General features: G+C 46.0%; 43 protein-coding genes and 4 pseudogenes (1 of these 47 only partly in view). 14 read left to right on the top strand and 33 right to left on the bottom strand.

Annotation, left to right across the window (positions count from 1 at the left end; all coding sequences use genetic code 11):
* Positions 1-349, bottom strand: partial view of an ABC transporter substrate-binding protein gene (locus tag M3661_RS18610; protein ID WP_251487426.1) — the 5' end (the start) only. It extends 1,283 nt beyond the left edge of the window; the window shows 349 of its 1,632 coding nt (coding positions 1-349); it begins with the start codon at positions 347-349; its stop codon lies off the left edge, out of view.
* A gap of 192 nt (positions 350-541) precedes the next feature.
* Positions 542-850, bottom strand: coding sequence for a hypothetical protein (locus tag M3661_RS18605; protein ID WP_021261021.1), 309 nt, complete (start codon positions 848-850; stop codon positions 542-544).
* A 174-nt stretch (positions 851-1,024) separates the two neighbouring features.
* Here M3661_RS18605 and M3661_RS18600 point away from each other — a divergent pair, with 174 nt between their 5' ends.
* Positions 1,025-1,411: a helix-turn-helix domain-containing protein gene (locus tag M3661_RS18600; protein ID WP_021261022.1), complete on the top strand. Its 387-nt coding sequence runs from the start codon at positions 1,025-1,027 to the stop codon at positions 1,409-1,411.
* A gap of 100 nt (positions 1,412-1,511) precedes the next feature.
* Here the strand turns inward: M3661_RS18600 and M3661_RS18595 are convergent, their stop codons facing one another.
* From M3661_RS18595 to M3661_RS18530, 14 genes are all read right to left on the bottom strand, one after another.
* Entirely contained in the window at positions 1,512-3,617 is a 2,106-nt protein-coding gene (locus M3661_RS18595) for an ADP-ribosylglycohydrolase family protein (RefSeq protein WP_251487423.1), read from the bottom strand.
* 36 nt (positions 3,618-3,653) lie between these two features.
* Positions 3,654-4,814 (bottom strand): ADP-ribosylglycohydrolase family protein, encoded by a 1,161-nt coding sequence (locus tag M3661_RS18590; protein ID WP_251487420.1) that lies wholly within the window; start codon positions 4,812-4,814, stop codon positions 3,654-3,656.
* Positions 4,815-4,900: 86 nt separating this feature from the next.
* Positions 4,901-6,355, bottom strand: a complete 1,455-nt coding sequence (locus tag M3661_RS18585; RefSeq protein ID WP_251487417.1) for an extracellular solute-binding protein — start codon at positions 6,353-6,355, stop codon at positions 4,901-4,903.
* Positions 6,356-6,390: 35 nt separating this feature from the next.
* A complete protein-coding gene (locus M3661_RS18580) occupies positions 6,391-7,272 on the bottom strand; it encodes a carbohydrate ABC transporter permease (protein ID WP_021255373.1) in 882 nt (293 codons plus the stop codon).
* Between the two features lie 13 nt (positions 7,273-7,285).
* Positions 7,286-8,188 carry an ABC transporter permease gene (locus M3661_RS18575; protein WP_028531973.1) on the bottom strand — a complete coding sequence of 301 codons (903 nt, stop codon included), beginning with the start codon at positions 8,186-8,188 and terminating at the stop codon, positions 7,286-7,288.
* A gap of 24 nt (positions 8,189-8,212) precedes the next feature.
* Positions 8,213-8,521 carry a DUF4387 domain-containing protein gene (locus tag M3661_RS18570; protein WP_251487414.1) on the bottom strand — a complete coding sequence of 103 codons (309 nt, stop codon included), beginning with the start codon at positions 8,519-8,521 and terminating at the stop codon, positions 8,213-8,215.
* 2 nt (positions 8,522-8,523) lie between these two features.
* Positions 8,524-9,891 carry an acyclic terpene utilization AtuA family protein gene (locus M3661_RS18565; protein WP_251487411.1) on the bottom strand — a complete coding sequence of 456 codons (1,368 nt, stop codon included), beginning with the start codon at positions 9,889-9,891 and terminating at the stop codon, positions 8,524-8,526.
* Positions 9,892-10,049: 158 nt separating this feature from the next.
* Positions 10,050-10,772 (bottom strand): FadR/GntR family transcriptional regulator, encoded by a 723-nt coding sequence (locus M3661_RS18560; protein ID WP_065291321.1) that lies wholly within the window; start codon positions 10,770-10,772, stop codon positions 10,050-10,052.
* A 127-nt stretch (positions 10,773-10,899) separates the two neighbouring features.
* Positions 10,900-11,379 carry a hypothetical protein gene (locus M3661_RS18555; RefSeq protein ID WP_251487408.1) on the bottom strand — a complete coding sequence of 160 codons (480 nt, stop codon included), beginning with the start codon at positions 11,377-11,379 and terminating at the stop codon, positions 10,900-10,902.
* An 80-nt stretch (positions 11,380-11,459) separates the two neighbouring features.
* The gene (locus M3661_RS18550; protein WP_251487406.1) at positions 11,460-14,024 is read right to left on the bottom strand and encodes a hypothetical protein; all 2,565 of its coding nucleotides are present in this window, start codon (positions 14,022-14,024) and stop codon (positions 11,460-11,462) included.
* 255 nt (positions 14,025-14,279) lie between these two features.
* Entirely contained in the window at positions 14,280-15,908 is a 1,629-nt protein-coding gene (locus M3661_RS18545; RefSeq protein WP_251487404.1) for a type 2 periplasmic-binding domain-containing protein, read from the bottom strand.
* Positions 15,909-15,965: 57 nt separating this feature from the next.
* Entirely contained in the window at positions 15,966-16,850 is an 885-nt protein-coding gene (locus M3661_RS18540) for a carbohydrate ABC transporter permease (protein WP_065291323.1), read from the bottom strand.
* Positions 16,851-16,863: 13 nt separating this feature from the next.
* Positions 16,864-17,832, bottom strand: coding sequence for an ABC transporter permease (locus M3661_RS18535; RefSeq protein ID WP_397376530.1), 969 nt, complete (start codon positions 17,830-17,832; stop codon positions 16,864-16,866).
* Positions 17,833-17,888: 56 nt separating this feature from the next.
* Positions 17,889-19,067, bottom strand: a complete 1,179-nt coding sequence (locus M3661_RS18530) for a Gfo/Idh/MocA family protein (RefSeq protein ID WP_251487401.1) — start codon at positions 19,065-19,067, stop codon at positions 17,889-17,891.
* 802 nt (positions 19,068-19,869) lie between these two features.
* On the opposite strand from M3661_RS18530, the gene M3661_RS18525 reads away from it, so the two are divergent.
* Positions 19,870-20,775, top strand: coding sequence for an NAD-dependent epimerase/dehydratase family protein (locus M3661_RS18525; protein WP_065291324.1), 906 nt, complete (start codon positions 19,870-19,872; stop codon positions 20,773-20,775).
* A 189-nt stretch (positions 20,776-20,964) separates the two neighbouring features.
* Here the strand turns inward: M3661_RS18525 and M3661_RS18520 are convergent, their stop codons facing one another.
* Positions 20,965-21,996 (bottom strand): LacI family DNA-binding transcriptional regulator, encoded by a 1,032-nt coding sequence (locus M3661_RS18520; protein WP_065291325.1) that lies wholly within the window; start codon positions 21,994-21,996, stop codon positions 20,965-20,967.
* Between the two features lie 290 nt (positions 21,997-22,286).
* On the opposite strand from M3661_RS18520, the gene M3661_RS18515 reads away from it, so the two are divergent.
* Positions 22,287-22,979 carry a glycosyltransferase family 2 protein gene (locus tag M3661_RS18515; RefSeq protein ID WP_065291326.1) on the top strand — a complete coding sequence of 231 codons (693 nt, stop codon included), beginning with the start codon at positions 22,287-22,289 and terminating at the stop codon, positions 22,977-22,979.
* Between the two features lie 70 nt (positions 22,980-23,049).
* The gene (locus M3661_RS18510) at positions 23,050-23,868 is read left to right on the top strand and encodes a WcbI family polysaccharide biosynthesis putative acetyltransferase (RefSeq protein ID WP_065291327.1); all 819 of its coding nucleotides are present in this window, start codon (positions 23,050-23,052) and stop codon (positions 23,866-23,868) included.
* 111 nt (positions 23,869-23,979) lie between these two features.
* Here M3661_RS18510 and M3661_RS18505 read toward each other — a convergent pair whose 3' ends face one another.
* The 4 genes from M3661_RS18505 to M3661_RS18490 are packed head-to-tail and all read right to left on the bottom strand — an operon-like array spanning position 23,980 to position 28,035.
* Complete coding sequence (locus tag M3661_RS18505) at positions 23,980-25,023, bottom strand: hypothetical protein (RefSeq protein WP_251487398.1); 1,044 nt, start codon at positions 25,021-25,023, stop codon at positions 23,980-23,982.
* Between the two features lie 22 nt (positions 25,024-25,045).
* Positions 25,046-26,038 (bottom strand): hypothetical protein, encoded by a 993-nt coding sequence (locus M3661_RS18500; RefSeq protein WP_251487395.1) that lies wholly within the window; start codon positions 26,036-26,038, stop codon positions 25,046-25,048.
* 52 nt (positions 26,039-26,090) lie between these two features.
* Entirely contained in the window at positions 26,091-27,506 is a 1,416-nt protein-coding gene (locus M3661_RS18495) for a DUF4179 domain-containing protein (protein ID WP_251487392.1), read from the bottom strand.
* Complete coding sequence (locus tag M3661_RS18490) at positions 27,493-28,035, bottom strand: sigma-70 family RNA polymerase sigma factor (protein ID WP_251487390.1); 543 nt, start codon at positions 28,033-28,035, stop codon at positions 27,493-27,495. The genes M3661_RS18495 and M3661_RS18490 overlap by 14 nt, the downstream gene beginning before the upstream one ends.
* Before the next feature lie 296 nt (positions 28,036-28,331).
* Here M3661_RS18490 and M3661_RS18485 point away from each other — a divergent pair, with 296 nt between their 5' ends.
* Positions 28,332-28,901: a TetR/AcrR family transcriptional regulator gene (locus M3661_RS18485; protein WP_251487388.1), complete on the top strand. Its 570-nt coding sequence runs from the start codon at positions 28,332-28,334 to the stop codon at positions 28,899-28,901.
* Positions 28,898-29,983 (top strand): annotated as a pseudogene (locus M3661_RS18480) (serine hydrolase domain-containing protein). The gene M3661_RS18485 and the pseudogene M3661_RS18480 overlap by 4 nt, the downstream one beginning before the upstream one ends.
* A 56-nt stretch (positions 29,984-30,039) precedes the next feature.
* Here M3661_RS18480 and htpG read toward each other — a convergent pair.
* On the bottom strand, positions 30,040-31,917 hold the full coding sequence (gene htpG / locus M3661_RS18475) for a molecular chaperone HtpG (RefSeq protein ID WP_251487386.1): 1,878 nt from the start codon (positions 31,915-31,917) through the stop codon (positions 30,040-30,042).
* Positions 31,918-32,329: 412 nt separating this feature from the next.
* Between htpG and M3661_RS18470 the strand changes: the two genes are divergently transcribed.
* The 3 genes from M3661_RS18470 to M3661_RS18460 all read left to right on the top strand — a co-directional run bounded on the left by M3661_RS18470 (position 32,330) and on the right by M3661_RS18460 (position 38,839).
* A complete protein-coding gene (locus M3661_RS18470; protein WP_251487384.1) occupies positions 32,330-33,787 on the top strand; it encodes an esterase-like activity of phytase family protein in 1,458 nt (485 codons plus the stop codon).
* A gap of 183 nt (positions 33,788-33,970) precedes the next feature.
* The gene (locus M3661_RS18465) at positions 33,971-36,319 is read left to right on the top strand and encodes a S9 family peptidase (protein ID WP_251487382.1); all 2,349 of its coding nucleotides are present in this window, start codon (positions 33,971-33,973) and stop codon (positions 36,317-36,319) included.
* Positions 36,320-36,508: 189 nt separating this feature from the next.
* Entirely contained in the window at positions 36,509-38,839 is a 2,331-nt protein-coding gene (locus M3661_RS18460; protein WP_251487380.1) for a S9 family peptidase, read from the top strand.
* A 270-nt stretch (positions 38,840-39,109) separates the two neighbouring features.
* On the opposite strand, the gene M3661_RS18455 is transcribed toward M3661_RS18460, so the two are convergent.
* The 7 genes from M3661_RS18455 to M3661_RS18425 all read right to left on the bottom strand — a co-directional run bounded on the left by M3661_RS18455 (position 39,110) and on the right by M3661_RS18425 (position 47,012).
* Positions 39,110-40,060 (bottom strand): helix-turn-helix transcriptional regulator, encoded by a 951-nt coding sequence (locus M3661_RS18455; protein ID WP_251487378.1) that lies wholly within the window; start codon positions 40,058-40,060, stop codon positions 39,110-39,112.
* Positions 40,061-40,263: 203 nt separating this feature from the next.
* On the bottom strand, positions 40,264-41,670 hold the full coding sequence (locus tag M3661_RS18450; protein WP_065291335.1) for an erythromycin esterase family protein: 1,407 nt from the start codon (positions 41,668-41,670) through the stop codon (positions 40,264-40,266).
* 108 nt (positions 41,671-41,778) lie between these two features.
* The gene (locus M3661_RS18445; protein WP_251487606.1) at positions 41,779-43,266 is read right to left on the bottom strand and encodes an ArnT family glycosyltransferase; all 1,488 of its coding nucleotides are present in this window, start codon (positions 43,264-43,266) and stop codon (positions 41,779-41,781) included.
* Between the two features lie 79 nt (positions 43,267-43,345).
* Positions 43,346-44,035, bottom strand: a complete 690-nt coding sequence (locus M3661_RS18440) for a hypothetical protein (protein WP_251487376.1) — start codon at positions 44,033-44,035, stop codon at positions 43,346-43,348.
* A gap of 129 nt (positions 44,036-44,164) precedes the next feature.
* Positions 44,165-44,851: a TFIIB-type zinc ribbon-containing protein gene (locus M3661_RS18435; RefSeq protein WP_251487373.1), complete on the bottom strand. Its 687-nt coding sequence runs from the start codon at positions 44,849-44,851 to the stop codon at positions 44,165-44,167.
* A gap of 103 nt (positions 44,852-44,954) precedes the next feature.
* Positions 44,955-45,701: a hypothetical protein gene (locus M3661_RS18430; RefSeq protein ID WP_251487370.1), complete on the bottom strand. Its 747-nt coding sequence runs from the start codon at positions 45,699-45,701 to the stop codon at positions 44,955-44,957.
* Between the two features lie 12 nt (positions 45,702-45,713).
* The gene (locus M3661_RS18425; RefSeq protein ID WP_251487367.1) at positions 45,714-47,012 is read right to left on the bottom strand and encodes an SPFH domain-containing protein; all 1,299 of its coding nucleotides are present in this window, start codon (positions 47,010-47,012) and stop codon (positions 45,714-45,716) included.
* Between the two features lie 759 nt (positions 47,013-47,771).
* On the opposite strand from M3661_RS18425, the gene M3661_RS18420 reads away from it, so the two are divergent.
* The gene (locus M3661_RS18420; protein ID WP_251487365.1) at positions 47,772-50,129 is read left to right on the top strand and encodes a glycosyl hydrolase family 18 protein; all 2,358 of its coding nucleotides are present in this window, start codon (positions 47,772-47,774) and stop codon (positions 50,127-50,129) included.
* A gap of 357 nt (positions 50,130-50,486) precedes the next feature.
* Complete coding sequence (locus M3661_RS18415) at positions 50,487-51,833, top strand: erythromycin esterase family protein (protein WP_251487363.1); 1,347 nt, start codon at positions 50,487-50,489, stop codon at positions 51,831-51,833.
* Positions 51,834-51,863: 30 nt separating this feature from the next.
* Here the strand turns inward: M3661_RS18415 and M3661_RS30815 are convergent.
* Positions 51,864-52,524: pseudogene (locus M3661_RS30815) on the bottom strand (IS30 family transposase).
* Positions 52,525-52,774: 250 nt separating this feature from the next.
* Entirely contained in the window at positions 52,775-53,296 is a 522-nt protein-coding gene (locus M3661_RS18405; RefSeq protein WP_251487358.1) for a hypothetical protein, read from the bottom strand.
* Between the two features lie 218 nt (positions 53,297-53,514).
* Here M3661_RS18405 and nfi point away from each other — a divergent pair.
* Positions 53,515-54,188, top strand: a pseudogene (gene nfi, locus M3661_RS18400) (deoxyribonuclease V).
* Between the two features lie 171 nt (positions 54,189-54,359).
* Here nfi and M3661_RS18390 read toward each other — a convergent pair.
* Positions 54,360-55,154: pseudogene (locus M3661_RS18390) on the bottom strand (contractile injection system protein, VgrG/Pvc8 family); the annotation flags it as partial.
* A gap of 411 nt (positions 55,155-55,565) precedes the next feature.
* On the bottom strand, positions 55,566-55,973 hold the full coding sequence (locus tag M3661_RS18385; RefSeq protein ID WP_251487355.1) for a hypothetical protein: 408 nt from the start codon (positions 55,971-55,973) through the stop codon (positions 55,566-55,568).
* Positions 55,974-56,083: 110 nt separating this feature from the next.
* Here M3661_RS18385 and M3661_RS18380 point away from each other — a divergent pair, with 110 nt between their 5' ends.
* Together M3661_RS18380 and M3661_RS18375 are read left to right on the top strand one after the other, a co-directional pair.
* On the top strand, positions 56,084-56,557 hold the full coding sequence (locus M3661_RS18380) for a hypothetical protein (protein ID WP_251487352.1): 474 nt from the start codon (positions 56,084-56,086) through the stop codon (positions 56,555-56,557).
* Positions 56,502-57,224 (top strand): IS4 family transposase, encoded by a 723-nt coding sequence (locus M3661_RS18375; protein WP_251487349.1) that lies wholly within the window; start codon positions 56,502-56,504, stop codon positions 57,222-57,224. The genes M3661_RS18380 and M3661_RS18375 overlap by 56 nt, the downstream gene beginning before the upstream one ends.
* The last annotated feature ends 447 nt before the right edge of the window (positions 57,225-57,671 follow it).

Raw genomic sequence — 57,671 nt, 5'->3', positions numbered from 1 at the left:
GTTCGATTTCCCGTTCATCATGCAAGGGATGAAGCAGTGCTCCTTCCTCTGCTTCTCTATACATATCGAAATAAAAAAGATAGGCCTCTATGCCATCTTCTGCTTCTGATTTCATGCCGAATGTATGAGCAGGGGCGAACCAATAAGCACTTTCACGAGACAAGGAATATTCCTTCTTGTCCAGCTGTACCGTTCCATGCCCTTGTGTTGTAATGATCAATAGATGTGTACTTGTCCACTGTTGGGCGGATTGATAGCCCTGCACATCCTTGCGGTATTCTGCTGTACGCAGTTTATAGATCGCTTCATTCCAGGAAATGCGACTGCTGGAATGATTCCGTTTATTCATCGTTTTCATACTGCCTCCTACTTTATATAGAAGAAATCGGTGAGCATAATGAATCTATCTTAATGAATCTATCCTCCTTCTCATCATAATTGATAATGATTATCATCGTCAATATATCTATGAATGAAACCAATACAAAGAGCCCAACAGTTCCTACTGCTGAGCTTGTCTAACCTGATGACATTGTTCTTGCTAGTTCATTGGGAGATGGCTATTACTCATCGCCAATTCTTCCTCTGACTTGTTCAAGAAGATGAGCATCTTCAATCCATCTTGTACGCCCTTTGCATAGATCCATCCCATTTGCATAGAAGCCATCTCGTTCTGCACTTGTATCCATTCCTTGTGCAAGCTGCGCCCACTTCGACCTAACTTGCGCTGAATCGAATGCTCCAATTCATCTAATTTATTCTGCAGTATTGTTATTTCCGGAAGTATCTCGACTTGTGTCCTAAGGAATTCCAATCGTTGCTGCAAGGTATCTTTTACCCAATCAGACATTTTTTCTTCCTCCACATCGATTACTAAACTGATTACGGAAATGCAATTATCCATGATTCATATCATTTTCCATATAATAGTTCCATTATAGTATAACATTTATCTTTTTGTTATGTTATAGTGATATCTCATTTTCCTCTACGATTCAATAACCTCTAAACTGAGGTGAACATCATGTCAGATTTGCTTAAGTTTGTTGGCGAACAGCTAAGAATGATTCGACTCGCAAAAGGATTAAGCCAGGAGCAAGTTGCAGAAAGAACGGGAAAAGAGGGCATGAGCAAGTCGCGGATATCCGATATTGAATCCGGGAAAGTCAATGTAACCTTGAAGACATTGGAATCTCTTATGCATGCGCTGGATATTATGCCTAGTGAACTGTTTGACTTCCAGAAGCTCGGCATCGAGGATGGCATCGAAGACAAGCAGATGCTTCTTGATCTACATAGAATCACGCTCATGGAAAGATCGATTGATGAGGTCAAGTATGTGGTTCGAACCACAAAGGATTTCCTTAACACGATGGATGCTAAAAGTTCCAAAGGAAATAAGCGTTCCTAAACGCAGCACCCGAGAATCACGACCTAATCGTCGAAAATACGAAAAACCCGCCCTCCTTATCCCGCGGGTTCTTCGTATTGTAAAATGGTGCTCGTCTCGTTTACAGCTCCGTTATTGTCAGTTTTCGATAGTAGGTTCTAGCCGCACCGAGCGTGCTTACTCCATACATGCCATAGCTCCACGCATCATCCTCGTGCTGCAGCAATTGCTCGCCATTGATGCTTAGTGTAAGGGTACTGCCCTCTGCGGTTAGCTTGATGTCGTACTCCTGATTCAACTTCCATGGGTAGGCACAGCTGGCAAGCTTCTTGTAGCCAAAGTCATTTGCGTATAAGGACACTTGATCCTTACCGTCCAGTCCCGCATGGTAGCCGCGCATAGCGCCTTGAGCCCGTATCGCAACGAGATGTGAATCGCCGCTTTGCGGATTGAGCGTAACTTCAACCGAGTAATCTGTCGCAAAATAATTGCCTGCATATGACTCGCTAGGCTCGGCTGTCATCACGTACATGCTGCCATCTACCAAGCTCCATGCCCCTTGATTGTGAGCGAATGGGGTTACACAGCCGAAGCTCATCGCCTGCTTGTGGAAGTCAATTGTGTAGGCCGCCTTGCCGTAAATCCGGAATTCGTCAATGAAGATGCGTCCAAGGCTCTTCGGCTTGCGCGTAGAGTCTGACTCCAGAACGATGCCAACTTCATCAATCAATTCTCCCTCTGTGTCTGGAATGACAAATTCCACATCGATCCACTGCTCGTTCACAAGCTTGCGGTAACCCTGCACCAAATCCCGCTTGCTCTTCGCCAAACGCACATATGGGGCAATCGTCATCGGCGCATTGCCGCCCCACTGATCAAGGTGAATTTTCATCGATACCGTCTGCCCTGAATAAGCCTTCGGCGAGAAGGTAGGCGAATAACGCTCATCGTTGAAGTCGTCCCGAGTGTAAAATGACTTATAGAACACCTTCGAGCTCTCACCGCGAGTCATGCGATCAAATAGAACCTCAAGCGATCCCGATCCTTGGTATGCCTGTTCTGTAGAATGCTTTACGCGGCAGAAGAATGGATCGGATACGCGCATATTATGTGTCGAGCCTGGCAGCTCGAAGTCAAAATGGATTTCGTTCTCCTTGCAGCTGTCCTGCAGTTCGAGCGGGCATGGCACATTGGCCAAGCGGTAGCCCAGAATCGCCAGTTCCTTCGCATAAGTAGGAATATCGAGAATGTTCAAATAACCGGAGATGCCTGACATGACGATGCCGTCATTGATCGGCGTGCGATAATGTTCCCCGATTCCGCTTAAGCCGCAAGCTACCCCAAGCACCGTTCCGACATTGCCAGCATTGCAATCCGTATCCCAGCCGCACATCGTCGCGATTTCGACAGTACGGTTAAAGTCGCCCTGTCCGTAAATCATGGACAGCACACATACGCCTGCATTCGGGATGATATGGCATACACCCGTATATTTATCGTAGCCCCAATCCCGCTCCAGCATCGCGCGACATGCTCTGAAATCGTCCGGATGCTGTTCATGGAAGGCGAGGACAGCGCGCGCAACCTGCGCGTAGAAGGAATCGCTTGGAATTTCCGCTAGACCTGCTTCAATAATGTCTTCGATGTTCGCTGTCTCGAAAGCTTTCGAGATCGCCGCACAGAAAAATCTCGCGCCAAGAACGCCCTCACCATCATGTGATACTCTTGCCGCCGCTTCGCCAAAGTCAGCCGCCTTCTTCGGATTGCAGGGATTCACAAGTCCCCATGTATCAATAAAAATCTGACCGCCAATCTGTTCGGCAATAATTTGTCCGTTCTGCTCAATCGAACCAGATTGCGGAGCGGAGATTCCTTTTTTCAAATTGATATACGCGGTATGCTCAGTGCTTACGCCATATCCGCCCCACCAGAACATGCCGATGCCTTCGCGAGAATAGTTGAGCCAAGCACGCGCCACATCATTTGGCGCAATGTCGCGATCCACCGCATCATCATAGAGTGCACGAAGGAAATAATAAGGGCCGTTGGCATCGTCATCTGCCGCAAAATTTTTAAAATCCTTCACATATCCCGTAATCTCGCCATACGTATTCTGAATTCGCTCATAGGTCCAAATTGTCGGCTCTACCGGCGCTCCGAGCCGAATCCCGATATTCATTCCCAAGTAACCTGCATAGATCTTCTCTACATAATTGTTCGGTATCATACAATCTGTCACCGCCTCTAAGTCGTTATTCTCTTGTTACATCATCTGATCTATCATTTGCTCTCTCTTTCGATGTAACTGTGCATCCGTGCCAATGATCGCGGTTGCCGCTTCCATGAATGCTTCGCAGTGCTGATCGATGCGCTGCTGATTGATGTCTTCGAGTGTAGCTATCTCTTCCGCAGGTATTGCCTGCACGCCTTGCATAGCCCCCAGAATCGCGCCGACCATGACGCCGATGGAATCCGTATCGCGCCCCGAGCTGACCCCGTCCTTGACCGCTTCCAGCAGATTGCCCTCGTGCAGCACGATATAGGCCAGTGCAAGCGGCAGCTCCTCGATGGCGAACAATCGGCTTGGCGTGTAGTGATTGGATGGGATGCCGATTTTGTGTATGCTCCGATGCACATCGTCTCCCATTGGTGAATAGCGCGCGAGCACTTCATGGAAGGAACGAACGATTTCCTCTCGATCCTCCTTGCGGGATTGAAGAAGAAGAGCCGTCTCGCAAATGTCATGTATCGCCCGCTTCGTGCCGTCCTTCGCATAATGCAGCGCCGTATCCGCTATATCATGTACGGTCGCTCCCGGCTCCATTGCCTTCGCAACACAGCATGCCATTACGCCTGCCGCCTCGAGGCCGTAGCTGAGCTGATGCCCAGATGCGAACAGAATTGCCTCATCATAGGCTCCCTTCGGATTGCAGGCATTCACGATGCCGATCGGGGAGATATACATGGCTGCCCCGCAGTTGACCATATTGCCGTACCCGCCTTCGCGCGGTTCACAATTCGCGAGCACATGCCGATTGAAAATATGCTTCTCGGGATAGAACAATCGATCCATAATGAGCGCTTCCCGGCCGAATTCCGGAATATACCGTGGCCGAAACGCAATCTCCTTCACGAATTCATTTGCCATATCATAGGCATCCAGGTGACGGCGTTCCGTAACATATACATTCATTAATGCGAGCGTCATTAACGTATCGTCGGTAATAATGCCTTGGCCTCTCATTCTCCCCTGCCTCGCTGCCTCCGGCCAATCCGCCTTCCACCATTTCGTTTGCGTTGTTTCCACGCGCCCATACTTCTCTTTAATTTCGCTGTACGTCATTTTCTCTACGACAGCACCCATTGCATCCCCATAGGCTGTTCCGTAGATTGCTCCTTGTACTCGCTGCGCAAAAGAAACCATCCCGCTTCTCTCCCTCCTGCCTGAAGAGCGAGGCAGTCGCCTCGCTCCCCGATATCCAGTCTCATACGCTCTAGCTTTCGAGCTTCCTATTTGATCGTTTGATTCGCGTACTCCGCAATTTCCTTGCCGCCGGCATCATTCCACGCCTGTACGAACTTGTCGAAGTCAGCTGCCGATTTGCTGCCCATCACGACGTTCGCTGCGAATTCCTTGTACAGCTCATTGCAGGCGTCCCATTTGCCGGCAAGCTCGGCTGGTATAATAAAGGCATTATCCTTGCTCGACATCGAGTCGATCATCTCCAGTGACTTCACTGCCGGCTCAGACAGGTATGGTGTCGAAGGATCGAATTCATGTTCCGGCTTGAAGTTAATCGTAGAGCCGACGAATAGCGGGTACCATTCCGCGAATTTGTCCTTCAGCTTGATTTTGTTGTTAACGATCTCGTACTCTTCACCCTCAATGCCAAGCTTGTCTAGCATTTGCCCCTTCGGGCTGGCCAAATATTCGAGTACAGCAAAGGCCAGATCTTTATGCTTGGACACTTTGCTTATCGCAAAGCCGCGGCTTTCCTTGCTGACATCGATCGACAGGTAACCCTGTGCCTTTCCTTTTGCCGGCGGCAGAGGCATCACCTTGGCCGATGCTCCATTTTGAGACGTCATTTTGTTATTGTACAGATCGATAACCTTGCCCTGTGTCCCTGCGATAATGGCAGCTTGGCCATCATAAAAAGCTTTTTCCTTCGTATCCCATTTCTTTGTTAGAAACTCTGGATCAAGCAAACCTTCCTTATACAGCTTGGCATAGAACTCCAGCTTGTCCTTCTCAAATGGTGTAGTTCTGCCGAATGCGTATTTCCCGTCAGCGCCCTTAATCCATGTCGAGGTCAATCCGAATGCTTGTGCGAACATCACATCAAGCTCATCAAGATTGCCCGCTGTCGTGTAGGCAAATTTGGCACCGTTCTTTTCTTTCATCTCTTTGAAAAAATTATAATAGTTATCTATGGATGGATTCGCGAGCAATTCCTTGCCTGCCTGGGACTTGTCGAACCAATCCTGGCGCATAACCGGAATTTGGCTGCTTGTTGGCGACAGCCATACTAAGTACGGATAGTTTTTCGTGCGTTCTTGATTGAACACGTTCATGGATGCTTTTACATGGGTGGAATGTTCAATGTAAGGGGTGAGATCTTCAAGGATTTGCTGCGTGATGGCAAATGCGTAATCCCCGCCTTGGAAGTACATAATGTCCGGAATCGTGCCGCTTTGCAGCAGTAAGCCCAGCTTCTCCGAGTAAGTCCCGCTCTGTACTGGAACGACCTCCAGCTTAATGTTCTTTCCTTCTGCCTTCATGCCTTCCTCAATCCCTTTAATCACCCTTGCATCAGGCGGCAGATCCTTGCCGACGATTGAGATCGTGACTGCCTCTTGTTCGGATGATAATTGCGCATCTCCCGCATCCTTCGTTCCGCTGGAGCCACACGCTGTAGTAAGCATCATCAGGCTGGCAAGCATAAGAAAAATCATTTTTTTCATTGCATTTCCTCCCCCATATTTATGATCCTTCGTGTTTATTCTTTCACTCCACCTTCCATCACTCCGCTTGTATAATGTCTCAGAATGACAGGATAGAGGATAAGAAACGGGATAATGGCAATGACGATCGTCGCTGCTTTCAGGGATGAGAAATCCAGCTGCGCAACATTACTGTTTTTCAGCAGATCGGCTGTGCCGATTAGGGCTGTGCTGTCCCGTTCCACAACGAACTGCCGCAGCAGCACTTGCAATACGGTATTGTCGCGACTCGATAGAAAAATGCTCGATTTGAAAAATTCATTCCATTTCGCAACCGCATAGAACATCCCGATTGTCAGCAGCGGTATGCGAGCCAGCGGCAGGACAATTTTTACGAACATTCGAATATGTCCGGCACCGTCGATTCTCGCCGCCTCGATCAGGGAGTCCGGGATCTCTTCAAGGAAACGCATCATAATGATTAGGTAGTACACATTGATCATCCGGTAAAATACCATAGCCCATAAGCTGTCGAGCAAATGCAGATCCTTGATGACCATGTATTCCTGCACGATCCCCGGTTCGAAGATCATAATAATAATGAGGAAAATCATAATCGGCGTTTTGCCTACTAAATGTTTGCGGGTCAGCACATAGGCCGCGAGTGTGGTAAAGATAACGCTGATGCATGTACCCGTAATTGAAATAAACAAAGAGTTCAACAGCGCCTTGCTGACCAGTGCATTGTTGAGCACAACTTGAAAGTTAATAAGGGAGAAGCCTTGAGGCCAAATTTCGTAGCCCCGCAGCATATGAACCTTGTCTGGATTCGACAGCGCTCTGGCAATCAAGTTCATGATCGGGATGAACATCGTTAAGACAAGTGCTGAGAGGATAAGGCCGATCAGCATTTTGGATACGGTTATTTTATTTCGCAAGATGCATCCCTCCTTACCAGGCGCCTTTGTTCGTAATTTTTTTCGATATAAAATGAGTCGACAGCACAAGGATGACCCCAATTAAGCTCTTGAATAAATTCGCTGCCGTTGCAAACGAATATTGGCCATTAATGAGACCAACCCGATACACGTAAGTATCGATGATATCGATCTTGCTGTTGACCGAATCGTTCGTGAAGTTCAATACTTGATCCAGCCCGGCGTTCATAATAAAGCCGACATTAAGAATAAAGATCGTGACCATCGGAATATACAAATGCGGAAGCACGATCCGCGTTACAATATGCCAGCGGCTCGCCCCATCTACATATGCCGCTTCGTACAAGCTAGGACTGATTCCCATGATGGCCGCAAGATAAATAATCGAATCCCATCCGATGCTGCGCCATGCCTCACTCGCCAGCAGAACCCAGCGAATGCTGCCCTTGTCAGTCAGAAAGTCATGCGCGGGGAAGCCGAACACTTGAATGAGCTCATTGACGGCACCTGTCGATGGGGATAAAAATTCGAACCATATCCCTGTAATGACGACCCACGATAAAAAGTGAGGCAAATAGGAGATAACCTGAACCGCCTTACGAAAGCGCCCATTGCGGAATTCATTAAGCATTAATGCAAACAAAATGGGCAGTGGGAACAGCAACACCAGCTTCATCGCACTAATGATGAGCGTATTCGCCAGAACATTCATAAAGATGGGTGTACTGAATAATTCGCGGAAATATTTCAAGCCCACGAACACATGGTCACCCAAAATGCGATAGTCAAAGAAGGCCAGCTTCATTCCGATAATGGGCCATATATGAAAAATAAGAAAATACGCAATACAAGGCAGCAGCAGGAGATAGAGCACTTTGTCCGCCCACACCCGCTTTAATTTCGAAGCCGCTTTCATTTCCACTCACCTCCGGGCGGTTGCTTAGCTGATTTCCAATTCCATGAGCGGAGCATGCTGCTGCGCTCCATATACATCCCGATCGAATACGGTGCCTGAGGACACCTGTCTGGCGAACGTAATTTTGAAGCCGAGCGCTTGGTCGAAAAACACAAGCTGCGTAATATGTTCAAGCGGGATTTGGTATAACCTGGATACCATCTCTTTATTCATTCGACCAGACTGCTTCATTTTGTAATAGAGTTCCGGTTCTTTGAACAAGACGTCTATCGTAATCTCGAAGGGGCCGCTATTTTTGCTTCGAAATACGGCCGCAGCGTCATATAGCTTCATGACTACACCTCTGTATATTCGTTCTTGAACATCTCCAGCCCATCCGCAACCTCCATCAAGTGGTAGACGGAAAATTCATAGACGTCGCCGAACGGCACGTCGCTCGGTGCAAATGGGAATGCCAGATTGCCAGCCGTCGACTTTCTTCCCTCATACCCGTAATGAAGGAAGGTGGAACGGGCAGAGCTGCAAATCGCATTCGCCAGTTCCTGCGTCTTGGCAGTTACCTCGATGACGACACCGAGCTCATGAGCAGGTGCCCGATTCGGCTCCAGCTCTCCCAACACGCCATTCAAGCCATAATTAATGAAATGAATGTGGTAGTTTTCCCTTGAAATTTCATCGTAGTACTCATACACCTGCTGCTTGACCAGTTCCTCTACCTCTTCAATCCGTGCAATAAGGAGCGGATCACGCACGCCGGCAATGACGAAGGTGCGGCAGGCCACCTTCATAGCGCCTTCCAGCTTGATTTTGTACACCGGAGTCTCCGATATTCGGCTGCCGCTTACTTCTACGCTGCCATCACCAAGCTCCGTGAAGATGCAATGCTCCAAATCCAGCGTCAGCCCTGGACCATGCAGAATGTACGGATGATCCTTCTCGTAAAACGTGTGGGCGGCAACCGATACGGCTGTGCATTTGCGCGCCTCGCTAAGCGGCTTCACGATAAAGGAATCCGGCTGCAATATGCCCAGCATGCAATCCTTGGTCGTACCCGGTTCAGCAGACAGCGCGGCGCACTCTAATATTTTCCCCAGATGATAGGCAAGCGCGGCATCGAACCCATGAAGCATGGCAACTGCCGCAAATGGAGACGGATCATAGGCCCGTCCGCAAATCACAATATCCGCTCCTGCTTGAAGCGCCTCTACAATGGGCTCATGCCCCATCTGCGCCACGATGTTCGTCGTTGCCGCCAAGCGCTCTTGAGTTAGCGGCGCAACCGTCAGGCCCAATGGCGCACACTGCCCGGCACCCAGCTTCGCAGCAACCACCTCGTGAGGAATGTCTGCCCAGATCGTGGCGATTTTGATGCCTTGGAAGCGATGCTCTTCAAGGATTTCCATGATGATGGCCTGCGTCCATTCCACATGTACCTTGGCGCCGCTGCCCCCAGCCGATCCGATGATGATCGGAATCTTCGCCTGGATTCCCGCGTTGATCATAATCTCCAAGTCCTTCTTGCAAGCCTGCTTGCTGACGATTGCAGTTCCCGCACCCAGCTTGTGGGGACCGGCATCCGTAGACCCAGCGTCTACGACAATGGCATCCGGATGATGCGCCATACCGTTCATGAACGAGGCCCTTGGAAAGCCATAGCCCAGCATCCCGCACGGGGCCAGGATTTTGAATTGTTCTTTTGTCATAGGTACCCTCCACCATCACAGTACGCAATGCGTGTTGTAATTTTTTGTTTGCAGCTTGCTATCCGGTGTTCTTTAGGGTCTAGGTGTGAGTTCTAGGGAGTATTGGAAATGTGGGTAATTGGATGATCCAATTTAATGATCAAAAGGAAGCGATGCGCTCACCCTTTTGAGCTTCCATTGTGGAGCAGAATGTTCTGCTTAACTTGTTGCAAGTGATAGAGCAGTGCTTCCTTTGCTTTTTGTGGGTTTTTCTCCTTAATGGCTTGTAAAATGCGGTAATGCTCCTTATATACATCGTCCTTGCGTCCCGGAATATGTTCCGTCTTCGCAAGTGTCTTCTGGAGCAGATCGATATGCAGATCGATCAGGTTGACGAGTACAACATTGTGTGTCGCCTTGGCAATGGAGAGATGGAATGCTTGATCCGGATTGGCTTGACCATTCGAATCATCCGAATCATCGGAGTCGCGGTCAATCTTGCCCCATTTCTCAAATGCCTGCTCAATCTCCCGAATATCCTGCTCGGTCGCTCGTTCCGCTGCAAGCTCGACGATGCCCGTCTCGAATATCTCTCTTGCTTCGAGCAGCTCAATGATCGTGGCTCGTTCGATATTCTCCAGCATACGCTTCTTGTCTTCGGCTTCGTTCAGCGTCTTGCTCAAGAAGCGTCCGCCTCCGGGGCGCGTCTCTATGAGTCCTTCTCGTTCGAGAATACGGAAGGCCTCCCGCAAGGTCCCGCGGCTAATGCCGAATGCTTGGGCGAGCTCTCTTTCTGTTGGCAATACATCTCCCGGAGCTAGGTTGCCTTCGAGAATCAGATTCTCTATTTGTTCAATGACATCTTCATAGACACGGTGGTACTTGATTTTTTTAATCGTCATTGCTCATTACCTTTCATGCGTTTCATTCAAAATTGGGTGACCCAATTATCCGCAATTTCATAGTAATTGGTAATGAAAACGGTGTCAATAAAAAGTTAATTAATAAGTTGATAAACTTTTCTTAGATTTAGCTACAAACTAACTTAAGCTCTTGAAGAATATATTGATTAGACATAATGATCTCTACACCTATTTTTCTCCATTTAAGTATAAAAAAATCGTTAGTTCCTTGTTCTATTTTTAATTTTCTATCTATCATTGCCTCTATTATTTCTTCACGTAAAAGCCCATAATAATCTTGATGTATCCACCGCTTTAATCTTGAAGACATTTGCTCTTTTATAGTTAGAAACTTTTGTAGGAAGTCATTGGGTATTATTATTTCATAACTATAACTATAAAATCCCGATACTATATTCGACTGAGAAATTTCATACACATAACAATTATCCTTATTAAAGATAAAACAAACTTGAACATCTCCATTTTTCAAGATACAACCTCGTTGAAGTATATTATTAATAATTATGTCCTTTATAGTCATCTCGTTTACGGAAACGAAACTATCCATAACACCATTAGATACATATAACTCTTTCGAATTCATAATCTCCCTCCCAACAAAAAAAGAGAACTAATGTTCGTATATTATAACAAACATTAGTTCTCTTTGATACATTATTTTTACTACTTCGTCAATTTTCTAGTTATTCTTTTCGTATCTGCTTTCTGATATTGGGTGGCTGCTACTAATACCTCATCAAAACACTCATCTATTGAATCTTTTGTGAGTTTTCCTTCATCTCCCGATTTAAGTAACTTACTTAACTGTTCGTAAAAAATATCAGGCACCTTCATTATATTGTCGAGATTCTTGCAATAAATTTCATATATATATACTAATTCGCCAACTTCTATAAAAATCGGTCTAACTGTATACTTATCACCAAGTTCTTCGTAAAAATGTGAAATCATATTCGGAATTTGTTTTTCTCTGAATTTATTACTAATGAAAATATGACCACTAACCTGCCCTGTGGAACAGTAAGTTGAAACTTCGCTTAAGTTATTTAAGCGTTTAACATAGTCAACCCCCTTCTTTTTTTCTTCTGAATCAAGATCATAACCTCGAGTATCTTTTGTTAATTTACAATCGTAGGTAAAAATCATATTGTATTTGTGTTTATTTATTCCTTCAGTTTTGTTGTATTGTATATCTATTAGTCCTTCAGGTACTCTTTTTCCTCTAGCTTCCTTTCCCCACTTTTCTGAGTTAGAGATCATATCCTTAAATATTGAGAAAACTTCATCCTCAAATCTATCTGCATCATATTCATCTTTAAGCTCTGAAGTTTTCCCACAAATATCCTTTAGGGAGACATGAGCTTGGGATGCCACTGTTGAGATATGAAGAAACGCTCTCTCTCTTAAATTCCCTAAAATTGGATTTAATATTTCTTCAAATGCATCCTTTTTTAAAAATAAGAGACCAAAATCTAATAACTCGATTGTATTCGGAGTATAGATACTAGCTTGCTCCTTATCAACACCATAATATACAATGATCGTCGGAATAAGTAATCTTTCAATATGAGAAATAGTCGCTTTTGATAAAACTGTTCCTGAAACCATTATTTGTAATGGTTTATCATCAAATAAATATTTATATGTTACATAATCTCTGCCTTTAATCTTCATATTATTGTGCCCGATTAACTGTAACTGAGGATTTTCCGAGAAACAGTCTACAATTGTTTCAGAAATTTTATCTTCATTTGCTTTGTATTCACTATACTTTTGTTCTCTATACTCTTCATTGCAGTTGGGACATTTTCTGTCATGGAAATCTTCTAATAACTCACTCTGAAACCCACATAGATTATTTCTACATTCGTAAGATACTCTTTGTTCTAATTGAAAAAAACCTTCAGATACTAAATAACGAAACTTTTCGTTTAGCTCTTCTGAAAGATTCGAATCTGTTGAGATTCTAAATAGGTAATCAATTTTTAACGCCTCTCCATAAGCTAATTTATTATTTACTGGTTGATTCAGTGGGAACCCAAACTTTTCTTTAAATTTATCAGATATCTCTTGCTTAATTTGTTCGTCAATCCCACTATCATCAAGCTTAAAAACTACGTGTCCATTTTCTAATGTTAATGATCTAATAGTTCTCGAATGATTATTTGTTGTAATTTTAATCTGCTCAATGTCGGCTAAACTGTTAATGCTGATGACATTTTTTCTAAAAGCATCAACAACACTTAACCAAATATCACTTTTTGATAACTGAATTGTAACTTGAGGAGATTTAGTTAATAATGAATTATTGAATACAATTTTATTTATCGTAAAATCGATTGGTTCAATTCCGCTATAAGCATCTCCAGTATTAAATACTTGGACTGTCTGAATTGGTTCATAATCACAGAAAACATCACTGACTATCTCGGTAAATCTTAGATTAAACTGTTCTGAAAAATAATTAATGATTCCGTAAACTTCTGATTTAGTAGATGATTTTATTTCAATTATTTTTTCATTTGGATTAATTCGGAAGAGAATTATATCAACATCCTTAATTCTCTTCGCACGATCGTAATCAGCTCTTTTTGTATCTTTGTTTTTTTTGTATACCATATAAATGTATTCGTTTTTGTTGAGAATACAGTGAGCAAATATTCTGTAATCAGTACTTTGGCCATTTGATTTAAACAATACATTTATTAACTTCCCCTGATAATTAATGTTTGTAGCCAATTGTTCCAATTCTTTTGATGGTAGAACTTTATCGTATTGATATAACTCCCCACCAGCTTTTATTTTCCATTCATGACTAACTAATATTTCAAAAAGAAATGATGGTTTATGTACAAACATTTGTATCAGTTTTAAATAATCAGAAGTCTCGACTTGGATAGGTTGATCACTAAAGTAAACAGAATACAAATGCTCTACTGCTTTCTTCTTTCTATTTATAAATTCTCTTAAATATAAAAAGTACTCCATAGGGAAAACTGCATTTTTCTCTTTAATCCTATCCTTAAAAAACGCATCTTCGTATGAAGATTCATTAATATCAAATATTTTGTATAGTTCTGCTCTTTCATTAGGTTTCATGCTAAATAGAATTTTGTCTAGATTTTTTTCTGTATTTAACTCGTCAATACGTTCATGATTAACTCTCAATTGATCCCAATACTCACTATCTATATCCAATATTTTCACGTATTTTCCGCTACAAAACATACTTTCCCTCCTTTATAAATTGACTAGTGAATTATTTTCAAGTGATTTCATTGTTTATTTAAATTGTTATCCAAAACAGTCTCGTATTTCCGGAATTATCCTTGTTTAAATATACCATCATACCAGCCTATATGACTATAAAATCGTTTATTTTTAGAGACAATTGACCTATTCCAAACAAAAAAAGGCGGGAAATAGTGAGATAGTTTCTCATATTTCACACCTTAATAATTTGATTAGTTAATTTCAGTGAGTCTATTTTCCACCCTTATACCGCTCATAAGCAGCTTCATAGATCTCCAAGTAACGCTTCACGTTCATTTGCTCCAGCTGCTTCACATACGCATCCCACTGATCGAAGCCTGCCGCTCCAGAGGCGAACTTGTCGCGCATCTCGTCGATATACGTCTGAATGTCCGTCTGGATCGTCGTCAATTCTTCCTGCTCCTCTGGTGTGAAGTTGAACGATGGCCACACATCCTCCATTTTCACGGAGAATGGCTCTGCAACCTGCGCATTTTTCACAGAAGACGGATAGCCCTCCGCACCCTTGAAGAATTTCTGCTTCACGATGCCCGGATAGTAGCCGCCCGGCCACGTCAGGTATTGGCTGATGGCCTGATCCAGATTCAGACCATCCTTGTTGTTCTTAATCGCATCCAGGTATTCATATTCACCTTTGTCGTTCACCTGGTAGGTAACGCCTTCAAAGCCCATGAAGAACATCTTGGCGCCTTCATCGCCATAGAAATGATCAATCCAGCGTATTGCGGCTTCTGGATTCTTCGCTTTGTCCGTCAGGACGAACATACCGAGGTTGCCAAGCGGCGAGCCGATATTCGTCAGCAGCTTCTCCCCGTTCACTCCTTGAATGACTGGCATCCCCACATAACCATCCTGATTGTACACGGCCTTCGGATCGACACCGTCCAAGAACCCATATAAGCCGGCGCTCGCCTTCGAGGTAATGTCCGTATCCTTCATCGTGAAGGTTTCCTTGTCCAGCAGTCCATCCTTGTATAGCTTAGCGACATATTGCAGCAATTGCTTATATTCATCGGTTGACTGAACAAAGCGAAGCTTGCCCGTAACAGGATCGAGATCAACATTCAGATTGGCTATCCCGTTCTTGCTCAAGCCGAATGGGCCGCGCAAGAAGTTGATCATAATGCTGACGCCCCTGGATCCCCACGGAATCTCATCCTGCTTGCCGTTCTTGTTCGGATCCTTTTCTTTAAACGCTTTCAACACCTGAACCAATTCATCCAGATTCGTCGGCGCCTTCATTCCCACGTTATCCAGCCATTCCTGCTTCACCCAAGGCGTGCCGTAGAACAGCGATTTGAACTCTGGATCAAATATGGTCGGGAATCCGTATATGCTGCCATCCGGCATCGTAATCCCCTTTTTCACAATCGGGTACTGCTCCATAATCTTCTTGAAGTTCGGCGCATATTGATCGATGAGGTCGTTCAGCCTTAGAAATGTTCCTTGGCTACCGTATTTGATTAAGTCCGTCTTCGGCAGTGCAGAGGCAAAAAACATCTCCGGATAATCGCCACCGGCCAGTTTAATGTTGCGCTTCTCCTTCAGACTGTCAATCTGCACGGTCTCCCATTCGATATGAATGTTGCTCATTTTCTCGTATTCCTGCCAGAGCATCAGCTTGCTCCAATCGGAAGAAGCGAAGAACTTGCTAGCGAAGGCCGTCATCGTCATTTTGTCCTTCGCGATCGGCATGCCTTCCTTGTTCATCAGCGCCACACGCTCATCGCGATTGCCTTCGTTCGCTGCACCACCGCCTCCTCCGCCGCACGCTGTTACGAGCAATGAGAAGCTCAGCACCACACTAAGTGTCAATGTGAACCATTTTCTTGAACGCATCACATGTCCCCCTTGATTATTCAATATTGGAATACCGACTACCGATGGCCGTGCAATCTACCCCTTCAATGCGCCAATCATGATGCCCTTCACGAAGTACCGCTGCAAGAACGGATACAAAATCAACATTGGCAAATTCGCTACAACGAGTACAGCGTACTTTAACCCTTCCACGCTCATCTTCATCCGTACCGCTGATTCAGAAGTCAGCTTCACGAACTCGCCGGAATCGCTTTGAATCAATATTTCGCGCAGGATAAGCTGCAGCGGGAATTTCTCCTTCGTCGTCAAGTAAATCAAGGCATTGAAGTACGAGTTCCAATGACCCACTGCATAGAAAAGCACCATAACTGCAATAATCGGCATAGATAGCGGCAGTACGATACGGAGCAGCGTCTGGATGTGCGTGCATCCATCGATCATCGCAGATTCCTGAAGCTCACCGGGAATCGACTGCTGGAAGAAGGTGCGCATAATGATGATATTCCAGACGGATACAGCATTCGGGATAATCATGACCCACAGCGTATCGAGCATGTTCAAGTTTTTAATCAATAAATAGGTAGGAATCAATCCGCCCCCGAAGAACATGGTGAATACGATAAGTCCGGTTACAAGTCCACGCCCTGCCAGGTCACGGCGAGATAATGGATAGGCGGCACATATGGTCATCACGACATTAAGCGCCGTACCGATGACCGTATATAGAATGGTGTTGCTGTAGCCGAGCAGAATGTCCTTGTTTTGAAAAATTTTCGTATATGCATCAAGGTTGAAACCCTTCGGAATGAGCCACATTTCTCCGCGCAGCACATGTTCAGGATTGCTGATAGAAGCGCTCAATACGAATACGAGCGGGTACAGAACGATGAGAGTGAGCACAGTAAGCAGCGTGTAATTGATTAGGTTAAATATGCGGTCGCCAATCGAACGGTCGATCATCTTCTGTCCCCCCTTACCATAGGCTCGTCTCGTTGACACGCCGCGCAATGTAGTTCACAACAATCAAGAGCGCAAAATTGACAACGGAATTGAACAATCCAACGGCAGCCGAGAAGCTGTACTGCGCGTCCAAAATACCAGTACGATACACATAGGTGGAAATGATGTCTGAGCTGCTCATGTTGAGTGAATTTTGCATGAGGAATACTTTCTCGAAGCCAACCGACATGACGCTGCCCAGATTCAAAATGAGCAGAATGATTATCGTCGGCGCTATCGTAGGCAGGTTAATATGCCAAATGCGCTGTATACGCGTTGCGCCATCAATGGTCGCTGCTTCATGCAGCTGGTGATCGACACCAGAAAGGGCCGCCAAGTAGATGATGGAGCTCCAGCCCATCGTCTGCCATACATCGGACAGCACATACAGCGTTTTGAACCAGCCCGGAGAGGTCATAAAGGTAATCGACTCGCCGCCCATCGCCACGATCAGATGATTGATAATGCCTGTACTCGGATTCAGAAAAATAAACAGCATCCCCACAACAACGACGACCGACAAGAAGTGCGGGGCGTACGTAATGGTCTGTACGACCTTCTTGAACCGCTCGGCCTTTACTTCGTTCAGCATCAGCGCAAGGAGGATCGGGATTGGGAAGCTTAGCGCCAAGGAATACAGACTGATGAGCACCGTGTTCGTCAGCAGGCGTTCGAAGTAGAAGCTGTTGAAGAAGCGTTCAAAATGCTTGAAGCCAACCCACGGACTGTCCCATATCCCCTTATTCGCCATGAAGTCCTTGAAAGCAATCTGAATGCCATACATCGGCAAATAGTGAAAGATGATATAGTACAGCACGACCGGAAGCAGGAGCAGATACAGCTGCCAATTCTTCACCAGCCCCTTGCGTATGCGCTCCATTCGACTGTTTCGCCCAGGTTCAAGCTCACTGGAACGCTGCATTGCAAGTTCAGTTGCCTTCATCGCCTCTTCCTCCCTGATGCATCGTCTACGTACAAGCTATCCGGCTGCTTCATGGATTAGCCCTCCGATAGGATAGCGGCAGCATCCAAATTCGGTATTGGCGAGACAGAGACAACGCCGCCGCCTTGGCGAATCGATTCGGTTGCCGCACAACCTACAGCCACGCTCATGCGTCCCGCAAGTGGAGTTGCTATCGGCTCCTTCCCATGCAGAATCATATCGACGAAGTCCTTGCAAATGTTCGGATCCGCTCCGCCATGCGATCCCTTCGCCTCCTTTATCTGATACACGCGATCTGCCAGCTCGCGCTCTGTATTGGATTTGCGCGTCCATACGTATACTTTGTCTTCCATTTCGTTATTTTCCATTCGCCCTTCCGTGCCGATAAAGGTATAGTTCCGCTGATAATCCGGTGTGAAGTGGCATTGTAGATAGGAGGCCTTGATCCCGCCTTCCAGCTCCATAATGACCATATTGTTGTCCTCCACATTCACCTCTTCACGGAATGCACATTCGATCAGTCTCCCTGGGCTCGCTTCTGTACACGTTGACCGCTCATCACAGGTTGGACAGGTTAAGTCATTCGGCTTATCCCCGCCATAAAAGTCCAAGCTGCCGAATGCGCTCACCTTCGTCGCATAGCTCCCTGTAATCCAATGAATGATATCGATATCATGCGATCCCTTCTGGAGCAGCAATCCTGTACTGTTCTTGGAGTTCGCATGCCAATCGTGGAAATAGAAATACCCGCCCCAGCCTACAAAATGTCTTACCCAAACAGCCTTGATCTCGCCAATTACACCAGAATCCACAATTTCCTTCATCGTGCGGTACATGTTCATGTAGCGCATATTGAAGCCTACCATCAGATGCTTGCCGGATTCCTTCCATGCGTTCAAAATGTTGTCGCAGCCTTCCACCGTAATCGCCAGCGGCTTCTCGCAAAATACATGCTTGCCTGCCCTCAGCGCAGCTACGGCATGCTCCTCATGGCAGAAATCAGGCGAGGTCACCGCTATCGCATCGATATCTTCACGTGCAAGGAGTTCCCGGTAGTCTGTCGTGACGAACGCGTCTGGGTTAACATCATCCTTGAATTCCTGAAGGCGCTCCGGATAAATATCAGCTGCCCCCACTACAATGGAACGTCCCTCCGGCTGATGCCAATATTTCGCGATTGTCCCTCTTCCACGTGCACCAATCATGCCAATTCGAACTTGCTTCTCTGTCTTCATTTCCTCATTCTCCTCTCGATTATGCTTGCAAGCCTTGTGCAAAATGCCCGCTTGCAGCAGCACATCGCCCTCTATAGTAAAGCGCTTTCAATACGCGATGCCGCTAGTTCTCTTGTGCAGCAGCTAGATGCAAGTAAGGGGAAATAAGCGTCAGCAAATAAAGCGATGCAGTACAATGGCTAACGTTCAATCAGATATTTTTCTAGTCGGCTTCCATGGTGAGGTATATAGAATTCATACGATATGGAATTCACAGGATCATAGGTGCATTGGATCTACTAGATCTATTGGTTTCTTGGGTTCATAAGGAGTTTTCTTCCTGCACCATGCTGAATGGTGAATAAATGAAATGTGTCTGATGTGATGGATCTTCTAGTGTGATGATCGTGATTGATGGTCATGTGATGGGAATATGATGAGTGTTACCCAAGTACTTTCGTTTGGGTATTGAATCACTTTGCGCAAAAACACAAAGATGTTTGGGGTAAAATCTCTTGAAGTTTGGATAAAAAAACGTGAGCACATTTACTGGAAATGGTTTCATCTGCGAGCTTGTCGTCATTATATTACGCTAAACTTTCCTCCGTCAACACGTTTTTGGATGAATTTTTCATCAACCAAACCTTAAATATTTGGGGCAAATATCCAAACCATGCAACTCCCTCGGCTTCTTCGCTATTGCATGGATCGGATCAGTTTCAATACGGCGTACAGGAATATCCGCGCAATCGGCGAATACAACATAGGTAGAATAAATCGTCCCCTTCACACTATAAACAGGTAAGAGAAGGAGTTTGATGACATGAGTAAAGTGCTAGTACTCGGGGGAACCCGCTTTTTTGGCAAGAAGCTTGTAAACCTGCTTATTCAAGAAGGCTCGGATGTTACCGTTGCAACACGAGGACATACGGAGGATTCTTTCGGTGATCAAGTGACGCGTATCCACCTTGACCGAACAGTGCCTGAACAATTGCGGCAGGCTGTCGGCGACACGGAATGGGATGTCGTCTACGATAATATCGGCTATCACCCGCAGGATGCGTTCCATGCTTGTGAGATATTTGCTGGCAAGGTGAAGCGGTACATCTTCACTTCAACCTTGTCTGTCTATCCCTTCGGGCAGATAGGCTATTCCGAAGAGGCATTCTCCCCATATACATACGCCATTCCAGCCGATCTTCCGCAGGAAATCGCATATGGCGAAGGCAAGCGGCTTGCTGAAGCCGTCCTGTTCCAGCATGCTTCCTTCCCCGTATGTGCCGTTCGATTTCCAATCGTGCTTGGCATGGATGACTATACGAAGCGGCTTCATTTCCACATCGAGCATGTACAACAGGAACTTCCTATCGGACTTCCGAATCCACAAGCCGAGATGAGCTATATCACTTCGGATGAAGCAGCCCGCTTCCTATTCTGGCTGAAAAACCAGCACTTCGAAGGACCTGTCAACGCTTGCTCGAACGGGGTACTGTCGATCCGTCAGATCATTCAGCTCATCGAAGAGGGAGTAGGCAAATCTGCACTTATCGTAGACACTTCCGATCCACAGCAGGCAGCAGCATTCGATACCGCTCACCTGTCTCCGTTCGGCGTGCCGGAGCAATGGGGCCTGGATACAAGCAAGGCAGCACAGCACGGATTCAAGTTCGACTCGATTCAGGACTGGTATCCTCAACTCATTACATCGATTATCGGTTCCCGTTCGTAATAGAACAGGCTCGAAGTGAAACACACAAGGATCCGCTTCAAAAGTCCGTCTTACATTCTGACCCCTACATGGGGGTGAACATTGCATGACAAAAGACGCCTTTCCCCCACTAAACTGTGGCTTTAAAGGCGTCTTCGTTTATCTTATAGGGCCTGTTTTTTACTGCCTATTGAGAACAGCCTCATCCGCTCAGGTAGACTTGCGTACAATCAGAGAAAAAGGGAGCAGCATTCGGAAAGGCGCTGGATATGGATCCGTCAGCCCATCCAATAAAGCCTTCGCAGCAGCATACCCCATCTCGTACTTCGGAATATGAATAGACGACAATGGCGGAGAGCTGTACTTGGCGAACTCAATATCATCAATGCCTATGAAGGCAAGATCCCCGGGAATGGACAGTCCCTCTTCCGCCGCTGCCCGCATCGCAGCAATTGCCATCATATCGCTGGCACAGAACATCGCAGTAGGCCGATCTACTTGTTGTACTAGCTGCTTCATCTGTTCATAACTGCGATCCGCATCCCATTCAGCGTCAATGACCCAATTCGGGGTCCATACACAGCCCGCTTCCTCAAGAGCGATTCGGTATCCCCGATACCTCTTCTCCCGCTCCAGTTGTCCAAGAAGCCCTTTCCCTCCAATAAATCCAATCTTGCGGTGCCCATTCGTGATGAGATGACCAACCGCCACCCTTGCCGCATTCATCCGATCGTAGGAGATGACCGGAATTGACGGATCTGCTACATCGATCCCAACAATGTTCGGCACTCTCTCCTTCAGCCACTTATATTGAGCAGGATCCATTCCTTCTACACAAATGATTCCGCTAAGCTGATACGACTTCAATAGGGATTCAAACAACGTGGTGCTTCTCAGTTCAGCTTGGGTATGTAAAAAAGCAAGTGAAGCTCCTGCCTCAAGCAGCTTGGCTTCTATTCCTTGAATAATCGGAGAAAAGTAAGGATGATTGTACTTGTTGTCAGGAAGTGATAGGATGCAGCCAATCGCATGAGTGGACATAGGAGATGTGTGATGCCGCGTTCGGGTACGCGCTTTGGGATTGGCTATAGGTGTTACCTGATAATTGAGTGTTTTGGCGGCCTGCCATATTTTCTGCTTCGTCTCTTCACTTACTCGCCTGCTGTCATCATGATTTATAACGCGTGAGACAGTCGATATCGAGACTCCGACCTTCTCTGCTATATCTTTCAGTCTGACCATGATCTCCTCCCCTGGCAGTATGACTTATCTTCTTCGAAGTCGGTAAGCAGTCTAGTTGTAAATCACAGCATACCACAGCGATCATGCACTTAAAAGCATGAAGTACAAGGCAGCGCGGTTCACTCACTTCCCCTCACTTTCCCTCACTGTTTCGGGAAATTTGGCTTCAGACGCTTTTTTTTACAAATAGGGACATTTTGTCCCTGACCATTAGCCAATGCCGTGCATTATATATTAACAAAAGGTCAGTTCTATCCGCTTTGTGCAGGAACCTGTGGAGGGTCACTCGGATGAAATACATGCTCGGCATCTTTTATGTGAATCGCCTTGATCTATTGTATCGGGCCATTGCCAGTATCCAGCCCTACTGGCCGCATACGGTTATCATCGATAATTCAGACAGCCATGACCTCCGTCATGAAGCAGCCTTATCCTCTATCGTTTCGATTTACGAGCCCCCCGTTCCCTTCTCACATAGTCAATCGCAAAATATGCTGCATCGATGGGGCGCTGAGCGGCAATGTAACGCAGTTCTCTATATGCATTCCGACGCAGAAGCTCATGAAGGCGTTCCGGATGCATTCCTCGCTACGTTAGCAGCATGGCAGCAGACTGGGCATCGATGGGGCGTCGCCTTCACTAACTTGGATACGCTCGCTGCATTTCACATGGACGCAATTAGGGCTGCTGGACCGTGGGACCACCTGCTTCCTATGTACTTCTCCGATCAGGACTGGTACCGAAGAGTCGTGCTGGCAGGATACCCGATCGTTCCAACCGGACTGGGCGTGACCCATCATAATGCCGGGGCTTCGACGGTTAAGTCCAATTCCCTGCTCACCCATCTCCATCACGTTACCTTCCCGTTGTACCACCACTATTATGAGACCAAGTGGGGCGGTACTCTAGGGAAAGAGACCTACCACCTTCCGTTCAATCAATTCCCGCTCAATCCCGTAGACAATTATCTCACTGTCACGTAACCCCTGAACACGGAACGCGAGGCTCGATTATCTCTGTCTATCATAGATAGAATGAGGGAGTGTATATCGAATGAAAAAATGTATTGTATTCGGAAATTGTCACGTATTTCCCATACGCAGGTATTTGATGGCATCTCACACATTCCGCTACAGTTATAAGCTGGTAGATGTGCTCCCTATCCAAAACTGCAACCAAGAGATCGGGATCGGCGATCATGTGCTGAACGATTGTGATTTGTTCATTTACATGAAGACGAGCGATGCCTACGGCGAGCGCTTGTCTAGTGATTACTTGTTAAGCAAGCTGCCACCCCATTGCAAGAAAATTAGCATCGGCAACGCCTACTTCAAATCCTACTACCCTCAATTTACTTACAATAACAAGAATACGCTGTATGGATACGAGGATCAGAACGTTCTCCGGTTATTGAAGCGAGGAGAGAGCAAGGAACGAATTGTCGCCATATTGTCTGACGAGCAATTCTATTCTGCCAAAGAACTGCAAATGATCCACAACGAATTCATGTATAATCTCCGCCAACGCGAATTCGACATTGATATTCCACTTGCGAATTTCATAGAGCAGCATTATCAGAAGGAGCATCTATTCTGCACGGTGTGCCATCCCCGCTATCATATTATCCGCTACTTAGCGATGAACATTTTGCAGCGAATCGGAATTTCTACGATGGAAATTGCGAAAGCCTTTTACGATTCAGACTTCATCGATTTGATTCACCCTATTTATCCAAGCGTCATTAAGCATTTGGATCTGAGATTTCTACAGCCAGGTGCGCGTATCTATTCGCTGGGAGATGAGAAGTTCACCTTCCAAGAATATATCGCACGGTACGTGGATATTCACAGCCAAGAACTGCAAATGGTGTAGGGCTTGCATAAGAAACCGGATCATATGTAAAAAAAAAATCAGAGGGCACTCAGCCTCTCTGATTTTTTCTGCCTTCTGTCTTCTGTTCTCCGTCGAAACATTCTCGGTCTTCTATTTTGATTTCGCAACTAGTTCTCTGTTTAATACGAAGACCTTTCCTTTTTCATTTATAGCTGCCAAAATACTTGGACTGCCCTCTTTCAAAAATGTATAGTTGTTATCCTCTACCTTCACTTGGTATCCTGTCACGTCGATGCCGAGTATTTTCTTAATCATCGGATTCATTGTTTTTATGGCTTCCGCAGCAGTATACTTTGGCTTGGCGAACTTCTTCTTTAACTCTTCCCTGGAGCTATGAATGGGTCTTTCTGCCCCCAAAGAAATATTCTGTATTTTATTTGTTGCCGCCTCGATCCATACGTTTATCGACTGTTCGTTATTCTGAGTGAATAAATAACGGTCAGCCCCTTCCCCTACAAAGCGTCGGACGGAATCGAACGTTATCTTCTTTCCGCCGGTAAATGAACCTGCCGCCTGTTGAGCAGCTTGGACAGCTCTCTGATCAACCTTAGACTTCGGCACATTATATATTGCCAATTGCACTTTGCCGCTTTTCGCGTCGATGACAAGATGGTAAGGACCTAGCGTACTGATTTCGCCGCTTGCTCCATCAATGTTCAATTTCGTAATATCGTCATACGAGAGGCTCTTCTCTGTTTCTGTGATGGCTGCCTTCATCATTGTCCGGATGCCCTCGTCCAAGGAAGAGAGCTGAGGGTCGAGATTGATTTGATAGATTTCACCGGTTTGTGCTTTGATCGTAACCTCAGCAGCAAATATTTTCTCCGCTCCCTTTACGGGATGCGTTACGGTTCGATAGTCTTTCGAATAAAGAGTAGGCTCTTTCTTCCCATCGATTTTATACGAATACCGCACGCCTTCAAAGTCAATTTCTTCATTCACGAACGGCTTCAAAGCCTCCTGCACCTTCTCCACCAGCTCCTTGTCCAAATCCTTAACGGTCTTCGTGAATCCCGGCTCGCCTTGTTGTTCGGAGTTGGCCGCAGCTGCCACAGCGGATGTCGGTGCCGGAATGGATACCATAAGAAGCGCTGCTGCGGTTACAGATAATAGAACTACGTTCCACCGTTTCATGAATAAATCCTCCTCCTACCCATTAGTTTCTCTTGCCGTTCTCAGGCAACAGACTGATACCGAAGCAGTTCCCTTTCAAGTCCACTCTGGCTTCTATCGCAGGACTTCCTTTTTTCGTAAAGGAAAATTTATTTCCGTACTTCGACTCCTGCTTCGCCTCATATCCGCTTAAGCTTACATTGAATATTAATTTTGTTTTGGCTTCTACCGCAGCCTTCACCTTCTTGATGTCCAAATCGGCATATGCCTTGTCTTTATCAGGAACATCCATTTTCTTAATGAGAACATTATAGATTTTGCCCGTAACAGCGCCAATCTCCAGGCCTACCCAATGCTCTTCATCGCCGCCGTCAATTCGCCATACGTAAGAATCCTCTTTCATTTTCGGATCATTGTTCACGAACTTGTGCAGTTGGGCTTTCGTTAATGCTGGTTTTCCGCCGTTCGAAAACTTCTTCAAAGCTGCTTCTGCATTTTTCCGTACTGAAGCGTCTATATCCTTATAGGAGAAGTCGATATAAGCGGTATGATCCTGATCTGTCATGGAAGCGGCAAAATCCTCACCCAGCATTGAAATACGGGTTTCATTCGGGGATTTATGTAGATCCACTTGTTTCGGTGCATACTTCCGTTTATTATTCAGTTCCTTAAGCAAGCTAATCATCTTGTCCTGCTTGGCCTTTTCAAGTTGATCGAAGGTGAGGCGCAGGTTCAAAAACACGATTTCCTTCGTGTTCTTGTTCATCATCATATTCCCTATATTGTCTTTGAAAGTAATCGTCAAGTTCACTCCTTCCATGTTCACATCGGCCTCAACGATAGACAAGCCGGACAAATCACGAACCTCTTTTTTTATTTTCTCTTGAATCTCCTTATCCACATTTGTTAGCTTCATCGTATTCTGATCACTTGCCTGTGTGACCGTCTTCGCCGCATAGGATTCCGTTGCCGGCAAGGCTGTCAGCACAAACGCTGCTGCCGTCATGCATATCCATACTTTGTTCCATGATTTCATTTGAAATTGCTCCCTTCAGCATTGTCAGTTGATGTGTTCCTTTTCTGTGTACCTATTCCGTTAAGGGGATTGTCATTTCTAAGTCTTTGATGTAATCCACCAGTGGTGTATCTTCCGTCACGAATGTTAGTTTCTGATCGGGCGATACCTGGTCATATTCCGCGACAAAGCGATAATTCTCGGGGTCGATCACCCGGATTTGCTCATCGATGAGCAATTGCCCTTGCTCATCTTCCAAATATAAACGACGACCGTTATCAAACGGATTGTCGCCTACCTTGCTGTAATAGACAAATAGTTTGTCGCCCTTCCATTCCAAGCGCGTCACTTCCAAACGTCCAGCCGCTCCTTGGCTGAGAATAAGCGGCTTCTCTTCGCTTGGCATCTCGTTAACCGTAGTTTTATTTTGAAACCGTGGTTTCTTAGAAAATGTTCTGAAATACGGCTTCAACGTAATCGATTTCGATGGATGTTGGAACGGTGCGAAATTGAAGTTGCACGTAATGTGCTCGATCCCATTAATCAACGTCCCTGATCCATCCCTCCCGTTAATTGGCTGGAGTTCATTTCCGCGATCATCGAAGATGGCAACATTAAGTCCCAATGGCTCTAACTCTTTAGGACGATGTGGATGCTCGTGTTTCAAAATAACCCGCGTTGACACTTCCGACATTTCGATTTTATCTACTTTCACGACGGACTCCCCGTGCTTTCTTACGATGTCCGATGTGATGGTTCGCGAAGCAACCTTTTTCACGGGGAAGCTGAATTCGAATCGATCCTGCTCCATTCCCTCCAAGAACACAAACAGCTTCAATTCGAACTCATCGGGCAGATTCCAGTTAGGTGTAAAGTTAATGACACTGTTTACCGTCTTGCCGTCTTCCGATAGGATGCTATCCCGTAAACTGCTCGCAAAATGATCGAGTTCTCCGTCAATCGCAAGCTTTACCTGTTCAATTTTCCGCCCAGGCGCTGTTTGAACGAAGCCCACAGATAATCTTGCCCCATCGTAGATGACCTTGGATACTTTCAGCGTTTCTCCGTTTATCGTCACGCTTTGATTGACATTATCGACGAGCCCCTTTTCATCCGCTGCCTGCAGCCCTAAGTCCCCCGCAATCGTGAACACGGTATTCAGAAGCGGAATCTTCTTCAATGTCTGCGCCATCACCGGCGACACGAACCCAGAACCGATAATGCCCATGCCGATAAAAGATACTGCTGCCGCTATGACGGCGACTTGGCGCATGCGTCTCTTTTTTCGGCTTGCCGCATTCGATCGCAGCGCGTGAACGGATTGGACTACACTCTGCTTCACAACGTCAGGCACAGCATCCCGCTTAGCCGCCAGGTCTCGCAGTTCTGCATAAGTAGCGTCGTAGCGCTGCCGCACCACTTCCGGGACTTCGCGCGGCTCATTGGCCGCCGCCTGCTTGAGCACATGCTCCATATCAACATGTTTCATAGTCGCCCTTCCTTTCAAAAGGATTGTCCATCACCTTCGCCAACGCTGCACGTGCCCGATGCAAGCGCGACTTAATCGTTCCTTCTGTTGTGTCCAGCAGCTCCGCAATGTCTTTCACAGACATGTCCTCAAAATAATGCAGCGAAATGACGATGCGGTGATTATCCTCCAACCGATCAATCTCCGCCATCAGATCCAAGTACTCGATATGCTCATTGTCCGCAACAGGTGCGGCTTTTGCCGGAAGATCAGCCATAATGACAACCCGCTTCTGCTTGCTGACTAATTGATGACATTCATTCATTACAATACGGAACATCCATGTCTGGAAGTAGGCAGGTTCTCGTAAAGTATGTATCGCGCGAAACGCCTTGAATATCGCCTCCTGAATCACATCAGCGCAATCCTCATCCCGCTTCAAGATGGAACGTGCTACCCGATATAAACTGCGCTCCATACCTGTAATAAGCCGAATAAATGCTTCGCAATCTCCCTGCTGTGCCAGCCTTACTTCGTCCACCGTTAGCACATTGATAATCCTCCCTCAAAATTTGAATAAGCTTATTCTATTACGTTAGATTGGTTATGAAGGAAGTTGGTTCCATCCAAACAACATTTCATTTTGGCAGGACAAAAAGCCGTTCACCACCTTCCCAATTAAGAAGGGTCGAACAGATGTATAAATAATTATATTTTCCACATTTTTCTTGATGAGGTATTGAAAATCTACCTGTCACATATATACTGATTATAGATAAATATCATTTGATATGTATCAGATGATATCTTAATGGATTTGGATGCCAACTAGGGAGGAGACCCGCTATGCCGCCTAAGACGAAATTTTCGCGGGATACGATCATTGATGCTGCCTTCAACATTGCCATGCGAGAAGGAATCTACAGCATTACGATTCGCAAGGTCGCAGAACATCTGGGAAGCTCAATTGCACCTATTTATGTCAACTTCACAGATGTTGCGGAGCTCATTCAAGTGGTTGTACAGCGTATTTTTACTTTCAGCGACGATTATCTCCTCAGTCAGGATACGGGCCAGCCATTTCATGATATTGGCGTTGCCACACTCCGCTTCGCACGGGAATACCCGCTCCTGTTCCGCGACATGGTCATGAGACCGAACCCCTATTTGCAGCATGAGCCGGGCGAGATGAACAGCATTATCGACAGAATGAAGACCGATCCGGAGCTTGCCGATTTCACAGACGAAGAGCTGATGCCTATTCTGCTTAAGATGAGAATATTTACGCTAGGTCTGTCCGTTATGACGGCTAATGGCCTGCTGCCAGAAGGCTTCAATGACATTGAGGTCATGGACAGTACGTCCGCCGATATTATCGCTGCCGCCCGCATGCGGCAGGAAGGGGAGCAATTATGAATCGTCAGGAAGCGATGAGTCGAATCGAGCGGCAGTTTAGAAGCGTTATTCAGCGCAATCACAAGCTTCACAATGCCTATTTCCTCGTACATTGCGAGCCGCTAGGCATTCATCTGAACATGGCGGAAGGCATGACGCAAGGCAAGCCAGCCCTTCCGCAGCAGCGCTATTATATTGCCAGCATTAGCAAGCTGTTCACCTCGGTACTTACGGCAATGCTCGCAGAAGAGGGCAAGCTCACCTACGAAGATCCTATCCATCGATACCTTCCCTCGGAGCTGATGCACAAGCTGCATGTTTACAAGGGCACCGATTACTCTAATCAAATTTAAATCAAACATCTGCTCGGTCATACATCCGGATTGAACGATTACTTCGAGGATCGCCCCAAACAAGGCCCGCGGATGCTCGATCTGTTCACCTCGGAACCTTCGCGCCAATGGACGCCGCAGGAGGTCATTGAATGGTCCAAGAAGCATCTGACGTCCCACTTCCCACCCGGACAGGGAATCCATTACTCGGATACCGGATACCACTTATTAGGCCTACTCATCGAAAATATCACATCCAATCCACTCCATGAAGCATTTCGTCGTTACTTATTCGAACCGCTGCAGCTCCATCATACGCATATGGCGTTTTATTCTACACCGGCAGTAGAAGACCCTTATCCCATGGCCGACTTATATGCCGGCCAGACTGCAATCACCCATTACAAAAGCATCAGCATGGAATACGCAGGCGGCGCCTTAATATCGACCTCAGAGAACTTGCTGACATTCATGAAGGCTCTTACGAGCGGCAAGTTGATATCCAACGAAAGCCTCCAGCGCATGCAAGTATGGACGAAGTTCAGGCCGGGCGTGGATTATGGGTACGGCATTGTCCGCTTTCGAACCGTTCCAATCTTATTCCCGGCAAGATATAATGCGTGGGGCGCATGGGGGTATTCCGGAACCGTTATGTTCTATCATCCCGCCCTCGATGCCTATCTGATCTGCAGCTTGAATCAACTGCGATCCACCGCTAAGGCAGTCCGCATTATGTTCAAGGCCATTGACGTCCTCCTGAAGTGCAGATAGCCAAACGCAAAAACCCGCTGCCAGCGCTTGGGCCGACAGCGGGTAATCTTCTATCATTACACCATAATCTTGCACATATCGTTCGTGAACTCCACTGGATCCTGCAGCGGCAAGCCTTCAATCAAGAGCGCTTGGCTGTACAGCAGGTTCGTATACAGGCTCAGCTTCTCTTCATCGGATGCATGAGCGTTCTTCAGAGATTGGAACACCTCGTGGTTCACGTTGATTTCGAGCACCTTATCGGCTTTCACCGCTTGGTTGTTCGGCATCGCGTTCAACACTTTTTCCATCTCGATGGATACTTCGCCTTCTGCAGACAAGCATACTGGATGGGACTTCAAGCGCTTCGAGGCTTTAACGCTCTTCACCTTATCCTTCAAGATGTCCTTCATCGCCTCGAACAGTTCCTTGTTCTCGTCTTGTTCGTCAGCAGACTTGTCATCGCCATCGGACTCGATGCCGAGATCGCCGCTCGATACGTTCTTGAATTCCTTCTCCTTGTACTTCATGAGCATCTTAATCGCGAACTCATCAATGTCGTCTGTGAAGTACAGAATCTCATAGCCCTTATCCAACACAAGCTCAGTTTGCGGCAGCTTCTCGATGCGTTCGATCGATTCGCCAACTGCGTAGTAAATGTATTTCTGATCTTCTGGCATTCTTTCCACGTACTCATCCAGCGATACCAACTTCTTCTCCTTGGAGGAGTAGAACATGATCAGGTCTTGCAGCACATCCTTGTTCATGCCATAGTCGCTGTACACACCATACTTCAACTGTCTGCCGAACGATTGGAAGAACTGCTCGTACTTCTCTCTTTCGTCCTTCATCAAGGATTGCAGCTGGCTCTTAATCTTGTTCTTGATATTCTTCGCAATCAAGCTCAACTGGCGATCATGCTGCAGCATTTCGCGTGAGATGTTCAAGGACAGATCTTCGGAATCGACCATTCCCTTCACGAAGCTGAAGTAGTCTGGGAGCAACTCCGCGCATTTATTCATGATCAACACGCCGTTCGAGTACAGCTCAAGCCCCTTCTCATATTCCTTCGTATAATAGTCGAATGGCGTATTCTCTGGAATGTACAAGATCGCATTATATACAACAGCGCCGTCAGCGCTGATATGAATATGCTTCAGCGGCTTGTCGAAGCCATAACGCTTCTCACTGTAGAAGTTCTCATAGTCTTCTGTCGTCAGCTCATTCTTATTTTTGCGCCAGATCGGAACCATGCTGTTGACTGTTTCTTCTTCTTGATACGCTTCGAATTCCTTATCATCGTCTTCCTTCGGACGATGCTTCGTCACATCCATCTTAATCGGGTAACGGATGAAGTCCGAATATTTCTTCACGATCGACTTCAGACGGTATTCATCCAAATACTCGTCATATTGATCATCTTCCGTGTTCGGCTTGATCTTCAATGTGATAACCGTACCCGGCACATCCTTCTCGCTAGGCTCTATCGTGTACCCGTCTACACCCTTCGATTCCCATTTGAACGCTTCGTCACTGCCGAACGCCTTACTAATTACCGTCACGACATCAGCAACCATAAATGCGGAATAGAAACCTACACCGAATTGGCCGATAATGTTATGGCCATCCTTCGCTTCATTCTCCGTCTTGAAGGCGAGGGAACCGCTCTTCGCGATAACGCCGAGGTTGTTCTCCAGTTCTTCCTTCGTCATCCCGATCCCTGTATCGGTTATTGTCAACGTACGGTTCTCTTTATCAACCGATACTTTAATGAAATAATCTTCTTTATTGAACACCACATTGTCATCAGACAAAGCTTTATAGTACATTTTGTCGATCGCGTCGCTCGCATTGGAGATGAGCTCTCTAAGGAAGATTTCCCGCTGCGTGTAGATCGAGTTGATCATCATTTCCAACAAACGCTTGGATTCTGCTTTGAATTGCTTCTTAGCCATGAATAAAAATCCCCTCTCATATCTTTTCATGTCATTACTTACACATAGTCATTATCATTATAGTAAGTAATGGATTAGCACTCCACTACACAGAGTGCTAACAATATAGTAATAGTGTACCTAGTCTATTTTTTACTGTCAACTATATTACGTTCAAAATTGGGATTTTCTGATATAAATTTTCACTCTTATATCGAGCAGATAATGATGCTAGAAGCATACAAGCCTATCGCTAGACTTTACCTCCCGATTTCCGTTTTTATTTGTATGCCCCTCTATTTACAAACTCTCAAGTTTTCCATTACATCTCCTTAACCCTTCCATTACATAACCTTAACAAGCGGTTGTTATAATCCAGGGAACAGACAAGAATGCACATTTTATAGATTCATCTTATGGAGGGACATGACAAATGAAAAAGAAAGCTATGATCGCGCTAGCAACCGCATTGACACTATCTACTGGAACAGGAATTACTTCGGTACAAGCTGCCGCTGCCGATAGCGTACCTGCATCTCACGTTACGTACACGAACAACGGGCAAACGGTTACACCTGCTTCGCCGGCTGTAGAAATCGACTCTCGCTTATACATGCCTCTCCGCGCACTTAGTGAAGTAACCGGCAAATATGTCGATTGGGATGAATTCAGAGGCAGTGTTGCGTTGACGGACAAGCCTGAGTTGACTGGCAAGTATAAGCTCAATGCAGCGGATCTAGCTGAAGGAATTAAGATGGGTATTGGTTCATCCTTGACTCATGTGCCTGGCGATCCTGACAATGTGTTCTACTCCACTGCTGACCGTGGCCCGAACGGCCAAGTTGAAGTTGGCGGTAAAACTCGCCGGACGTTCCCGTTAGCAAGCTATACGCCTAGCTTATACAAGATTCAAATCGATAAAGATGAAATTAAAATATTGGAGCAAATCCCACTCAAGGTGAATGGTAAAAATCCGACGACGGGAAATGTTCATATTACCGGACTTCCGAATAGTAAAGGTCGTGACGAAGCCCCATTCGATGCCAAAGGGGAAAAAGGCCTAGCCTACGATCCATACGGACTCGATATCGAAGGTCTTGCTTATAACGCAAAGGATGACACGTTCTGGATCTCGGATGAATACGGTCCTTCCATCGTTCATGTGAAGCGCGACGGTACGATTATTGAGCGCATTGTTCCAAAAGGATGGGCTGCACAAGTCTCTACACCGCTTGTACCAGCTAGAGAAGTTCTTCCATCCGTATACAATAAGCTTCGCCAAAATCGCGGTGCTGAAGGCGTCGGCATTACGCCAGACGGCAAGTACATGTTCATGTCCATGCAAAGCCCGCTGCGCAATCCAGACAAGTCTACAGACAACTCGCGGCAACTGCGCATCATCAAGTTCGATCTCGCGACATTGCAGCCAGTGGCTGAATATGTATATGTGACAGAGGATGCCAAGCCATTCACCAGTCTGGATCAAGCAGACATTGTCATCTCTGACGTGGTAGCCATCAACGAGAATACGCTGCTGATTGACGAACGTGACAAAAATGCAGGCGATAAAGCTCAATTGAAGCGCATTTATGCGGTCGATCTCACGACAGCAACGAATATTCTTGGCAAGTATGACGACGAGAAGTCTGGCAAGACACTGGAGCAAATGTCTCTTGCTGATCTGAAATCCAACAGCATTCTGCCGCTCGCGAAGCGCACTGTATTGGATGCTGTTGAATTCAAATATCCATATGAGAAAATTGAAGGTGTATCCCTCGTAGACGGCAACAAACTCGTAATCGTCAATGATAACGACTTCGGTGTGGACAGCAGCTCGTCCGACAACGGCACTGAACTGTGGACATTCAAGCTTCCTTACTCCATCCAATAACTTCACACCTACTTGCAGCACCCCGGAACGGACGTCAGCAGTCAGCGTCTATCCGGGGTGTTCGCGTATATTTCACACGATTCCATATAACCTACCTAATACATACAATTGATCCAAATACTAAATAAAAAGCTTCATCATATACATATATGGGTCTGTACATATAAGGAGGTTATTCAATTCATGAGAAAGAAAGTCATATCCGCCACACTTGCTGCTGTGCTCACTGCATCGCTTCCGCTGACTGTCATGGCGCAGCAGAAGTCTACTTCTACTGCCGCCTCATCATGGTATACAGAAGGGATTCAGGCGCTCATCTCCAGAGGGATTCTTCCCGAGCAGACAAAGCCAACATCCACAATCCCGGTAAAGGACTTCATCCGCTATGCCGCACTATCGCTCACCTACCAGCATGGGATCGATCCGCTGAAGGCAGCTGCGAATGAAGGCTGGGTCGAAGCTGAGGAATTCTCCTCTCTCGACGCACCAATTACGCGCGGAGAGCTTGCCCGCATCCTCGTTCGCGCCTATGAACTTGGCACAGAGGAACGCGGCGAGAAGACATTAACCGAATATACGCTGCGTGCCAAATCTCTTGGCTTACTTACTGGCTATCCAGACGGCAGCCTTCATGAAAATAAAGACGCGACTATCGGGGAAGCCGCCTCTGCACTTCGCAACCTGCGCAAGCTCCGACTAGCTCAAATCGACAACAAGGGTGTACCGCTCATTTCCGTTGAGGATTTCATGCGCAACCCTGGCAATTTCTCGTATCAGTTGTCTGCGGACGGCAACTACATTTCTTATGCGGCTCCTTGGGAGAGCCGGACGAATGTATTCGTGAAGAAGATGGATGGCTCGAGCGAGCCTGCACGCGTCACTAGCTCTAAGGATCGCGATATTGCGGGGTTCTTCTGGAAGGGCGATCACATCCTGTACTTAAAGGACAAAGGCGGAGATGAAAACTACCACTTATATTCGGCAGCATTCAACGGCAATGCGGAGAAGGATCTCACTCCATTCGATAAGGTGCGCGTCGGGGTAGTCAGCACACTGTCCAATGTGAAGGACGAAATACTCATTACGATGAACAAGGATAACGCGAGAGCATTCGATGTCTATAAACTGAACGTGAAGACAGGGGCTACCAAGCTTGTAGCGAAAAACCCTGGCAATATCCAAGCTTGGCTTGCCGATCACAATGGCGCCATCCGCATGGCTGTTGCTACGGATGGCATTGAAGGATCAGTGCTCTATCGCGATTCAGAGGACGCAGAATTTAAGTCTTTCATCACAACGGATACAGGAGAAACCGTCTACCCGCTTGGCTTCACGAAGGATAACAAGAACATTTATGCGATATCGAACAAGGGCCGCGATAAAACTGCGCTGCTCAAATACGACCTGCAGGGCAAGGAGCAGCTACTCTACTCCCATCCTGAGGTCGACTTAGATCGTGCAGTATACGATGACAAACAAGATAAACTGCTCATGGCTACCTATATCACAGACAAGAAGCATAATTATTACTTCGATGCGGACTTCGAAGCTCTGAACAAAAAGCTGCAACATAAATTGCAGGCAACGGAAAGCGAAATCCAAATCAATGATTACAACGACGCAAGAACGAAATTCATCGTCAGTCTGTCGAATGACAAGGTGCAGGGAAAATACTACTACTATGATTCAACGACGGATAAGCTGACGCTCCTTGCTGCCTTAAGCGACTGGCTTACAACGGATCAACTTGCCGATATGCATCCAATCTCCTATAAGAGCAGAGATGGCTTAACGATCTACGGCTATTTGACACTGCCCAAAAATAAGCAGCCCGAACAGCTCCCGCTTATCGTGAATCCTCACGGCGGGCCTTGGGCTCGCGATGAGTGGGGCTTCAATCCCGAGGTTCAGCTGCTCGCTAATCGCGGATATGCCGTGCTGCAGGTTAACTTCCGATCCTCAACAGGTTATGGCAAAGCGTTCATCGATGCTGGCGACAAGCAGTGGGGACGGGATATTCAAAATGACATTACGGACGGCGTCAAATGGGCAATCAAGCAAGGCATTGCAGATCCAAGCCGCATCGGCATTTACGGCGCATCATTCGGTGGATACGCAACGCTTGCCGGCATAACCTTCACGCCGGATCTGTATGCAGCAGCCGTCGATTATGTAGGCGTGTCCAACATCTTCACCCTGCTGAATACGCTGCCGCCGTATTGGGAAGCGAACCGCAATATGTTCTATGCGCGTATCGGCCATCCAGAGAAGGATAAGGAGCTGCTTAAGGAAGTATCCCCTGTGTTCCATGCAGATAAGATCATTACACCGCTCTTCGTCGCACAAGGAGCAAATGATCCGCGCGTAAATAAAGCTGAATCCGATCAAATGGTTGAAGCACTCAAGAAGAGAGGCATTAATGTGGAGTATATGGTGAAGGACAACGAGGGCCATGGCTTCCACAACGAAGAGAATCGAATTGAATTCTACAATGCCATGGTGAAGTTCTTGGATACCCATTTAACAAAATAGCTTCCAATCCATAACAGGGCTCTTTCCCATGAGAAAGGGCCCTTTTTCTGTATGAATAGCGATGTATAAATACAATAAATTCACCTAACTGTTATATTTTACATGAATCCTGCAATACCAATTTTTACGTATATACTTGGGAAAGTTCAAATTATGAACATATACAAGTATACAAAGGGGTTCTTTTCAATGAAAAAGAAATGGATTGCTGCATCACTCGCGGCCGTGCTTGCCGCATCGCTGCCGACGTCCGTCATGGCGCAGAAGCCGGCCGAAGCTGCCACTTGGTACAAGAATGGGATTCAGGCGCTTACGTCCAAAGGAATTTTGGATGAACATGCAAAGCTGACGTCTACGGTTTCCGTTGACGAATTCGTCCGCCTTGCTGTATTGGCACTCACGTACCAGCATGGAATTGAGCCGATGAAGACTGCTAAGAATGCAGGCTTGGTAGATGACGGGGATTTCACATCTCTTGATGCGCCGATTAAGCGCGGAGAGATTGCTCGTATCCTCGTTCGTGCGCTTGGCAAGGAGCAAGACGAGAAGAGCTTGACCGATTATGCGGAACGCGCTAAGACGCTGGGCTTGCTCAAGGGATTCCCAGATGGGAAACTGCATGAGAATAACGCAGCAACTCTGCGTGAGGCTGCATCCGCACTTGAGAACGTTGTGAAGCTGAGCCGTTCCGGCATCGACAATAAGGGCGTGCCGCAAATTTCCGTCGAGGATTTCATGCGCAACCCTGGAAGCTTCTCCTATCAGCTGTCTCCGGACGGCAATTATATTTCCTATGCAGCACCGTGGGAAAATCGCTCGAATGTCTTCGTACAGAAGATGGACGGTTCCAGCGAGCCAGTGCGCGTAACGAGCTCCAAGGATCGTGATATTTCCGGCTTCTTCTGGAAAGGCGATCATATCCTCTACTTGAAGGACAAGGGCGGGGACGAGAACTTCCACCTGTACTCCGCAGCGTTCAACGGCAATGAAGAGAAGGAATTAACGCCATTCGATAAGGTTCGAGTCGGCGTAGTCAGTGCACTGTCCGGCGTTAAGGACGAGATTCTCGTCTCCATGAACAAGGAAGACGCCAAGGCATTTGACGTGTACAAGCTGAACATAAAGACTGGCGAAACGAAGCTTGTCGCGAAAAATCCAGGCGACATTCAAGAATGGATTGCCGACCATGACGGCAAAATTCGCCTTGCCGTTGCTTCAGACGGCATCGAGGGCGTCGTATTGTACCGGGCGACAGAGCAAGACGAATTCAAGCCATTCATTACGACATCAGGCGGCGACAATGTTAGCCCGCTCGGCTTCTCTAAGGACAATAAGACGATCTATGCTGTATCCAACAAAAGTCGCGACAAGTCCGCGCTCGTCAAGTACGACCTTCAGGGCAATGAGCAGCTGATCTACTCCCATCCGGACGTCGATCTGGCAGGAGCGGTGTATGACCATAAGCAGGATAAACTGCTCATGACTGCATATATAACGGATAAAGTACATGTGAAATATTTTGATGAATCATTCGAGGCTTTGCACAAAAAACTTCAGCACAAGCTGCAGGCAACAGAAAGCGAAATCGGCATCAACGACTACAATGAAGACAAGACCAAGCTCATCGTCAGCCTATCTACTGACAAAGTGCAGGGCAAGTATTATTACTATGATTCCACAACGGATCAATTGACGCTGCTCGCCAACCTGAGTGACTGGCTCAATCCAGAGCAGATGGCGGACATGCACCCGATCTCCTATAAGAGCAGAGACGGCATGACGATTCATGGCTACTTAACACTGCCGAAGAATAAGACGCCAGAGAACCTCCCACTGATCGTCAATCCGCATGGCGGCCCATGGACCCGCGACATGTGGGGCTTCAATACGGAGGCTCAGCTGCTGGCTAATCGCGGCTATGCCGTGCTGCAGGTTAATTTCCGCTCCTCTACGGGTTACGGAAAAGCATTCATCGACGCCGGCAACAAGCAGTGGGGCCGCAACATTCAAAATGACATCTCGGATGGCGTACAATGGGCAATCAAGCAAGGCATCGCCGATCCGAAGCGCGTCGGCATTTACGGTGCATCCTTCGGTGGATATGCGACACTAGCTGGCATTACGTTTACGCCGGACATGTATGCAGCAGCCGTCGATTATGTCGGGGTATCCAACATCTTCACCCTGCTTGATACATTGCCGCCTTATTGGGAAGCGAACCGCAACATGTTCTATGAGCGCATCGGCCATCCGGAGAAGGACAAAGACATGCTGAAGTCCGTATCTCCTGTATTCCATGCGGACAAAATCACAACGCCGCTCTTTGTTGCGCAGGGCGCCAACGATCCGCGCGTGAACAAAGCCGAATCCGATCAAATCGTCGAGGCCCTCAAGAAGAGAGGCGTTGACGTCGAATATATGGTGAAGGACAACGAAGGCCACGGCTTCAACAATGAGGAAAACCGCATCGAATTCTACAATGCCATGGTGAAGTTTTTGGATACACACCTGAAACATTGATTCGAGTCACCTGGCCATATTCGCCAACAACAATGTAAAAAAAGATCGGGTTGCAGCAGTCAGATGTCTCTGATGCGCTGGACCCGATCTTTCTTATTTTCGCTATCAATATCTCTGCATACGATACAGCCATAACTCCCATTACTCACGAGGAACTGTTCTCTGTCCTCTCCATATTTGCTGCTCGCTCCACCTACTGAGGGCAAGAGGTTACAGTTTCAGCCTATCATTCCGCATGACGCATAGACGCATAATACACCCTAAGTTCATCTACATATGCTGCCACACGGACAAGGCGTTCTTTTTGAAATGACTTGGCGTAACCCCCGTCTTGCGCTTAAAAACTCGGGAAAAGTACGGAACATCATTAAAGCCCACTTGGAAGCATATATCCGTTACCGACATATCAGTATCAAGCAGCATCGCGGCCGCCTTGTGAATCCGAATATCGACCAAGTAATCATTATATGTCTTACCGGTAAACCGTTTAAATAAATCACAGAAGTATGTCTTCGAAATATTAAACTTGCGGCAGATCATCTCTAGGCGAAGCTCTTCATTATAATGCTCATGAATGTAATGAATTGCGGCCGACATCAATTCCTTGAATTTGCCCAATCGTTCATCCACGTCATCGGAATTGCGCTGTCGATCCATCTCTCGCACAAGCATCGTCATCAGCTTCAGCAGATCCGCCTTGAGTACCAGTTCGTAATAACGATTAGCCTGCTGATATTCGTCCAGCATATCATTCAGAATCTTCGATACCTCAAGATCAGTCGCTCCCGACAATGCCACCTTCGGGGTCACATGTTCCTCATCCAGCATGAACTGTTCCAGATAGGAGTAGTCGAACCTCCCTCTGCTTCCATTATGCGGCTGATACTGCTCGTCAATAAAATGCGGGAGAAACTCAAGTCCAATAATGTCAATTCCTTGACCGGCCACTAATGTCACCCGATGAACGGCGTATGGTGGAATTACAAAAATATTGCCCTTCACCATCCGATACGTGTGATTATTGATCGTATGCATGAACTCGCCTTTCACGACATACCAGATTTGAAAATAGTCATGCGTATGATCACGTATGCTGCCACCCGCATGGTTCCAACGATATATTTTAAAAGGCAGCGGTGTTCCGATCTCGCTCTCAGCGCGATAAAATTGGACATCCTGTGGCATGGGCTTCTGCTGCAACTCTCGACGCTCGAGCATCATCGGTTTCCCCTCCTCTTCCACTCTGATCCCGTTCCCAATCCAATCTGGGTTAGCCTGGAAACCATTCTCTTCTATCATATCATGATTGACCAAACAGGCGATACCGAATGTGCAATTGATAAGGCGAAATTAGCAGGCGGGAATCCTCCTCCAGCATACACAAAAAAGAGCTGCATCCCGTATGCAGCCCTATTCAACCTATATTATTGTGCAATCCGCCGTGACGGATGGATCGTGTCCACGAACAATAGACCATCATACTGATCCCGAACGACCATCGTCTCCTCAAGTACGCCCCACGCTTTAGCAATACGGGGAGTGAACATCCATGATGTACCGGGTTCAAGCTTGGCCTGTGTGAGATCCAAGAACTGATTAGGGTGGCCTCCTGCTCTAAGCAGCGCTTCTATGCTTCCTTCATTATGCGGCAGCGTGATGCGCTCGGTATCCTTGCTATTCTTGCTGGAGCTTCCTTGATAGGCATACAATCCGATCACATAATTGTCCTTCCGCAGCGAGAATGGCAGCATCTCCCCCATTGTTGGATAAGGGTGATTGTCGAAGCCGAAGCCATTATGCTCGGTTACCATCGTCGAATTATGCTTTCGAACATGGTAATTATGCCCCCATACGATGATCTTCTTATCGGGATACAGGCGCTCGGCAAGCCATGCCGTATTGCTCGCCATTTGTTCATCCCGAATATAGCTGGCTTCCTTCATCTGTCGCTCTGGCTCAATCCCTGCGAATAGCTTCACCATTCGTTCACAGTACGTCTCCAGCATATCGATGCGATTCTGCAGCACACGCTCCATAATGGGAACGAGCTCTGGATGCTCAGGGTGAACAGCCTGCAGCTTCGTCTTGTTCTCCTTCACGAACGTCTGGAATACTTGATACTTCGCAATCAGCAGCGATTGCTCCCGCTTGAATTGCTCCATATCCTTGTAGGCATGCACCTTCAAATACCATCGTTCCGTTTGCGCGAACGATACCGCTTTGCTCTTGTCGACTTGGGCGAACCATTTCTCCACAAATGCAATGAACGGTTCCGTAGTACCCTGTACATCAATCCCTGTCAAAATAAGCGGCCGTGCCGTCTTGCTCTGCTGCGCGATATACTCGAATAATGGCAAGTTCTCCTCCACCTGCCATACGCCAAAGATCGAACTCTTCATCATGTCTATAGGCGTACGCTTGCCTATCTCCGCAAACGCGGCTGATGTCTCGCCCAGATTCGATTCAAACGCGAGTACATCGTACCCGAGCTGTTCGTGCAAAAACTGAACCAGCCGAACCTTCGCTGAATTATATTCCGATGCGCCATGTGACGCTTCTCCTAAACTGACCATTCGCTTATGCTGCAATAACGGCTTCAGAAACTGAAGATCCTGAAATCGTTCCTTCGTTTCCTGTTCCTTTCCATGGCTCTCATCATGAATGGCAACCGGCTTCGCATGCTCCTTGACCCACTGCTTCCATGCATGGCTGCTTGCCATGTCCGCCTCACCAGAGTCAATGCTGCTTGCTGCTGCGCTGTTGGCGATTGAGGTGCAGGCAATCATGCAGACTGCCGCCCCCATAATGAGTGCTCTCTTCCATCCTATCATTGTTTCACCTTCTGATTATGTCTTTGTTGTCTTACATAAACAGCATAAATCGAGAAGGTTAAGGTCAAGGATGGCTCACGTTTAAGTTTGGTTTAAAAAAAAGCAAGGTCACGCTTCCTCGGCGACTTCTTGTCGTGCATCCTTCACGCGCAGTCGCAGCAGTCGGCGGAATGGGATGCGCTCCTTCCACTGGGACATGACGACAACGAGCGCATAAGCACCATACCCTTCAATGATAATCATCGATGGCATAATGAAGTATCGGTACCGCTGCTGCACTTCAATGAACAGATGCACACCCATATAGCCGAGAATTAATAGAATGAGGAACAGATATTTATGTTCGGTATCCCTGCGCAGAATAAGAAGATCGACGGCTAAGAACAGCAGTAAGATAATGACAAAGTAACTGACATACGAATACGTATGAATCAAACCGAATAGACTGCTCACGCTGTTCGTATTCAGGCTCCAAAATAACGCATCAACCTCGCCCCACATAAGCCGAATTTTACTCAGGAAGAGATTCGACAGCTCTCCAACATTGGACAGCCGCTCCCACACCATTTCCTTCTCAATACGTGTTCGCTCTTCTCCTAACGGATATTGCGACACTGTTTTAAAGTCCTCTTCCGAATAGGCCCCCTCTGTCTCACGATTGAAGCCCAATACAAATTTCCACATCGGATCATGGTTCACTAAAGGCGTATTCGAGATTCCCGTTCCTACCGCAATGAAGCTAACCAGGTAGAAGACAGCAAAATAGGTCGTCATGAAAATAACAAGGAAGCCGATCACCTTTTTGATAGACTCCTTCTTCAGCACGATTAAATAAATCACCGCATAAAACAGGATACTTAATAGGATCACAATGCCCAATGGACGTATGAGATTGCCAAGTGACAGCAGCACCGCTATTACCATGCTTACTCTCCAGTTGGGCGTTCGTTTTTGGAGCAAAAAGTAAAACCCGAGATAGAACAGAAACGTCGCCAAATGCTGATTCGTCAATACCGAGCTCATTACAATGCTGGGAATGAAGAAGCAATAAGTGATGCCAGCGAACTTCGCCGCAAATTCATGGAATAGATTTCGTCCAATTTTATATACCAACACCGTGATGCCTGCGCAACAGAGTGCATTAATGATTTTCAAGGGCAGCAAGCTTGTGCCGAATATCTTAATCATCAGCGCCTGATACATCGTGAAGCCTAATTGATAGGTCCATGCCTGGAAATAATCGCTGTACTTATACGAGAAATCCCCTACCGACATTTTCACTGCGGCATCGTACATGATTTGAAAATCAGACATCGGCTTCGTATCAACGACAAGCACCCACATAAACCGGATACAGAAGGCTAAGCATGCGATAAAAAGGATAAATGCCCGTTCCTCATGCAAATGCCGATAAGCTAGATAGGTCAAAATAAATACAAAAGCTGTATAACCTGCCATAATGAATGGGACTTGGATAAGCATATCTGGGCTGTACCCCATGAAGACGCCACACATGTAAAAAAGAATGATGCACAGAAATGAAAGCAAAATAAAAAGCAGCGGTGTCTTGCATATCCGCGCTTTGCGTAACGACATCTCCAAGGATATCCCACCTATTTATAAAATGAACCCATTCATTGTACCATCATTTCTGAATCATAGTAGCTCCATAATATTACACTACATCGTATGCCATCATGGAGCCACAATACTCACATGCTGCTACAGAATCAGGCTGCACCTTAATCTGGGCACCACAACCCGTGCAGTCGACTACTTTTGGGAGCATCGGCTTGTTGGCAGCAGCTGAATTTGCGGCCGCACGTTCGTAAGGTTTAAAGTTATCGCCCCATTCATCGAGATCGGTCATCTCATTCCCCAATTGTACCCGATACTGTTCTACCATAGCTTTTTCATCCGCACTGCGATCTATCTTCGTGCTTGCCCACACGAGAAGAGCACCCGGAACACCCAGTAATAATACAAAAACAAACAGCATCTCTACTTCTTCCTGCATATCCGACCAGATCATCATATTTCCCAGCAACATAAGCTCTACGAATAACATCATCATCCAGCCCAAGCCTCGCATGAAATTGCTGGCTCTCCATAGCTTCTTGGCGGGCAGTACTATGCCCCGCTGACGAAGCTGCAGCTCGATTTCGGCTTTTGTCCTTCGCTGCTTGCCCTTGCGGAACAGACAAATTCCTGGAATGCCGAATACGAATACAGAATACAACAATTTCCCGGACCAATCCTCGATCTCGTGAAGCTGTGACAAGTTAAGAAGGAACGAGAGGATAAAGCTGATTTGGAAAAATAAAAAGATTCCGCCTACTACTTTGAAAAAAGAGCCTTTCTTCATTATATGTCTCCCATTCCTCCAGAATTCTACTAAAATCATCTATAGCTCTGTTGAGCTTATTTCGGTTATCAACCCCGGGTTTCTCTGATTTCTGCACAGCAAGAATTATCGCCTAGCAATTTGCGATGCTTACTCATACGGAACCGCAGATCCGCAATAGTCGCAAGAAGCAGTAGATCGAGGAGGTACCTCGGTCTGAGCGCCGCATCCGGGGCAGCTGACCATCTTCGGAAGCAATGGCGTACTGGCAGCCACCTCTGCAGCAGCACGACTATGTACCGGTTCGTCATCCCCATCCTCATTCTCTTCTTCATCGTCTTCGTTATCTTCGTCTGAGGGGTTCATGTTCTCTGCTTGCTGCTGCATGTACAACGCATCTGCCTTCGCATCGATTCGAGAAGCCCGCCAGAGCATGAAGATACCGAGGATGAAGAAGAATAGCCCCACGCCATAGATTGTCGTTAATTGAGACTTAGGTATAGGCCACTCCGCCAATACAGTGAGATACTTCCACTCGATGCCAAACAATATGATATAGCCGATGAATCGAAGCAAGTCACTCACTCTTAGCGAATCGCGCGCCGGAATCAGATTCTGCTCCCGCATCATCTTCCGTGTTTCCTTACGTTTCTTCAAATACTTGCCGCCGATGAACGACATGAGCCCTGGAATCCCGAATACAAATACAGAGAATCCTAGCTTACCTACCGGATCATCAGCAGGAGTAACACGGGATAAGCTTACGAAAAAGCCAAAAATAAAAGCAACTTGCAAAAAGAGCAGCACTCTTCCTATTGTGCGTAATAAACCACCCATGGAGTTCAGTTCACCTTTCTATCTATTTAAATATTTAACTATTGAGCATACATTCATGTTTTATATATCGTTGTCTACCCCTGGCATCTATTCATCGCCACTGCTATTTTAAACTTGCCAACTGCTCATTGCGCAGCTTCATTCCGTTAGACAACTGCCGGATCATGTCTCGCAGTTCATCAGCGCTGTATACCGTATTACGATCATGCACCACAGATCGTACACCTTCCTCCAGTCGAGCGGCCTGATCCATGATCTGTCCTTCCTCCAGCACCATAGCCGGTACTGATAGCGGATCGCTATATTTCACCTGCTCCTCCAGCTTGCCCATCAGTTCCAGCAGCACATCACGCTCTGCATGCTCCCAGCCTTCCAATTCCAGTCGTGCTCCATGCAAGACAAGCTGAAGTCGCTTCTTAAATTGCATTCGATTACTCTCATCCTTCTGCAAGCGGCCAACAGATAATCGCGTGAGGCCAATGAGGAGCGCCAAAATGAACGCTAATGCAAAGGTGATGATGTGAATCCACATGTACAGCTTCTCGGATACATCCAGGACGAGCCAAAACAGCACAATATGTACAAGAACTGCAATATTGTAAATGAAGGCGATGGCTCCCATTGATAAATTCATAGGAACCTCATCCTTGTGCTTGGACAGATGGACGAGCATACTCATGCAGAATAGATAGCTGATCACCCCTGCCATCATGAGCGAGCCGAAGGACAGCCACCATGAGAAGCCACGAGATGCCTCCTCGCTCAGGCCAAAGAATAATCCAACCGTTACCGTTCCTAGAATGAGAAATATCGCTGACGTAATCCACTTGAACCGTGATGCCCACTTCATGATATTCTCCCCCTATACCAGCTTATTGCCGCATTCCACGCAGAATTTTTGCCCCGGCTTAACCTCGCTGTTGCACCCGCTGCAAGTAAGCGTCGTCACCTCGCCGCAGTGCGGGCAGAACTTGGACTTGCTAGATACCGACTCACCGCAATGTCGGCATGGAACCGGCATCGCTTGTCCGCATTCGATACAAGCTCCTTGATCCGGTGGATTGTCAGCCCCACATTCTGGGCATGGATTATACGGATCCCCGCAGTGAGGACAGAACTTGGTCGTACGCGGCATCTGCTCCCCACATGCCTGACATTTCACCTCAACCGGCTTATCCGTGCCGCCACTTACAGCCAGCGATGTACCGCAAACTGTGCAGAAGGAGGCATCTCGCTGATTGCCACGATTGCACTTCGGACATACCTTGTCATGCGCATCAACTCGAAGCTCGCCTGCCATCTGCGTCATGACGCCGCCTACGGCACCGCCAACCCCGTACCCCATGCCAAGCCCAATACCTGCACCCATTAGATCTGACTTCACTCCACTATCATTCCTAGCGACCTCTCCAAGCGTATCGAATGTACGCTCTTGCTGATAGGTGAATCCGATAATATTCATTTCAGCCCGCTTCGCCAGCGCTTCCCGCAAACGCTGTGTGGCTGGATCATCCTCAGGCGTATTGACCGAGTCTACATAGAAATTAAGCAGACGAATGCCGTATTCCTCGAACACCGGTGCAACCAGTTCTTGAATATGCTTGGAAATATCCGATATGTAGGCATTGATCTCTAATATACTAATTTTGCGATGCACGAAGTAGGAAGAAATCAGCTGGTGAATATTCATCATAAGCACACCGCGGAAATATTCGGTCAGCGTATCTTGATTGAATACAGGCAGTGTGCCTACAAGCTTGCCCAAGAACTTGCGCGCATCTTCGATCTGAATGCCGAACTGCCCGAAGGAACGCACCTTCACGAACAACTGATACTTAGGATCCTGCAACTGAAGCGGTGTACGCGTGCCCCATTTTACATTCAGAGAATGAACCTTATTGACATACCATACTTCCGCAGTGAACGGAGAGTCCCCTCCGAACGGTAAGTTAACAATATGATTCAATATCGGAATATTCGCCGTGCTAAGCGTATGCCTGCCCGCTGTGAAGCTATCGAGCGCTTGCCCGCCCTTGAACAAAATTGCTTCCTGCGACTCATTTACGATAAGCTGCGACCACGTTGCCAGCTCATGATTGGGAAACTTCCATGCAAATACATCAGGTGAACCATCATATTTGATTACATCAATAATCGCCATATTCTGCAGTACCTCCGACAATAATAGTATGGAGCCATACACATCGAAAGGGATCGTTTCTACTTCCCTATATCAACTGATTGTATTAATATGAAGATATACACTACATTCACTACTTTACTACTACGAGGAAGCTTGCAAAACGTATCCATAATTAAGTCCGCATTCCTAATCTTTCTTCTATCTGCTCCTATTTCTATTATATAAGGCAGCTGCTTCAGACACCATCCTCATAATGGAAATCAAAAAAATAGGCCTTCCCTAGCACGTGCTTCATTCGGCATCATAACGTTCATACTCGCTTCGCCTCGTGCATATATTTATTTTCGTGTTAAAACGTTTATCTGGAAAATCTGTAACTGTGATCTCCTCGATTTGACCCAGTATTTATGAACTACTAAATTTCAAGCAACACGTCAAACGATGACTGCAAATTGTTAAAGCGATTCGCTTTATTCCGCCTCTTCCTCCTCTTTATAACACATGGATTCTTAAGATGAATAACGCCTTCTTCACACTTCACTAACTTCATCACATACAAGACTATGCTGTTTCTATTTTTTGTCTTAGATACCGCCTTAATTTGAGCATCTTAACCCTGCCCTGGCTTGTAATTTCGCATTCTGATCCACCTAGCATCCATCTATCGTTCTAAGAAATTTGAATGCGATTACATAGATTTGTTAGTGAAAGGAGATGTTTGCTGTATTCCTCAGGTCTGGCGAACCTAACCCAATATGAAACGGAGTGTGATTAAGATTGAGAAAGGTCAAAAAAGTTAGTGCTGTCTTGTTTTTTGTCTTCATCTTGGTATTCACAGCTGTACCATTGACTGCCTTCGCCGCTTCACCTTGGGCACCGAATACTGTCTATAAAACAGGAGACCTCGTCACCTATGGAACCGATACCTACCAATGTGTACAAGGACATACCTCTCCTGTCGGATGGGAACCGCCAAACGTTCCTGCACTGTGGAGCAAACAATTAGCTCCTACCGACACGGAGCCGCCGACTGCTCCAACGAATGTTACGGCCAGCAATATCACAACCGTATCCATCACCCTTGGGTGGACGGCATCTACCGACAATGTCGGTGTTACGGGCTATGACGTCTATAATGGAACGACACTTGCAGGCTCGACTGCGACAACTTCCTTCACCGCTTCAGGCTTAACGCCAAATACCACCTATACCTTCACCATTAAAGCTAAAGACGCTGCCGGCAACATTTCCCCCGCCAGTTCGCCTATAAACGCAACGACATTGGCAATTGTTCCGGATACCCAACCTCCGACAGTACCTGCTAATGTAACCGCCTCCAACGTGACCAGCAGCTCGGTTACATTGAACTGGACTGCTTCAACGGATAATGTGGGGGTCACAGGTTATGATGTGTACAACGGCTCCATACTTGCCGGTTCTTCGACAACTACTTCCTATACCATTACAGGCTTAAATCCCAGCACTGCTTACACGTTCACGGTCACTGCGAAAGATGCCGCCGGCAACGTATCCCCAGCCAGCTCACCTGTCAATGTCACGACAAGCGCTGTTATTATAGACACGGAGCCACCAACAGCGCCTGCCAACTTAACAGCATCTACCGTAACGACGAACTCCGTATCATTAAGCTGGACCGCTTCGACAGACAACATCGGTGTCACCGGATACGATATTTATAATGGCACGACGCTGACAGGTTCTTCGACAACTACTTCCTACACTGTTACAGGCTTAACTGCCAACACTGCTTACACCTTTACTGTGAAAGCAAAAGATGCTGCAGGCAATGTGTCCGCCGCCAGTAATGCACTCACCGTTACAACACGTTCCCAACCATCATCCCAATATGAGATTATTGGCTACTTCCCAAGCTGGGCTGCTTACGATACGCCGTCCTTTACGCCTGCCAATGTTGACGCAACAAAAGTAACGGTCATCAATTATGCATTCCTTGATATTTGCTGGAACGGCAAACATGGCAATCCTTCCAAGAGCTCCGATAATCCAAATCCGAACACATGGACCTGTCAAAACGGCAATGGCACTGCAAATAATGCACCGAACGGTTCCATCGTAATTGGAGATTCATTTACCGACGGTACAGCTGATGGCGGATACAACCAATTGGTTACGATCAGACAGCTGAAAAACACCAATCCGAATCTGAAATTATTCGCCTCCGTCGGCGGATGGACGTGGTCCAACCAATTCTCCAACACCGCGAATGACCCTGTCACAAGAGGCAACTTCGCCAGTTCCGCCGTTAATTTCCTGCGTCAATATCAATTCGATGGCATCGACATCGACTGGGAATATCCGAACAACATTGGCGTACCTTGCGCGTCGGGTCAGACTTGCCAACGTACAGCCGACAAAGCCAACTACATCCTGCTGCTGCAAACCCTTCGCCAAGCTCTTGATAAAGCCGGACAACAAGACGGCAAGCGCTACTACATTACGATCGCTTCCAGCGCGAACTCCAGCTTCCTTGCCGATGCAGGCGGCACCAACAACTGGCTGTCCAACGCTGCACAGTACTTGGACTGGATCAACATCATGACCTACGACTACTATGGCCCATGGGATGCGACAAGCGGCATCGGATCGCCATTGTATAACGACCCAGCCAACACAAACGGCAGCAGCCAATTCAACATCAATTCCACCGTAACCAACTATTTGAATAAAGGCATTCCTGCCAATAAAATAACCGTAGGCGAACCATTCTATGGCTATGGCTGGAAAGGATGCAACGCAGGTCCAAATAACAACGGATTGTACCAAAGCTGTTCCGGTGAAGCCACTGGCGGTTCCAGCGGCTCGACGTATGACTTCGCCCACATGCAGAACATCGGCCTGCTGTCTGCTGATTCTACAGGCAAATACACGGTTGCTGGCCAAGGCTATACCCGCTACTGGAACAATGTGACGCAGACCCCATTCCTCTACAATCCATCTACGAAAGTCTTTATTTCGTATGATGACGAGCAATCCATTCATTTGAAGAATGAATTCATCAAATCCAAAGGATTACGCGGCGCAATGTTCTGGGAACTGAACGCAGACAGAAACCGCACCCTGCAATCCGTCGTATCCAGCGACTTGCCTCATTAATACGGTCAAGCAGATAATTTAGCGATAAGGATAGAATAAGCAGCACACGCAATAAAAAAGGGCTTTCCCAAAAGTAGAATCTTCTACTTTCTTAGGAAAGCCCTCTTTATGTATTCCTTGAGAGATGGATATGCCTGAACTGCTGCTGCACAAACGTAGGAGCCGATTTCTTTACAGCAGATTTAAGAGGTTGAATAGATATTCCTTCAACTATAAGGATTGCAGCTGCTTTGTCTTTTGTATATACATAAGCATCTTAAGGTTTACTTAAGAACCTAGTAAGAAAAAAGAGACTTTTAGGAACTAGAATATATTTATCTTAACAAACCAACTTATAAAGTATTTCAGGAGGATTTTATGAAAAAGAAAATGGGTATCGCAATTGCTGCCTCTATTATCACTCTAACTAGTTTGACAGGAAGTACTTATGCAACTTCGAAAGCAGAAGTTTCTGTTACAGGTTCCTACAACACAAATCAAATGGCTCAACAGATAAAATGGTTAGAAAAGCATGCCATGCTATTAAAGTCAACGGATCCAACAGCATCTCTTCAGGATTTAAGACCGCTTAAGGATATGATCGGATCAGCTACAATTGTTGGTTTAGGCGAAGCGACGCATGGAGCTCACGAAGTTTTTACCATGAAGCATCGCATTGTTAATTATTTGACAGCTGAAATGGGCTTTAAGGCCTTAGTGTTAGAAGAGGGATGGGACAGAGCATTGGGACTCGATCGCTATGTTCTTACGGGTAAAGGGGACCCAAGCCAATATCTAAGTCCTGTATTTAACACGAAAGAAATCATAGATCTGCTTCAATGGATACGCCAATATAATGCTGATCCAAAGCATAAATCCAAAATACGGATCATCGGGATGGATATACAAACCGTAAACGAGAGTGTTTATAACACTATCCTAACGTATGTAAAGAAATACGATCCGAAACTTGTCACTCGTTTCGAACAAAAGATGAAAGGCCTTATTCCTGTAACCAAGGATTTAGATACCTTTGGTGATCTTAAGAAAGAAACGAAAGCACGGTATGTTTCAGATGCGAAACAAATCAGCGCTTTATTAGAGCAAAATAAAAATAAACTGAATGGAAAATCCCCAGAGTTCGCATGGATCAAACAGAATGCCCGTATTATCGAGCAATTTACGACAATGACAGCCGCATATCCTGATAACCTGGAAGACTTTTATTTGGAACACGATATTGCCATGTATGAGAATGCGAAATGGACAGAAGAACATATAGGAAAAACAATCGTGTGGGGACATAATGGGCACGTTTCGAAAACAAACATGATCCCCTTCGTATACCCTAAAGTAGCTGGGCAGCATTTAGCAGAACACTATGGAAAACGGTATGTATCCATTGGAACATCTGTCTATGAGGGACGTTACAATGTTTACAACAGTAACCAAGAATTCGGTCCCTATGGAACATTAAAATTAAATGACCCGAATAGTTACAACTATACCTTTGGACAAGTAAAATACGACCAGTTCTTTGTTGATTTACGTAAGGCAAGCGGAGTGACTAAAACTTGGCTAAACGAGCAACATACCATTTTTGCCGGAGTAACAACGGTAGGTCCAGATTTCCCAACGACTGTTGATGTACCATTAGGTAAAACATTTGATATCCTTGTTCAAATTCAGAAAGTGAGTCCATCTCAACTGATCAGGAAACGGTGAATTCCTGGGATTTATTTATTTGACGGATTGTCAAGCTAAGTACGACAGTTCATTCATGAACGCTTCGTGAGCAGACATCCAGCCTAGACATCTACGTGGACGATTATTAATGAGAGAGATAGCCTCGTTACCAGGAGAATACGGATCTACAAAATAAATTTTTAGATTTATGAGAGTTCTCAAGGTTGGCATAGCAAGCAAACTCTTTCCCGCGATCTACGGTAGCGGTTGGAAAGGCGGCTTGAGGATACTGGCTGGCAACAACACCAAAAGCAACCTCCATCGATAGGCGTTACGATCGGGCATCCTAAAGACTAAGTAGTGCCGAGTCTTACGCTTAATAAAAGTGGCTACACAAGCTTTGCTTTTGCCACGGCTAGAGACAACGGTATCCAGCTCCCAGTGGCCGAAGGTTTCACGCTTGCGAACCTGAACCAGCTTCTCGGTCAGCTCTCATTTGCAAGTTAAGGCTTATCGTTGCCGACAGAAGCACTAGGTGCTGCGGCAACGATAAGCGTGTTGAGCCGACCGGGGCTTCGTATACTGCTCTGAGGCTTCCGCGTTCGATTTCTCGTGCGATGAGGGAATGGTGTCTACCCAACTCACAAACAATTTCTCGTGTCGTCCAAACAAGTCGATGCAGAGCTTCTAGTTTGCTACGTTCAATTATGTTAAGTTGGGAGTAGCTCATGTTAGTTCTCCTGTATGAATGGTGGTGTGGTAATTCCCATTTTACACAAAACTCACACGGGCCTTTTTGTTTTCTAGATGTCGCACTTCATATTATAATCCGTCATATTAAAGAGACTCATCCTCCTTATCGTTTAAGTGGGATGAGCCTTTGAAAGTTTATCAAACGTGTTTAATCGAGTTTGTCGTTATATTGTACGATTTTGTTGTTGGGGGTGTAAATAAGTTTACACAAAATTATTGACAGTCCCTTACAGAATTTTAGATAATTTTACACCAATAAACTCATCTCCCCACCCTTCGTCTTCTTCTATAGAGGATTTCAAAAATGGTTCGATATCAGGTAATGGAAAGTCGTTATTTAACATATGACTGATAAGTGTCTCCAATGCATCCAGACTTCGTTTCCCATACCCACTAATATTAGTATAAGCATGACTAACTCCCAGTTCATGAATATCTCGTAATAAGATATTTATTGATTCATCAATATTTTGATATAAATTATATAAACTTAGGTATTCATCTTCACTTATCCGCTCAAAATCTTCATCATATTTTTTAGTTTCCATTAAATTTTCAGGAATTAATTCAGCTGTTGCTGAGTTACAGTCTTCTAAGTTATTTGAACTTGTGAATTCCCATAGATATCTCAAAACAATCTTCCAATCATCTGAATTGTATTTTAATGATATTAGTGCATTCTCAAAACAACTAATACCATAGGCAACTCTACCTCTGAATGAAATTAGTTTAAATGTATCAATATTCATATTCAATTTCACTCTCCTCTTTTCAGAAGGTAACCTTGTTTAGCTTGTTCCGTCCCCTATGTTGTTATCTTAAAATCAGAAAAAAAGAAAATGATCCCCACGTCTATGTACTAATAACTATCACCATTATATCAACTTACTTTTGCGATATAGTACCATACGAGTCTTGCTATAATAAAAAAACTACTACCGATCTATCTATGAAAGGAGAAAATGATATCGAACAAGTTATTCAGCATTCATGGGATTTAAGCGAATCACAGGCAATTATTCTCCAAAAGGAGCTTGCCTTAAAAGTAATGAAGGAAGACCAACTAAATCAAGTTAACTATATTGCTGGTGTTGACGTAGCCTATAGTGATAGATTAGTAGCTGCCGTTGTAATACTTGATGCCGTTACTCTAAAACAAGTTGAAAGCACTGTAGTAGAAGGTAGGTCTAGTTTCCCCTATATTCCTGGATTATTTTCATTCAGAGAATTACCTTCGGTTATTAAAGCATTCAGTAAAATATCTATTACACCAGATTTAATAGTCTGTGATGGACAAGGGGTCGCTCATCCGAGACGATTTGGATTAGCAAGTCATTTGGGAGTACTGTTTAATATTCCAACAATAGGTTGTGGTAAAACCAAGTTAATTGGAGACTCCGAAGAACCTGGTCAAAAAAGAGGGGAATATGCAACTCTCATTGATCAATCGGACAAAGTTGGTATCGTATTAAGAACCCAGGATCATATAAAGCCTATTTATGTCTCTGTAGGACACCGAATCTCATTACCTACGGCATGCAATGGGTTTTACGGCTAGCTCCTCATTTCCGCTTACCCGAGACAACTCGCCAGGCAGATCAATTGGTAAATAGATATTTAGCTCACTTAGAAGACAAATAGAGGTAAGATAACTTTTTTTATATCCATTGGCCATCGCATTTCTCTGCCGACAGTTTGTGATTGGTTATTAAAGGTTTCTCTTTACTACCTGAGGTAACTCGACAGGCTGACCAACTTGTACGAAAATATTTAAGAAAGTAGGGGAGATAGAATGAGTTGACCCCTTCTATCTTGACTCGTCCCTGTACTTCGAACAGGAACAGCAGCACTTGCCAGTAGACTCGTACTCACAGCCGCTCCGACAAATCCGCCTAATGCTGCTCCCATTGCTACTCCTACTACTGCTCCAGCTACTGCTCCTATCATCGGAATAGCGCCTAGCAGTTTGGACTCCGTACCAAGCAATCCATCGGCTTGTTTTTGATCCGCCGGGTTCGTGATCTTCGCGGTCGGGGTATTTGTGTTGTTAGATGAGCCCTTCTTGGCTGCGGCTTGTGCTGCTTCATAGTCTTTGATGTTCATTAGTGGCGGCTCCGGTACAGGAGGAAGATCCATGACGAACACTGGAGCCTTCACCGTTCCCTCTTGATCCACCACCGGGGCCTTGATATCCGTTTCACCGTCTAGTACCATGCTGCTGGCTCCGCCTGTGAGGTACATTGCACTTCCCGCTGTAAGCGACAGTTCCTGACCTGCATCCAGCTTCACGTGACCGCCTTGAATCCGTACATCTCCCGGGCTGCTGACGGTAATGCCGTTCCCTTCATGGAGTGTAATTGAAAATCCTCCCGAGGTAGACAGGGTCAACTCTTGTTCTGACATGTCCACGCCGCTTCCTTGCGCATGTCTCCATACTTTAACGTCTGGCTCCCCTTGTGCGTGGCGATGCTGTCGCGAATCCATGACATAGGCTTCATGTTCCCGGCTCGTCGGCAAATAAAGCTCCACACGCGCCCCAACCTCCGGCATATCGTACCAGCCACTATGCTCTTCCGCTGCATAGCGAGTGGCCACCGGGAACCAACATCAAACTGTCGTAATGTGTGATGCGCTAGGCGGTATTGGGATGCATAATCTTTTCCAACGCCTTGGAATCGTATTTTGTACAATTTGTCCGCCTTCGGTAGCAGCTAAAGAACTTACCCTCTTATTCGTTGTTGTGAACAAGTTCTGTGTACTTGTGCCAACTCATCCTGGATTCACAACCAATCCTGCTGCGCCGCCAGTAAGATCCGCTATTTGATCTACGATTTCATTTCCGGTACTCGGTTGATCTATGACTGGGACAACTAACTAAAAAGGCTCATCCTCACTGTTCAAGTTGGAATAAGCCTTCAAAGTTTATTAAGTTTGGTTGTCAGGTTTTTTTGGTTTATTGATTGTATTATACGATTTTGTTGTTGATGTTTTAAATTTACATATAATCTTTAAAAGACGTTACAGAATTTTAGATAATTTTGTACCCTCAAACTTATTACCCCATCCTTTATTTTCATTAATAGAGTATGTTAGGAATTGATATACACTTGGCAATGGATATTTGTGATCTAACATTAGAATTATAAGTCTTTCCAAAGATTTTAAGCTACTTTCACCATAACCACTAACCGTACCATATGCGTGGCTAGCACCAAGCTCATGAATACTGTAAAGTAATAAGTTAATGGATTCATCTATATCTTGATACAGTTTGTACAAGTGCAGAAATTCCTCTTTGCTCAATCGTTCAAACTCATGCTTTTCATATGTTTTAAACTCCAGCAAATTCTCAGGAATTAATTCATTAGCAATTGTATTACATTCTTCTAAGTTGCTAGAATTAGTGAATTCCCATAAGTAGTTCAAAACTCATGCCTGTTGATTATCCAATAAAATACAAAAATATCACAGCAAAAAGGCCGCCTTTTCAGTAAAATCGTTTGCACCACACAACACGATTCGAAAGAGGTGACCTCATGAAAAAGTCTACCATGTTCCAGTCATTACTTCAATCTATTCTATTCGAAGAAGAAGTAATTCATTTAGCCGAACTGGTAGGCTACCATGAAACCGCGCGTAAGTTTACGGTCTACACCTTGCTGCAATACTGGGCACAAGCGGCTTTCGAACAGTGGGATGGTTACCGAGATGGCGCTGACCGTGCGGTTACCTGCGGATTAACTCGGGCTAATTACTCAACATTTTCGAAGAAAGCCAAGGATGTTCCTTTTGAGCTGTTCAAACGGTTATTTCATCTTGTGCATCAGAAATGCAGCCGACAGACACGGCGTCAATTGAAGTTTCCTAAAGAATTATTGCTTATCGATTCCACAACAATTACCGTAGGCAAGACTCGTCTGCCTTGGGCTCCCGTTCCATGGCGAACGAGCAGGAGTGAAGCTGCATGTTGCTTTTCACGCAGCAAGTGGTCGACCACAGAACGTTGTTGAAACAGTAGGATCCCGCCATGATGGGCCTGTTGGCGAAGAGCTTGCGAATTCAGACTATATTCTCGTCCAAGATCGCGCATATGGTAAAATCGAACGATTGGATCGCTATAAGAGGGAAGGACAATCTTTCGTCATTCGCTTAAAAGACAATATTCACACGGTACTCCCACACGCCTTGCGTCGTCAGAAAACAGAAGGCTCTCCTATCACTCGAGATATCACTTGTTTACTTGGAACCACCCAATGTCGTTCTCAAGAACGGCATAGAATTGTTGCGTTTCACGATGGACATGGCCATGAAATTCGGGTGGTTACGAATCTAAGAACGATCTCTGCAGAACAAGTCGCAGGGATTTATAAAAACCGCTGGCAGATAGAACTGTTCTTTCGCTGGATCAAGCAGCATCTAAATGTGCCGACTTTATTTGGAACAACAGAAAATGCGGTGTATGGGCAGCTTTATTCCGCCTTGATTGTCTATGTATTGTTGAAGTTTTTCTATGATACAGCCAGTTTGGTAGTACCGCGTCATGCTGCTCTCACTTTTGTACAGTTTTCGCGACTTTTGCTGCTTAACCAGCTATCTCAGATTTGGCTTGTAAAGCTTTCAATTTTAAGGGAGAGGTCTGTCCTTTTTGAAAAGCCACATTTTCCGTTATATGGTTAATCAACAGGCCTGTTCAAAACTATCTTCCAATCATTGAGATTATATTTTAAAGCTAGAAGGACGTTCTCAAAACAGCTAACTCCATAAGCAACTCTACCTCTTAATGAAATTTGCTTAAATTTATCCATACTCATCATTTATTAGTCTCCTTTATACCACCCAGTAAGTGCATCAAGAACATTTCCTTTAAAAGTAAACGTACAATTTTGACAAGCTACCTTTGCTGCTCCAAACTCGGCAGGGGTTGTTTTAGTAGTGTACAAGTATAAATCACCTATTTTAGCTCCATCATTCAAAGCCTGGGTTAAGTCTGGTATTAATTGAATTGTGAGTTCATTCGGTACTGGATGGGGTCTTTTTGAACAGCCACCGCTTGTGTTGCTTGAGATATAGCGGCAAATGAAAAAGAATGCCACAATGGGCAATTAGCTCGCATTGTGGCGCTGT

The sequence above is a fragment of the Paenibacillus sp. MER 180 genome (assembly GCF_023713665.1).
Lineage (GTDB): Bacteria > Bacillota > Bacilli > Paenibacillales > Paenibacillaceae > Paenibacillus_B > Paenibacillus_B suaedae.
This window is presented reverse-complemented; position numbering and strand designations above follow the sequence as displayed.

Bases quoted from the DNA above. Each gene is read 5' to 3' on its own strand.
- M3661_RS18605 (WP_021261021.1), bottom strand. From the start codon at position 850: ATGTCTGATTGGGTAAAAGATACCTTGCAGCAACGATTGGAATTCCTT.
- M3661_RS18600 (WP_021261022.1), top strand. From the start codon at position 1,025: ATGTCAGATTTGCTTAAGTTTGTTGGCGAACAGCTAAGAATGATTCGA.
- M3661_RS18595 (WP_251487423.1), bottom strand. From the start codon at position 3,617: ATGATACCGAACAATTATGTAGAGAAGATCTATGCAGGTTACTTGGGA.
- M3661_RS18590 (WP_251487420.1), bottom strand. From the start codon at position 4,814: ATGGTTTCTTTTGCGCAGCGAGTACAAGGAGCAATCTACGGAACAGCC.
- M3661_RS18585 (WP_251487417.1), bottom strand. From the start codon at position 6,355: ATGAAAAAAATGATTTTTCTTATGCTTGCCAGCCTGATGATGCTTACT.
- M3661_RS18575 (WP_028531973.1), bottom strand. From the start codon at position 8,188: ATGAAAGCGGCTTCGAAATTAAAGCGGGTGTGGGCGGACAAAGTGCTC.
- M3661_RS18570 (WP_251487414.1), bottom strand. From the start codon at position 8,521: ATGAAGCTATATGACGCTGCGGCCGTATTTCGAAGCAAAAATAGCGGC.
- M3661_RS18565 (WP_251487411.1), bottom strand. From the start codon at position 9,891: ATGACAAAAGAACAATTCAAAATCCTGGCCCCGTGCGGGATGCTGGGC.
- M3661_RS18560 (WP_065291321.1), bottom strand. From the start codon at position 10,772: ATGACGATTAAAAAAATCAAGTACCACCGTGTCTATGAAGATGTCATT.
- M3661_RS18555 (WP_251487408.1), bottom strand. From the start codon at position 11,379: ATGAATTCGAAAGAGTTATATGTATCTAATGGTGTTATGGATAGTTTC.
- M3661_RS18550 (WP_251487406.1), bottom strand. From the start codon at position 14,024: ATGTTTTGTAGCGGAAAATACGTGAAAATATTGGATATAGATAGTGAG.
- M3661_RS18545 (WP_251487404.1), bottom strand. From the start codon at position 15,908: ATGCGTTCAAGAAAATGGTTCACATTGACACTTAGTGTGGTGCTGAGC.
- M3661_RS18540 (WP_065291323.1), bottom strand. From the start codon at position 16,850: ATGATCGACCGTTCGATTGGCGACCGCATATTTAACCTAATCAATTAC.
- M3661_RS18535 (WP_397376530.1), bottom strand. From the start codon at position 17,832: ATGAAGGCAACTGAACTTGCAATGCAGCGTTCCAGTGAGCTTGAACCT.
- M3661_RS18530 (WP_251487401.1), bottom strand. From the start codon at position 19,067: ATGAAGACAGAGAAGCAAGTTCGAATTGGCATGATTGGTGCACGTGGA.
- M3661_RS18525 (WP_065291324.1), top strand. From the start codon at position 19,870: ATGAGTAAAGTGCTAGTACTCGGGGGAACCCGCTTTTTTGGCAAGAAG.
- M3661_RS18520 (WP_065291325.1), bottom strand. From the start codon at position 21,996: ATGGTCAGACTGAAAGATATAGCAGAGAAGGTCGGAGTCTCGATATCG.
- M3661_RS18515 (WP_065291326.1), top strand. From the start codon at position 22,287: ATGAAATACATGCTCGGCATCTTTTATGTGAATCGCCTTGATCTATTG.
- M3661_RS18510 (WP_065291327.1), top strand. From the start codon at position 23,050: ATGAAAAAATGTATTGTATTCGGAAATTGTCACGTATTTCCCATACGC.
- M3661_RS18505 (WP_251487398.1), bottom strand. From the start codon at position 25,023: ATGAAACGGTGGAACGTAGTTCTATTATCTGTAACCGCAGCAGCGCTT.
- M3661_RS18500 (WP_251487395.1), bottom strand. From the start codon at position 26,038: ATGAAATCATGGAACAAAGTATGGATATGCATGACGGCAGCAGCGTTT.
- M3661_RS18495 (WP_251487392.1), bottom strand. From the start codon at position 27,506: ATGAAACATGTTGATATGGAGCATGTGCTCAAGCAGGCGGCGGCCAAT.
- M3661_RS18485 (WP_251487388.1), top strand. From the start codon at position 28,332: ATGCCGCCTAAGACGAAATTTTCGCGGGATACGATCATTGATGCTGCC.
- htpG (WP_251487386.1), bottom strand. From the start codon at position 31,917: ATGGCTAAGAAGCAATTCAAAGCAGAATCCAAGCGTTTGTTGGAAATG.
- M3661_RS18470 (WP_251487384.1), top strand. From the start codon at position 32,330: ATGAAAAAGAAAGCTATGATCGCGCTAGCAACCGCATTGACACTATCT.
- M3661_RS18465 (WP_251487382.1), top strand. From the start codon at position 33,971: ATGAGAAAGAAAGTCATATCCGCCACACTTGCTGCTGTGCTCACTGCA.
- M3661_RS18460 (WP_251487380.1), top strand. From the start codon at position 36,509: ATGAAAAAGAAATGGATTGCTGCATCACTCGCGGCCGTGCTTGCCGCA.
- M3661_RS18455 (WP_251487378.1), bottom strand. From the start codon at position 40,060: ATGATGCTCGAGCGTCGAGAGTTGCAGCAGAAGCCCATGCCACAGGAT.
- M3661_RS18450 (WP_065291335.1), bottom strand. From the start codon at position 41,670: ATGATAGGATGGAAGAGAGCACTCATTATGGGGGCGGCAGTCTGCATG.
- M3661_RS18445 (WP_251487606.1), bottom strand. From the start codon at position 43,266: ATGTCGTTACGCAAAGCGCGGATATGCAAGACACCGCTGCTTTTTATT.
- M3661_RS18440 (WP_251487376.1), bottom strand. From the start codon at position 44,035: ATGAAGAAAGGCTCTTTTTTCAAAGTAGTAGGCGGAATCTTTTTATTT.
- M3661_RS18435 (WP_251487373.1), bottom strand. From the start codon at position 44,851: ATGGGTGGTTTATTACGCACAATAGGAAGAGTGCTGCTCTTTTTGCAA.
- M3661_RS18430 (WP_251487370.1), bottom strand. From the start codon at position 45,701: ATGAAGTGGGCATCACGGTTCAAGTGGATTACGTCAGCGATATTTCTC.
- M3661_RS18425 (WP_251487367.1), bottom strand. From the start codon at position 47,012: ATGGCGATTATTGATGTAATCAAATATGATGGTTCACCTGATGTATTT.
- M3661_RS18415 (WP_251487363.1), top strand. From the start codon at position 50,487: ATGAAAAAGAAAATGGGTATCGCAATTGCTGCCTCTATTATCACTCTA.
- M3661_RS18405 (WP_251487358.1), bottom strand. From the start codon at position 53,296: ATGAATATTGATACATTTAAACTAATTTCATTCAGAGGTAGAGTTGCC.
- M3661_RS18380 (WP_251487352.1), top strand. From the start codon at position 56,084: ATGAAAAAGTCTACCATGTTCCAGTCATTACTTCAATCTATTCTATTC.